Annotated in this window: 59 protein-coding genes, 1 other RNA gene and 1 riboswitch (1 of these 61 running past the window's edge); of the genes, 19 read left to right on the top strand and 41 right to left on the bottom strand. The window is 34.8% G+C overall.

Features of this window, described 5'->3' with window-relative positions:
* Positions 1-184, top strand: the 3' portion of a protein-coding gene (locus RU96_RS07405) for a hypothetical protein (RefSeq protein WP_071864902.1). 86 nt of this gene lie to the left of the window's left edge; only the last 184 of its 270 coding nucleotides appear in the window; its start codon lies off the left edge, out of view; the stop codon is at positions 182-184.
* 237 nt (positions 185-421) lie between these two features.
* Here RU96_RS07405 and RU96_RS07400 read toward each other — a convergent pair whose 3' ends face one another.
* The 3 genes from RU96_RS07400 to gdhA all read right to left on the bottom strand — a co-directional run bounded on the left by RU96_RS07400 (position 422) and on the right by gdhA (position 3,993).
* Positions 422-799, bottom strand: a complete 378-nt coding sequence (locus RU96_RS07400; RefSeq protein WP_071864901.1) for a YxeA family protein — start codon at positions 797-799, stop codon at positions 422-424.
* Between the two features lie 380 nt (positions 800-1,179).
* A complete protein-coding gene (locus tag RU96_RS07395) occupies positions 1,180-2,526 on the bottom strand; it encodes a glucose-6-phosphate isomerase (RefSeq protein WP_071864900.1) in 1,347 nt (448 codons plus the stop codon).
* 117 nt (positions 2,527-2,643) lie between these two features.
* On the bottom strand, positions 2,644-3,993 hold the full coding sequence (gene gdhA / locus RU96_RS07390; RefSeq protein ID WP_071864899.1) for an NADP-specific glutamate dehydrogenase: 1,350 nt from the start codon (positions 3,991-3,993) through the stop codon (positions 2,644-2,646).
* A 124-nt stretch (positions 3,994-4,117) separates the two neighbouring features.
* On the opposite strand from gdhA, the gene RU96_RS07385 reads away from it, so the two are divergent.
* A complete protein-coding gene (locus RU96_RS07385; RefSeq protein ID WP_071864898.1) occupies positions 4,118-5,380 on the top strand; it encodes a BaiN/RdsA family NAD(P)/FAD-dependent oxidoreductase in 1,263 nt (420 codons plus the stop codon).
* A 70-nt stretch (positions 5,381-5,450) separates the two neighbouring features.
* On the opposite strand, the gene ybaK is transcribed toward RU96_RS07385, so the two are convergent.
* Genes ybaK through RU96_RS07370 form a run of 3 tightly spaced genes read right to left on the bottom strand, consistent with a single transcriptional unit; the run spans position 5,451 to position 7,915 of the window.
* Positions 5,451-5,936 (bottom strand): Cys-tRNA(Pro) deacylase, encoded by a 486-nt coding sequence (gene ybaK, locus RU96_RS07380; protein ID WP_071864897.1) that lies wholly within the window; start codon positions 5,934-5,936, stop codon positions 5,451-5,453.
* Positions 5,937-5,942: 6 nt separating this feature from the next.
* Entirely contained in the window at positions 5,943-6,698 is a 756-nt protein-coding gene (gene aroD / locus RU96_RS07375) for a type I 3-dehydroquinate dehydratase (RefSeq protein WP_071864896.1), read from the bottom strand.
* A 47-nt stretch (positions 6,699-6,745) separates the two neighbouring features.
* Positions 6,746-7,915: a class I SAM-dependent rRNA methyltransferase gene (locus RU96_RS07370; protein ID WP_071864895.1), complete on the bottom strand. Its 1,170-nt coding sequence runs from the start codon at positions 7,913-7,915 to the stop codon at positions 6,746-6,748.
* Positions 7,916-8,123: 208 nt separating this feature from the next.
* On the opposite strand from RU96_RS07370, the gene RU96_RS07365 reads away from it, so the two are divergent.
* From RU96_RS07365 to RU96_RS07355, 3 genes are all read left to right on the top strand, one after another.
* On the top strand, positions 8,124-10,235 hold the full coding sequence (locus RU96_RS07365) for an LTA synthase family protein (protein WP_071864894.1): 2,112 nt from the start codon (positions 8,124-8,126) through the stop codon (positions 10,233-10,235).
* A 102-nt stretch (positions 10,236-10,337) separates the two neighbouring features.
* Positions 10,338-11,063 carry a hypothetical protein gene (locus RU96_RS07360; RefSeq protein WP_071864893.1) on the top strand — a complete coding sequence of 242 codons (726 nt, stop codon included), beginning with the start codon at positions 10,338-10,340 and terminating at the stop codon, positions 11,061-11,063.
* An 84-nt stretch (positions 11,064-11,147) separates the two neighbouring features.
* Positions 11,148-11,636, top strand: a complete 489-nt coding sequence (locus tag RU96_RS07355; RefSeq protein ID WP_071864892.1) for a hypothetical protein — start codon at positions 11,148-11,150, stop codon at positions 11,634-11,636.
* A 125-nt stretch (positions 11,637-11,761) separates the two neighbouring features.
* Here RU96_RS07355 and RU96_RS07350 read toward each other — a convergent pair whose 3' ends face one another.
* The 3 genes from RU96_RS07350 to RU96_RS07340 are packed head-to-tail and all read right to left on the bottom strand — an operon-like array spanning position 11,762 to position 14,289.
* Entirely contained in the window at positions 11,762-13,222 is a 1,461-nt protein-coding gene (locus RU96_RS07350; protein ID WP_071864891.1) for a sensor histidine kinase, read from the bottom strand.
* Positions 13,222-13,938 (bottom strand): response regulator transcription factor, encoded by a 717-nt coding sequence (locus RU96_RS07345; RefSeq protein ID WP_071864890.1) that lies wholly within the window; start codon positions 13,936-13,938, stop codon positions 13,222-13,224. Before RU96_RS07345 ends, RU96_RS07350 begins: the two co-directional genes overlap by 1 nt.
* Before the next feature lie 9 nt (positions 13,939-13,947).
* On the bottom strand, positions 13,948-14,289 hold the full coding sequence (locus tag RU96_RS07340) for an SdpI family protein (RefSeq protein ID WP_071864889.1): 342 nt from the start codon (positions 14,287-14,289) through the stop codon (positions 13,948-13,950).
* A gap of 311 nt (positions 14,290-14,600) precedes the next feature.
* Here RU96_RS07340 and RU96_RS07335 point away from each other — a divergent pair, with 311 nt between their 5' ends.
* Together RU96_RS07335 and ssrA are read left to right on the top strand one after the other, a co-directional pair.
* Positions 14,601-15,374 carry a Cof-type HAD-IIB family hydrolase gene (locus RU96_RS07335; RefSeq protein WP_071864888.1) on the top strand — a complete coding sequence of 258 codons (774 nt, stop codon included), beginning with the start codon at positions 14,601-14,603 and terminating at the stop codon, positions 15,372-15,374.
* 77 nt (positions 15,375-15,451) lie between these two features.
* Positions 15,452-15,815: a transfer-messenger RNA gene (ssrA, locus tag RU96_RS07330) on the top strand.
* Positions 15,816-16,270: 455 nt separating this feature from the next.
* Here ssrA and RU96_RS07325 read toward each other — a convergent pair.
* Both RU96_RS07325 and RU96_RS07320 read right to left on the bottom strand, forming a co-directional pair.
* A complete protein-coding gene (locus RU96_RS07325; protein ID WP_071864887.1) occupies positions 16,271-16,498 on the bottom strand; it encodes a hypothetical protein in 228 nt (75 codons plus the stop codon).
* Between the two features lie 124 nt (positions 16,499-16,622).
* Entirely contained in the window at positions 16,623-17,093 is a 471-nt protein-coding gene (locus RU96_RS07320) for a GAF domain-containing protein (RefSeq protein WP_071864886.1), read from the bottom strand.
* Between the two features lie 135 nt (positions 17,094-17,228).
* On the opposite strand from RU96_RS07320, the gene RU96_RS07315 reads away from it, so the two are divergent.
* A complete protein-coding gene (locus RU96_RS07315; protein ID WP_071864885.1) occupies positions 17,229-18,299 on the top strand; it encodes an endonuclease/exonuclease/phosphatase family protein in 1,071 nt (356 codons plus the stop codon).
* A gap of 91 nt (positions 18,300-18,390) precedes the next feature.
* Here RU96_RS07315 and RU96_RS07310 read toward each other — a convergent pair whose 3' ends face one another.
* From RU96_RS07310 to RU96_RS07265, 10 genes are all read right to left on the bottom strand, one after another.
* Positions 18,391-19,905, bottom strand: coding sequence for an AcpB/EbpR/MafR family transcriptional regulator (locus RU96_RS07310; protein ID WP_071864884.1), 1,515 nt, complete (start codon positions 19,903-19,905; stop codon positions 18,391-18,393).
* A gap of 215 nt (positions 19,906-20,120) precedes the next feature.
* Positions 20,121-20,684: a TetR/AcrR family transcriptional regulator gene (locus RU96_RS07305; protein WP_071864883.1), complete on the bottom strand. Its 564-nt coding sequence runs from the start codon at positions 20,682-20,684 to the stop codon at positions 20,121-20,123.
* A 254-nt stretch (positions 20,685-20,938) separates the two neighbouring features.
* Entirely contained in the window at positions 20,939-22,423 is a 1,485-nt protein-coding gene (locus tag RU96_RS07300; RefSeq protein ID WP_071864882.1) for a helix-turn-helix domain-containing protein, read from the bottom strand.
* A 282-nt stretch (positions 22,424-22,705) separates the two neighbouring features.
* Positions 22,706-24,097 (bottom strand): L-cystine transporter, encoded by a 1,392-nt coding sequence (locus tag RU96_RS07295; RefSeq protein ID WP_071864881.1) that lies wholly within the window; start codon positions 24,095-24,097, stop codon positions 22,706-22,708.
* Between the two features lie 463 nt (positions 24,098-24,560).
* The gene (locus RU96_RS07290; RefSeq protein ID WP_071864880.1) at positions 24,561-25,490 is read right to left on the bottom strand and encodes a mechanosensitive ion channel family protein; all 930 of its coding nucleotides are present in this window, start codon (positions 25,488-25,490) and stop codon (positions 24,561-24,563) included.
* A 315-nt stretch (positions 25,491-25,805) separates the two neighbouring features.
* Positions 25,806-26,405: an Asp23/Gls24 family envelope stress response protein gene (locus RU96_RS07285; protein WP_071864879.1), complete on the bottom strand. Its 600-nt coding sequence runs from the start codon at positions 26,403-26,405 to the stop codon at positions 25,806-25,808.
* A gap of 47 nt (positions 26,406-26,452) precedes the next feature.
* On the bottom strand, positions 26,453-26,650 hold the full coding sequence (locus RU96_RS07280) for a DUF2273 domain-containing protein (protein WP_071864878.1): 198 nt from the start codon (positions 26,648-26,650) through the stop codon (positions 26,453-26,455).
* Positions 26,651-26,661: 11 nt separating this feature from the next.
* A complete protein-coding gene (gene amaP, locus RU96_RS07275) occupies positions 26,662-27,225 on the bottom strand; it encodes an alkaline shock response membrane anchor protein AmaP (RefSeq protein WP_071864877.1) in 564 nt (187 codons plus the stop codon).
* A 15-nt stretch (positions 27,226-27,240) separates the two neighbouring features.
* Entirely contained in the window at positions 27,241-27,489 is a 249-nt protein-coding gene (locus tag RU96_RS07270) for a GlsB/YeaQ/YmgE family stress response membrane protein (RefSeq protein ID WP_071864876.1), read from the bottom strand.
* 537 nt (positions 27,490-28,026) lie between these two features.
* The gene (locus RU96_RS07265) at positions 28,027-29,484 is read right to left on the bottom strand and encodes a peptide MFS transporter (RefSeq protein ID WP_071864875.1); all 1,458 of its coding nucleotides are present in this window, start codon (positions 29,482-29,484) and stop codon (positions 28,027-28,029) included.
* Between the two features lie 423 nt (positions 29,485-29,907).
* Here RU96_RS07265 and RU96_RS07260 point away from each other — a divergent pair, with 423 nt between their 5' ends.
* On the top strand, positions 29,908-30,519 hold the full coding sequence (locus RU96_RS07260; protein WP_071864874.1) for a DUF4867 family protein: 612 nt from the start codon (positions 29,908-29,910) through the stop codon (positions 30,517-30,519).
* A 151-nt stretch (positions 30,520-30,670) separates the two neighbouring features.
* On the opposite strand, the gene mgtA is transcribed toward RU96_RS07260, so the two are convergent.
* From mgtA to rpsP, 10 genes are all read right to left on the bottom strand, one after another.
* Entirely contained in the window at positions 30,671-33,325 is a 2,655-nt protein-coding gene (mgtA, locus tag RU96_RS07255) for a magnesium-translocating P-type ATPase (RefSeq protein ID WP_071864929.1), read from the bottom strand.
* Between the two features lie 425 nt (positions 33,326-33,750).
* A riboswitch (M-box (ykoK) riboswitch) is annotated at positions 33,751-33,920 on the bottom strand.
* Positions 33,921-34,447: 527 nt separating this feature from the next.
* Positions 34,448-34,795, bottom strand: a complete 348-nt coding sequence (gene rplS / locus RU96_RS07245; protein WP_071864872.1) for a 50S ribosomal protein L19 — start codon at positions 34,793-34,795, stop codon at positions 34,448-34,450.
* 137 nt (positions 34,796-34,932) lie between these two features.
* A complete protein-coding gene (locus tag RU96_RS07240) occupies positions 34,933-36,123 on the bottom strand; it encodes a TIGR00341 family protein (protein ID WP_249024161.1) in 1,191 nt (396 codons plus the stop codon).
* Positions 36,124-36,387: 264 nt separating this feature from the next.
* Entirely contained in the window at positions 36,388-37,137 is a 750-nt protein-coding gene (gene trmD, locus RU96_RS07235; protein WP_071864870.1) for a tRNA (guanosine(37)-N1)-methyltransferase TrmD, read from the bottom strand.
* Positions 37,127-37,648: a ribosome maturation factor RimM gene (gene rimM / locus RU96_RS07230; RefSeq protein WP_071864869.1), complete on the bottom strand. Its 522-nt coding sequence runs from the start codon at positions 37,646-37,648 to the stop codon at positions 37,127-37,129. The genes trmD and rimM overlap by 11 nt, the downstream gene beginning before the upstream one ends.
* A 72-nt stretch (positions 37,649-37,720) precedes the next feature.
* Positions 37,721-38,254 carry a DUF3267 domain-containing protein gene (locus tag RU96_RS07225; protein WP_071864868.1) on the bottom strand — a complete coding sequence of 178 codons (534 nt, stop codon included), beginning with the start codon at positions 38,252-38,254 and terminating at the stop codon, positions 37,721-37,723.
* Positions 38,255-38,470: 216 nt separating this feature from the next.
* Positions 38,471-39,250, bottom strand: a complete 780-nt coding sequence (locus RU96_RS07220; protein WP_071864867.1) for a hypothetical protein — start codon at positions 39,248-39,250, stop codon at positions 38,471-38,473.
* Positions 39,251-39,371: 121 nt separating this feature from the next.
* On the bottom strand, positions 39,372-39,635 hold the full coding sequence (locus tag RU96_RS07215; RefSeq protein ID WP_071864866.1) for a hypothetical protein: 264 nt from the start codon (positions 39,633-39,635) through the stop codon (positions 39,372-39,374).
* Between the two features lie 108 nt (positions 39,636-39,743).
* Entirely contained in the window at positions 39,744-39,989 is a 246-nt protein-coding gene (locus RU96_RS07210; RefSeq protein ID WP_034864609.1) for a KH domain-containing protein, read from the bottom strand.
* Positions 39,990-40,000: 11 nt separating this feature from the next.
* The gene (gene rpsP / locus RU96_RS07205; RefSeq protein WP_016171544.1) at positions 40,001-40,273 is read right to left on the bottom strand and encodes a 30S ribosomal protein S16; all 273 of its coding nucleotides are present in this window, start codon (positions 40,271-40,273) and stop codon (positions 40,001-40,003) included.
* A 255-nt stretch (positions 40,274-40,528) separates the two neighbouring features.
* Here rpsP and RU96_RS07200 point away from each other — a divergent pair, with 255 nt between their 5' ends.
* Positions 40,529-41,077, top strand: a complete 549-nt coding sequence (locus RU96_RS07200) for an NADPH-dependent FMN reductase (RefSeq protein WP_071864865.1) — start codon at positions 40,529-40,531, stop codon at positions 41,075-41,077.
* Between the two features lie 134 nt (positions 41,078-41,211).
* Here the strand turns inward: RU96_RS07200 and RU96_RS07195 are convergent, their stop codons facing one another.
* Positions 41,212-41,799: a DNA-3-methyladenine glycosylase I gene (locus RU96_RS07195; protein ID WP_071864864.1), complete on the bottom strand. Its 588-nt coding sequence runs from the start codon at positions 41,797-41,799 to the stop codon at positions 41,212-41,214.
* Between the two features lie 243 nt (positions 41,800-42,042).
* On the opposite strand from RU96_RS07195, the gene RU96_RS07190 reads away from it, so the two are divergent.
* From RU96_RS07190 to RU96_RS07175, 4 genes are all read left to right on the top strand, one after another.
* Complete coding sequence (locus RU96_RS07190; protein ID WP_071864863.1) at positions 42,043-42,426, top strand: GntR family transcriptional regulator; 384 nt, start codon at positions 42,043-42,045, stop codon at positions 42,424-42,426.
* A complete protein-coding gene (locus RU96_RS07185) occupies positions 42,423-43,301 on the top strand; it encodes an ATP-binding cassette domain-containing protein (RefSeq protein WP_071864862.1) in 879 nt (292 codons plus the stop codon). Before RU96_RS07190 ends, RU96_RS07185 begins: the two co-directional genes overlap by 4 nt.
* Before the next feature lie 15 nt (positions 43,302-43,316).
* Positions 43,317-44,534, top strand: coding sequence for an ABC-2 family transporter permease (locus tag RU96_RS07180; RefSeq protein WP_071864861.1), 1,218 nt, complete (start codon positions 43,317-43,319; stop codon positions 44,532-44,534).
* Between the two features lie 124 nt (positions 44,535-44,658).
* Positions 44,659-45,468: an HAD family hydrolase gene (locus tag RU96_RS07175; RefSeq protein WP_071864860.1), complete on the top strand. Its 810-nt coding sequence runs from the start codon at positions 44,659-44,661 to the stop codon at positions 45,466-45,468.
* Between the two features lie 118 nt (positions 45,469-45,586).
* On the opposite strand, the gene RU96_RS07170 is transcribed toward RU96_RS07175, so the two are convergent.
* The 4 genes from RU96_RS07170 to RU96_RS07155 form a co-directional block, all read right to left on the bottom strand.
* Complete coding sequence (locus RU96_RS07170; protein WP_071864859.1) at positions 45,587-46,114, bottom strand: GNAT family N-acetyltransferase; 528 nt, start codon at positions 46,112-46,114, stop codon at positions 45,587-45,589.
* 153 nt (positions 46,115-46,267) lie between these two features.
* Complete coding sequence (ffh, locus tag RU96_RS07165) at positions 46,268-47,680, bottom strand: signal recognition particle protein (protein WP_071864858.1); 1,413 nt, start codon at positions 47,678-47,680, stop codon at positions 46,268-46,270.
* A gap of 25 nt (positions 47,681-47,705) precedes the next feature.
* Positions 47,706-48,044: a putative DNA-binding protein gene (locus RU96_RS07160; protein WP_071864857.1), complete on the bottom strand. Its 339-nt coding sequence runs from the start codon at positions 48,042-48,044 to the stop codon at positions 47,706-47,708.
* Positions 48,045-48,073: 29 nt separating this feature from the next.
* Complete coding sequence (locus tag RU96_RS07155; protein WP_071864856.1) at positions 48,074-48,538, bottom strand: 2-thiouracil desulfurase family protein; 465 nt, start codon at positions 48,536-48,538, stop codon at positions 48,074-48,076.
* Between the two features lie 221 nt (positions 48,539-48,759).
* On the opposite strand from RU96_RS07155, the gene RU96_RS07150 reads away from it, so the two are divergent.
* On the top strand, positions 48,760-49,488 hold the full coding sequence (locus RU96_RS07150; protein WP_071864855.1) for a response regulator transcription factor: 729 nt from the start codon (positions 48,760-48,762) through the stop codon (positions 49,486-49,488).
* Complete coding sequence (locus RU96_RS07145) at positions 49,485-51,221, top strand: sensor histidine kinase (RefSeq protein WP_071864854.1); 1,737 nt, start codon at positions 49,485-49,487, stop codon at positions 51,219-51,221. Before RU96_RS07150 ends, RU96_RS07145 begins: the two co-directional genes overlap by 4 nt.
* 78 nt (positions 51,222-51,299) lie before the next feature.
* Here the strand turns inward: RU96_RS07145 and RU96_RS07140 are convergent, their stop codons facing one another.
* Complete coding sequence (locus RU96_RS07140) at positions 51,300-52,190, bottom strand: phosphate ABC transporter substrate-binding protein PstS family protein (RefSeq protein WP_071864853.1); 891 nt, start codon at positions 52,188-52,190, stop codon at positions 51,300-51,302.
* Between the two features lie 206 nt (positions 52,191-52,396).
* Here RU96_RS07140 and RU96_RS07135 point away from each other — a divergent pair, with 206 nt between their 5' ends.
* Positions 52,397-52,600, top strand: coding sequence for a DUF4649 family protein (locus RU96_RS07135; protein WP_180708224.1), 204 nt, complete (start codon positions 52,397-52,399; stop codon positions 52,598-52,600).
* A 77-nt stretch (positions 52,601-52,677) separates the two neighbouring features.
* On the opposite strand, the gene RU96_RS07130 is transcribed toward RU96_RS07135, so the two are convergent.
* Entirely contained in the window at positions 52,678-52,992 is a 315-nt protein-coding gene (locus RU96_RS07130) for a hypothetical protein (RefSeq protein ID WP_071864852.1), read from the bottom strand.
* A gap of 136 nt (positions 52,993-53,128) precedes the next feature.
* Here RU96_RS07130 and RU96_RS07125 point away from each other — a divergent pair, with 136 nt between their 5' ends.
* Complete coding sequence (locus tag RU96_RS07125) at positions 53,129-53,983, top strand: hypothetical protein (protein WP_249024160.1); 855 nt, start codon at positions 53,129-53,131, stop codon at positions 53,981-53,983.
* 97 nt (positions 53,984-54,080) lie between these two features.
* Here the strand turns inward: RU96_RS07125 and RU96_RS07120 are convergent, their stop codons facing one another.
* The gene (locus RU96_RS07120) at positions 54,081-55,247 is read right to left on the bottom strand and encodes a pyridoxal phosphate-dependent aminotransferase (protein ID WP_071864851.1); all 1,167 of its coding nucleotides are present in this window, start codon (positions 55,245-55,247) and stop codon (positions 54,081-54,083) included.
* 194 nt (positions 55,248-55,441) lie between these two features.
* On the bottom strand, positions 55,442-56,173 hold the full coding sequence (locus RU96_RS07115; protein WP_071864850.1) for an epoxyqueuosine reductase QueH: 732 nt from the start codon (positions 56,171-56,173) through the stop codon (positions 55,442-55,444).
* A gap of 341 nt (positions 56,174-56,514) precedes the next feature.
* Here RU96_RS07115 and RU96_RS07110 point away from each other — a divergent pair, with 341 nt between their 5' ends.
* Positions 56,515-56,871, top strand: coding sequence for a hypothetical protein (locus RU96_RS07110; RefSeq protein WP_071864849.1), 357 nt, complete (start codon positions 56,515-56,517; stop codon positions 56,869-56,871).
* A gap of 42 nt (positions 56,872-56,913) precedes the next feature.
* Here the strand turns inward: RU96_RS07110 and RU96_RS07105 are convergent, their stop codons facing one another.
* Positions 56,914-57,429, bottom strand: coding sequence for a prevent-host-death protein (locus RU96_RS07105; RefSeq protein WP_071864848.1), 516 nt, complete (start codon positions 57,427-57,429; stop codon positions 56,914-56,916).
* Between the last annotated feature and the right edge of the window lie 242 nt (positions 57,430-57,671).

Genomic DNA, 57,671 nt, shown 5'->3' with positions numbered 1-57,671 from the left:
TGGCGAAATTACAGAAGGAATCATTAAAGACCGCTATCTTTCAAATTATATTTTCCGCTTACCAAACAATAAATATACTTTAAAAGTTACTGGTAAACGCAATCAACGCAATCAGTTGGTCATTAAACACATGCAAATTAAAAATATTGATGATTATATTAAAGTTATTGGTACACCAGAATAACGTCAGCATTTCTGCGAAGAAAAGCTAAGCTGATTCATTCAACTTTCAGTAATAGGCGAGAATTTTAATAAACTGGTTTTCAAATTTCTTAAAATTCCAGCAAAAAACCTCAGCTACTTGATTAGAGCTGAGGCTTTTTATTGGAAACTTCTTCTCAATTAGCAATTAGAGATACAAAGATAAACTTTCAATTGAAATATTAAAAAAATATAGCAAAACTGTTGTAGCGCTATAGTTTTAATCGATGACGGTTAGTGCCGCTTTAGGAATTTCTTCTTTTTGAACTTCTTCATAAGTTTTTACAAAGGCGCCTTTATTTTCTAACTTTAAGTAATGTCCTTGTTTTAGTTTTGACATCCCAGAAAATTCAATCGTGCGTTTATTCCCCTTTTCATCTGCAGCAACTTGACGGTAATGGGCTGTCCCATAACCGTTCACCTCAAGAGGTTGTGCCGTTTTCACATAGACGTTACCTTCTTTTACCAAAGGATTCAGGCGATCCACAATTTGAGCAAACTCGCCAGAAGCATCATCAGAAAATACTAACGCTCCTCCCATCAAGACACCCAAAATTAATGTAACACCCACAGCACCTTTAATTAATCCTTTTAACATTTTATTTCCGCTCCTTTATGACTTTTCTTATTGCTTTCATCATACTGGCTAACACTCGCAAAAGTATCGTACTTTAGACTTAGTTTGTCTAACACAATTGTCACCCATCTCAATAAATTTGTAAGATTTAAGGGAGCTTTAAGTTGGAGTAACTATGATGAATTCATACATTTGGTGGGCGAGTTTTGGTGCTTTGCTCTAGGATGATCTGTGACGACAGGTTGTCTATGTTTGAGAGGCAGGTTCGATTCCTGCCGTCCACGTTTTTACTAACAATATGAAATCTTCCAATTTATTTGGTCGAATAAGAAGTGATACAACACATATGATAAACGAAAAAAAGACAATAGCTAAAAGCTATTGCCTTTTTTATGCCTTAATTATAAGCGTTCATTTAATTCTTTTGATAATTCTTCAAAACCTGGTTTACCAAGGAGTGCGAACATATTTTTTTTGTATGCCTCTACCCCTGGTTGGTCAAACGGATTAACACCGTTTAAGTAACCAGAAATACCAACTGCAATTTCAAAGAAGTACATCAAGTATCCTAAAGTGTATGCATCCATTTCAGGAATTTTCACTAATAAGTTTGGTACATCCCCATCAGTGTGAGCTAATAGAACACCTTCAAAGGCTTTTGTATTAACAAAGTCTACTTCTTTACCTTGTAAGTAACCTAAACCATCTAAATCTTCTTCTGTTACTGGAATTTTAACTGATTTCCGTGGTTTTTCTACTTTCACAACAGTTTCGAAGATATTACGACGGCCTTCTTGAATATATTGACCTAATGAATGTAAGTCAGTAGAGAAGTTTGCACTAGAAGGATAAATTCCTTTTTGGTCTTTACCTTCAGATTCACCGAATAATTGTTTCCACCATTCAGAAAAGTATTGCATACCTGGTTCATAGTTAATTAGTAATTCGGTTACTTTACCTTTACGGTACAAAATATTACGCATTGCGGCATATTGATAAGCTTCGTTTTCTGCTAAATCATCAGAAGCATAAGCTTTAGAAGCATCTGCTGCCCCTTGCATTAAGGCATCGATATCAGCCCCACTAGCTGCAATTGGTAATAAACCTACAGCAGTTAAAACAGAGAAGCGTCCACCTACATCATCTGGAATAACAAAAGTTTCCCAACCTTCAGCGTCTGCTTCAACTTTTACCGCACCTTTTGCTTTATCAGTTGTAGCGTAAATACGTTTATTAGCTTCTTCTTGACCATATTTGTTAATTAATAATTCTTTAAAGACACGAAACGCAATCGCAGGTTCTGTTGTTGTGCCAGATTTTGAAATAACGTTAACAGAAAAATCACGATCGCCAATAACTTCAATTAAATCAGCTAAGTAAGTTGAAGAAATAGAATTACCAGCAAAGAAAATTTGTGGAGCTGATTTGTCATTTGCATTCATGTAGTTATAAAATGAATGATTTAGAAAATCAATCGCAGCGCGGGCACCTAAGTAAGATCCGCCAATTCCGATTACAACCAATACTTCTGAATCAGATTTGATTTTTTCTGCTGCTTTTTTAATACGAGCAAATTCTTCTTTGTCATATTCTGTTGGTAAGTTTACCCAACCAATAAAATCACTTCCGGCACCAGTACCATTACGCAATGCTTCATGGGCGGCAGTGACTTGACTTTGCATGTAGCCTAATTCGTGGTCATTAACAAATGGTGCTACTTTTGAATAGTCAAATTTAATATGTGACATTTTAGCTCCTCCTTGAAATGGATAAATTTAATACATGTAATACTTTACGTTTTTTATGCTTTTTTTTCAAGTAACTTACTGTAAGAAAACGCCATGAATTCAACCTGTTTGCCAGTTTTAGACAAGTCCTTGAGCCAGCATAGCTTTTGCTACTTTGGCAAAACCTGCAATATTCGCTCCCATCATTAAATTATCTTTTTGACCATACCGTGCGGCAGTATCACGACAGTTTTCATAAATGTTTAGCATAATATCATCCAGCTGTTGGTCTACATCTTCTTTACTCCACTGTTGCCGTTGGGAATTTTGTGCCATCTCTAAAGCGGAAACAGCTACTCCACCAGCATTAGCAGCTTTACCTGGACAGTAAAAAATATTTTGCTCAATAAAGTATTCCGCAGCTTCCATGGTACAAGGCATATTAGCTCCTTCTGCAACGACTTTTATTCCATTTTCAGCCATCAACTGGGCTTGTTTTATATCAATTTCATTTTGAGTTGCACAAGGTAAGGCGACATCTGCTTTTATCTCACTATTCCACACACTATCCCCATCAAAATATTGCGCATTTTGTCGCTCTTTAGCATAAGCAGTTAATCTTTCCCGACGAACTTCTTTTACATCTTTTAATAAAGCTAAATCAATGCCATCTGGATCATAAACATAACCACTAGAGTCAGAGGCAGTTACAGCTTTTGCACCAAGTTCAATTAATTTTTCAATCGCATAAATCGCCACGTTACCACTACCAGAAACAATCACTGTCTTATCTTTTAAACTATCTTTTTTGTCTTCTAATAAATGTTTTACATAATAAACGACACCATAGCCCGTTGCTTCAGTTCGACCTTTACTACCCCAAAATTCCAAAGGCTTACCAGTCAAAACACCTGCATCGTATTGTTTTAAACGTTTGTATTGACCAAATAAATAGCCAATTTCTCTACCACCAACCCCGATATCACCGGCGGGAACATCGGTGTCAGGTCCTACATGCTTAGCAAGTTCGGTCATGAAACTTTGGCAAAAACGCATGATTTCATTATCGGATTTGCCTTTTGGATCAAAATCGGCCCCACCTTTACCACCGCCAATTGGTAAATCTGTTAAACTATTTTTAAAAATTTGCTCAAAGGCTAAAAATTTTAGAATACTTAAATTCACACTTGGATGAAAACGCAAGCCGCCTTTATAAGGTCCTAAAGCTGAATTAAACTGGATTCGATATCCTCGATTTACTTGCCAATTTCCTTTGTCATCTTGCCAAGGAACACGAAATTGAATGACCCGTTCTGGCAAAGTAATCAATTGCAATAAATTACTTTTTTGATAGACATCATGCTCAGTTAAAAAAGGTTCAATCGTTGAGAAAAACTCATCTACAGCTTGTAAAAATTCTGTTTGATCTTGATCTTTTTCATGGAGACTTTGTTGCACTTGTTGAATATATTCTTTTGCGTTTGTCATAATTTCCCTCCAAGTAAAATATTTATCACGTTTTTATTTTACCAAAAAACCGCAATATCGTCAGAATTATTTGATAATAGAACAAATTTTCAAACTATGCTACACTGCATCTTGAGGTGAAAGCATGGAAAAAAAATACGATGTAATCGTGATTGGTGCAGGCCCTGCAGGTATGATGGCGGCTATTAGTGCAGCAGAAAATGGGGCAACTGTTTTATTAGTAGAAAAAAACAAGCGCTTAGGTAAAAAATTACTCTTAACTGGCGGTGGACGCTGTAATGTTACAAATAACCGGCCGGTGGATGACTTAATTACTCATATTCCCGGCAATGGTAAATTTTTGTATAGTACTTTTTCACAATGGAACAATCAAGATATCATGGCTTTTTTCAACAGCCGTAATGTTGCGTTAAAAGAAGAAGATCATGGCCGGATTTTTCCGGTAACCGATCGTTCTAAAACAATTGTTGATGCTCTTCATGAAGAATTAAAAAGACAAAACGTGACTCTTTTAACCAATACTACGGTTACAAAACTAGTTCATGACAAGACCAAAATTTATGGCATTAAAAGTGACAAAGAAGAGTTCAACGCCCCTTGTGTTATCATAACTACCGGTGGAAAAACATATCCGGGTACCGGTTCTACAGGGGATGGCTATAAAATGGCGAAAGCTTGTGGCCATAAAGTGACACCACTTTTCCCCACCGAAGCGCCGTTAATTTCAAATGCAGATTTTATTCTAGATAAGACCTTACAAGGCCTATCTTTACAAGATGTTAAATTAAGTGTTTTAGCAGATAAAAAAGTAGTAACAAGCCACACGATGGATTTACTTTTTACTCACTTTGGTCTATCAGGACCTGCCGCCCTTCGTTGTTCTTATGCTATCAACCAAGAATTGCGCAACGGTAAAGTAAGTGTGCCTGTCGCATTGGACTGCTTTCCTAATCAAACAAAAGAGATGCTATTAGCCGATTTAACAGCTCGTCTCCAAACCAAAAAGAGTTTAAAAAATGCTTTATCCCAGTGGCTACCTGAACGCTTATTACAGTTTTATTTGGATAAATTGGCTCTAAGTGATATACCAGCCGAAAAAGTAAGCACCGAAGAAATAGAAAGTTTAATCACATTGGTTAAACATTTTGAAATTCCGATTATTCGTACGTTTGGACTTGAGCGGGCATTTGTGACTGGCGGCGGCGTTCACTTAAAAGAGGTGAATCCCAAAACACTTGAAAGTAAACTTTGCGAAGGCTTGTTTTTTGCCGGAGAAGTCTTGGATATAAACGGCTATACGGGCGGTTACAATATTACGACCGCTTTGTGTACTGGCCATGTCGCAGGAAAGTCAGCCGCAGAAATTGCCAGTTGGCAAAATATATAAAAATTGAGCTACTCTCTTATCAAAAAAAGTGCTATCCTTTACCCTAAAAATGGCAAAGGACAGCACTTTTTTATTCTGTTAATGCACCGAATTTTCCATTGACTAAAAAAGCCAGATCACTTGGGGCAATTTCCAGTTGCAACCCCCGTTTACCTGCAGAAATGATGATGGTAGCAAAATCACTAGCAGATTCATCAATAAAAGTAGGAAATAATTTTTTCATGCCAATTGGTGAACATCCACCGCGAATATAACCAGTTGTTTGTTCCAAATCTTTTAAATGGAGCATTTCGACTTTCTTATTGCCACTGAGTTGTGCTAATTTTTTCAAATCTAACTCGTGATTACCAGGAATAACAGCGACAATAACGCCAGTTTTATTCCCCACGGCCACAAGTGTTTTAAAAACTTGGGCGGGATTTTGACCTAATTTAGCGGCAACCTCATCGGCACCTAAATGATTTTCTTGCCACTCATAGGCATATTCTTTGTAAGAAATCTTTTTTTGTTCCACTAGCCGAATTGCATTGGTTTTAACAATTTTCTTTTTTGCCACGAAAAATCACTCCTCTAAGGACAAAGCCGCTAAGATTTTCGGCATTTCTGTAATGTCAATTTGACCTGGGGCAGAACTTTCTTCTAAAGCCGCAAATGTCATCACAGACCCCATCAACTCCCCAGCTACCCGCGTAACCTTACCTAAATCACCCATAGCAATCAGTATTAAAGGAACACTAGCTAATCCTTGCATTTTTTGTGATAAGCCCATCACCCGTAAAACATCTTTTAATGAATGCGGCATAACAGCAATTTTACCAAAGTCTGCTTCAAATTGACGCATCACCCCAAGTTTCATTACCAGCTCACCATCTGCAGGTGTTTTATCAAAGTTATGACTACTTAAAAGTAAAGCAGCACGTTGTTTTTTTAACTGATTTAAAAAGCCGCGCCCTAAAAATTCTGCTCTTTCTAACTCTACATCGACAATATCAACTAAGCCACTTTCAGCCACTGCTACATATAAACTTTGATAGTCTCGTAAAGATAAATCTGCTTCGCCCCCTTCTTTTTCAGTCCGAAAAGTAAACAATAAAATCTTTTCTTTTAGTACCGTTCGTAAATGGGATAAAACTTCTAAAACGGCACTTTCATTTGCAAAATCCGCAAAATAATCTACCCGCCATTCGACAACATCACAGACTGAAGCAGCCGCAACTTGGGCCTGTGCTAAAAGTGTTTGACTATCTTGTCCTATCAGTGGCACACAAATTTTAGGTGTACCTTTACCAAAAACTACATCTTTTATCGTAATTTGCATTATCTCTTGCCCCTTTTACCTTCCGAGTTGATTTTCTTATTTACTAACTATTGTTGTACACGATAAATTAAAACTTTTAAGTAATTCCCCTCTTTAAAAGCCGGATTAACCTGAAAATCAGCAGGCAGACGTTTTGTATCTAATAGTTGGTAGTCCACTTTTGCTGTTATAAACTCTTTTTCAATCATCTGTTGAAATTTTTCCAAAGTTACATTTGCCGTGTTAGCCGATGCGATAATAATTCCTTCATTATTTAAAATAGGCAGACTTGCTGCAATCAGCTGACCATAATTATTTTTCACTTTAAAAACTTGTTTTTTATTACGGGCAAAGCTCGGTGGATCCAAAATGATTACATCGTATTTCAAGTTCTTTTTTAAAGCATACGAGAAATAATTAAAAACATCCATCACGTGTATTTTTTGGGCCGCAACATCTAAACCATTGACTTCAAATTGTTCACGAGTTTTCCCTAGGCTACGCTTGGCTAAATCAACGCTAGTAGTACTACTAGCACCTCCCATTGCCGCAGCTACTGAAAAAGCTCCTGTATAACTAAACATATTTAAGACTGTTTTTCCTGCTGCCAGACCATCAACTAAAAGACCACGCACAGCACGTTGGTCTAAAAAGATGCCCGTCATTAACCCTTCATTTAAATACGTAGCAAAATTAACAAAGTTTTCTTTTACAAGTAATGGTTCCGGTGCTTTTTGTCCGTATAAATGGTCAGATTCCGGTAAATCACTTGTAAAACGGATTTTTTCATAGGCGCCTAAAACTTCGGGAAAAATTTCTTTAAAAGCAGCAATTATCTGATCCTTTTTTTCAAACAAGGTTTGATTGTACCAAGAAAAAACAGCATATTGGTTATACCATTCAATCGTAATTCCACCAATACCATCACCCTCCCCATTAAAAAGGCGAAAGGCATTTGTAGCCTCATCGTTAAAAAATGCTTGTCGCAGGGCTTTTGCCTTAGCAAAGGCACGGGCGTAAAAGCTTTGATCAATTGTTTCATCTTGCCAAGAAAGAACCCAACCGATTCCTTTGTTTTGTTTACCTAAATAACCTTTAGCTAAAAAATTACCTTTTTGATCGACAAAATCAACCCAACCTGTCCCATGCTCTAATTTGGTTGCGATATCTTCTAATTGGACTAACGGATTTGATTGGCGCATTTTTTTTACACCAAATTTATTCATTTGAATTTTCATACTTTCACCTGCTCTTCTTTCAAAAAAAGTATAGCAAAAATAACAGTATTTGTCTGTGCTTTCTGAAGTTAAAGAATTACTTAATTAATTAGCCCGCCCGCAATTTCAATTGACATAAAAAACGGTGATTAGTAAAATGTAAACAGTGTATATTTTCATTTTTTCATTAAGCTTGCAAAAGCAGACTTGGAAAAGGAAGGATAAAACAGTGAAAAATATTAAAACTCCCGCTTTCTTAAATAAACGGCTGGGCTTCTTTGCATTATTAGCCGTTCTTTTTTGGGCCAAAAACATTTTTGCCTACTTTGTTGATTTCAACTTAGGCATTGAAAGTATGCGTCAATACTTAATTTTATTTATTAATCCAATTGCGACAACTTTATTCTTGTTGTCAATTGCATTATACGTAAGGCGCACCAAAGCTTCTTATATCACCATGATGGTAATTTACTTTTTGATGTCGTTACTTCTTTTTTCTAACGTCTCTTACTATCGGGAATTCACCGATTTTATTACCATTAATACAATGCTAGGGGCCGGCAAAGTCGCAAGTGGACTAGGTGAAAGTGCCATCCGCTTATTCCGTCCTTATGATTTACTTTACTTTGTGGATATCGTCGTGATTGTAGCGTTACTGTTCACCAAAAAGATAAAAATGGACCAAAGACCCGTACGTGCTAGAATGGCATTTGCCATCTCGACATTATCTGTCATGATCTTCTCTGGTAATTTATTCTTAGCTGAAGTGGATCGGCCTGAATTATTAACGCGAACTTTTTCTCGTGATTATTTAGTAAAATATCTCGGAATTAACGCATTTACCGTTTATGATGGCATTCAAACCTACCAAGCTTCACAAGTAAGAGCACAAGCCAGTGCTAATGATATGAAAGAAGCCGAAAACTATGTGAAAAGCCATTATGCCGCACCTAATAGTGATTATTTTGGCATGGCAAAAGGTAAAAACGTCATTTATATTCACTTGGAGAGTACGCAACAATTTTTAATCGATTACAAATTAAAAGACGCTGAAGGTAAAGAACATGAAGTTATGCCATTTATCAATAGCCTCTATCATAGTAAGAGTACCTTTAGTTTTGACAATTTCTTCCATCAAGTAAAAGCTGGGAAAACATCCGATGCTGAAACATTAATGGATAATTCATTATTTGGTTTAAACCAAGGCGCTTTGATGACACAATTAGGTGGTAAAAACACATTCCAATCTGCGCCAAATATCTTAAATCAAACACAAGGTTACTCTAGTGCTGTTTTCCACGGAAATGCCGGAACTTTTTGGAATCGTAATGAAACTTATAAACGTTGGGGTTATCAAAACTTCTTCGATGCTTCTTATTACGATGTCAATGATAGTAATTCATTCCAATATGGCTTACATGATAAACCATTCTTTGAACAATCTGTAAAATATCTAGAACAGTTACAACAGCCGTTTTATACTAAGTTTATCGCAGTTTCAAACCACTTCCCTTATTCACAATTTACAAATGATGAAGCTGGTTTTCCAATGGCAAACACAAATGATGAAACAATCAATGGCTATTTTGCCACTGCTAACTACTTGGATCGTGCGGTAGAAGAATTCTTTAACTATTTAAAAGCTAGCGGTTTATATGATAACTCCGTGATTGTTTTATACGGTGACCATTATGGTATTTCCACTTCACGAAATAAAAACTTAGCTGAACTTTTAGGCAAAGACAAAGAAACTTGGACTGGTTATGATGATGCACAAATGCAACGCGTTCCTTATATGATTCATATTCCAGGTCAATCAAAAGGTGGCATTAACCATACTTATGGTGGTCAAGTTGATGCCTTGCCAACTTTATTACACTTATTGGGTGTTGATACTAAAAACTACATTCAACTTGGTCAAGATTTATTCTCAAAACAACATGAACAACTAGTGTCATTCCGTGACGGTGATTTTGTAACAGATAAATACACCTACTACGGTGGCACATTGTACGATAACGCGACCGGTCAAGCAATTACCGCTCCAGATGAAAAGTTAAAAAACCAAGTAACCAAATGGAAAGAAGAAGTCAGCAAACAGCTTGCTACTTCAGATCAAATTAATAATGGAGACTTGTTACGCTTTTACACCGGCAGTAATTTAAAAGAACTCGATCCAGAAAAATTCAATTATAAGAATGCTTTGGATCAATTAGGAAAACAAGAAAGTAAACTTGGAAATAAATCGACCAGCGTTTATTCTGAACATGGCGATAAATCAACGCAAGATTTATACCAAACAAAGACCTACAAGCAATACGAAGCAGAAGGTCATAAATAAAAAAAGAAGTTTCGGTTTTTTAACCGGAACTTCTTTTTTTTGCAAAAACAACTTCATACTTTGTTCAAACTCACCACGTATAATTTCTATGAGGTGAAAAAGATGCGGACAGTCCATTATGCAGTTGCCAGTCTACACTACCATAAAAAAATATATCTTCCCTATTTTATTGCATTAGTCGTGATGACTGTTGGTATATTTTTTACATTGTGTTTAATTAATTCAGCTCAAGTTGTTTACCACAGCTTACAAGATATGCTCACAAATAACCCACTAAATGAAGATAAAAATTGGGATAATGCTTTACAATTTTTCTTTAGCCAAATGAAAAATATTTATTTATCTTTTACACTTGTTTTTTTAGTCGCGTTGACTGTTTTGACGTTCTTTTTTGCAAGCTATTCTTTTAACCGGCGCCAAAAAGAATTACAAACATTTTTTGCTTCCGGACGTTCATATTTTAACGTGGCCCTACAAATTATATATGAATTTGTTTTACCTGCACTGTTGGTGGTAGGCGTCATTACGTGTCTTACCTTGGTTTTTCAACCCTTCATCCAACGAATTTGTGAAACAATCCATACGCAAACCGCACAAATGATTCGAACAAATGACTTAACAAATTTAAATAATGGCACCCAATTTGGTATTCGTTTACCCAAAAACTATCCCCTTTTAATCCAATCTGTTTTTATAAGTAGCCGTGATTGGCTGAATGTTTTGACTACCACAATTGGACAGACAGTCGGCTTATTGTTAGTTAACTTTGCTGTCGGGTTACCATTAGCTATCTTAGGAAGTAAAATCCGCTTTTTTAGAAAGCATTAAAGTAGCGCAATTTTCTATTGCAGAATTTAACGTTTTGATTTGACTTTGTACGACGTAAATATTTAAGTTAGAGGAAGTGATTTCATGGAAAAAATCAGCTCACAACAGCATTTTAAAATTTTTTACGGGGAAACATTAGCTCAAGCACAACAAAATTTCCAACGAGAATTACAACGTCTCACCGCAGATGTAGGAAAAATTAGTCTCACTCCTGATTTTATTCCTTATCTTTCACTAACCGAAAATCTTTTAATGGGTTTTCCCAATAAATTTTATAAGCAAAAAATTACTGAACTGCCACTGGCGAAAGAGTTACAAGTAAGCGATGTTCTTTTAAATAAAGAACCGGAAAGTTTAACGCAAGTAGAAATGATTCAATTGCAGATTTTTCGCGCTTTGCTAGCTGAAAATAAGATTATTTGTTTAGAAGATATCATTACGGCCTTAACCATCCCCGAACGCCAGCAACTCTTTAGCCTGTTTCGAGATCTAATTGAAAAAGAAGACTTAGTAATTTATCTTTTAACTACGGATGAAACATTAGTTGATAACTTAAAACAAGTTGATTTATAATTTTAGCAAAACTAAAAAAGTAGTTATTTCAAAAGCAATCCTTACTAAAAAACCGGCTACACTTAAAAAGTGTAGCCGGTTTTTTAACTAGCGCAGTAATACAATTACCACTACTATTCCCATATTTACTCGTTTGTTTCATCAGGGATTTCAACATCGGGAAAAGTTATCGTAAACTTAGTTCCTTCGTTTAATTTACTATCTACTTTAATGCTTCCTTTGTGTAAACGAACCAATTGTTGGACAATTGGTAGACCAAGACCCGACTCACCAAATTTACGATTTTTTCTGGAAGGATCCGCTTTGTAATAACGATCCCAAATATTACGTTGTTGTTCTTCTGTCATGCCAATGCCTGTATCACTGATTTCAACGATTGTTTCCAAATAGCCTTTTTTCAAATTGATATAAATATCACCATTTTGGGTAAACTGAATCGCATTTTGAATAATATTGACCACAATTTGGACAAACCGATCGTAATCAGCATATACATCAATCGGTTCAGTAACGTCAAAATGTAATGTATCCCCCGCCGCTTCTGCTTTTTTCTCAAGCTGTGTTAAAACATTTTGTAGGGCTTCTGTTCCATTGAATTTTTTAACTACAATCGAAATTTGATTGGTGCGAATTTTTTCATAGTCCAGATTTTCATTTACTAAACGAATTAAGCGTTCCGTTTCATTTTTCATTAAACGCACAGCGTTTTCTTTTTGGTTTTCAGGAATCGCATTGTATTCTAAACCTTCTAACAACCCGTTAATGGTGGTTAGAGGTGTTCGCATTTCATGAGAAGCATCCGCCATAAATTGTTTGCGCCGTTCTTCTTGTCTTTCAATTTCTTCTTGTGATTCTTTTAGAGAGATCGTCATTTTATTAAAATCATCTGCTAATTCATCAAATTCATCTTTATCATGAACCGGTAATTGTACATCGAAATTACCATTGGCAATTTCTTTTGTTGCTTTTTTCATGCGATTAATACGTCGCACCTGCATGCTGGCATAAAAGTAACTGATAATTAGCGCAATAACACTAGAGATGATAAAACCTTTAAACAAGTTCAACGTCACAGAATTAACACTATCTGAAATGTTTTTAGCTGGTTGCGTTACAATGAGCGCCCCGTAAAATTCACCTTCCAAATTAAAAGGCACCATAGCATAGGAAGTTACTTCTTTTTCACCAAATACATTCGTATCGGAAGTCTTTTTTTGCCGCTCACCTGCTTTTAAAGCATTCCACTGGCTTTCTGTAATTGAAAAATGAACGTTAGCATTATTGGGATAAGTGGATTTACCACTTTTATTAATAAAGACAAAATTCACATCTTGTTGGTTTAGGGCAAGTTCTGTGAACATCAGCGAATTATGCAGACTATCATCTGGTGTCGTTACATTAGCATTTGGTAGTTCCGCGTAATTTTGTGCAGTTTTTGCCACTGATTCTGCATATCCGAATAATTGCCGATAGTTATTATCTTCCATGGTTTGTTTGGTCAATTGCGTAAAAGAAATACCAACAATTAATAAAATTACGGCAATAACGACCCAAAAAGCCATCAACTGCTGATAGAGGTAACGCATTATGCCACCCCAGAATCATCAAATTTATACCCAACACCCCATACAGTTTGAATCACTTGCGGTCCTACTTTTTCTATTTTTTGCCGTAGTTTTTTAATATGAGCATCCACCGTCCGCTCATCCCCAAAATACTGATAGTCCCAAACTAATTCTAATAACTGTTCACGGGAAAAAACTTGGCGTGGTTTTTTTGCTAACGTGTACAATAAATCAAATTCTTTTGGTGTTAAACCATCAATTAAAGTATCATCTAAATACGCTTCTCTAGTTTTCGTATTCATTTTAAAGTGCTTGGTAACAATATCAAAAGTATTATCATCTTCTTTTTCAGTCGTAACACTTTCAGCCAGCTCACTCCGACGATGCAATGCCTTCATCCTTGCAATTAATGTCAAAGGACTAAATGGTTTCGTGACATAATCATCTGCTCCCATTTCTAAACCAATAACTTGGTCACTTTCTGAATCTCTAGCCGTTAACATGATAATTGGTACTGTCTTGGAAATTTTACGAATTTCTCGTGCAACTGCCATACCATCTAAGCTGGGTAAATTCAAATCAAGTGTAATCATATCCCAATGTTCTGGTTCTTGCATAAATGCATCAAGACCTTCTTGGCCATCATACTTAAAAGTTGCTTCCCAACCTTCGTTTAAAAAAAACATCTGCATCATTTCTGAAACAGCTTCATTATCTTCAATCATTAAAATATTCATTTTTTTCCCCTACCTTTCTGCTTCTTTTGCAGCATGCCGGCGATCAAATCGCTGTAATAATTCTTCTGTTCCAGCAAAAACACCAATAATTGGTAATGGAATTAAAAGCATTTCTGCAATAAAATAATTTGTATTTCCCGTCTCTTTTAGTAAAAAACCAATTCCAGCACAAATAAAGCCAACTACTAATAATAACAAGCTATTTACTTTTTGCGCATAGCGCCAATTTTGGCTGTTTTTCTTTGCTAAAACAGAAGGATATCCATAAATTAAATTTGGCTTTTTCGCTGGGAATAAAAAGAAACAAAAACCGATAACCAGCATGATAACACCCACATATAAAAAAATCACAACTGTCTCACTCCTTGCTCATAGTATAACTGAAATTGTAAAGCAAGACCAATAACTTCACATTTTCTTCAAGTAAGCTTGCCTGTTTTTTCACCCTTTATTAAGAAAAATTACGGTAACAAATTAAATACCAACCAAAATATAAAATTCTACTCGCTTTTATTTCCATTAGTGGTTTTGGCTTTTAAATTAAAAAGCTAGTAAGGTTACGTTTAATTTGCTAAAGTGATAATGAGAAAACAAAACGGTTGTAACAATCTATTTGATTACTTTACTTTCAAATATTTACAACTAAGATAGGAGAATGATACATGACGACGTATAAAGCAACAGCTTTTTTTGATTTAGACGGTACCTTACTGGATGATAAATCCCAAGTACGACCTGAAATTGCAAATGCGATGACACAATTAAAAGAAAACAACGTCTTACCGGTCATCGCCACAGGACGTACCGAAGTGGAAGTTGCGTCCATTATGAAACAAGCCAATATTGACAGTGATATTATTATGAATGGCGCTTTTATTCGAGTCGACGGTGAAATTATCTTTTCTGATTTATACGAGAAAACACTAATTAAAGAAGTTTATGATGCCGCCAAAGCAAATGGTGATGCCATTTCTTTTTATAATGAAAACGAAATATGGTGTAACGAACATAATGAATTCTTACTAGGAGCTTACAACTTCATTCATACACCTGTTCCGCCATTAGACCCTGATGGCTATCTGACGAAACCTGTTAACATGTTACTCGTTTTAGGGCAAAACAATGACACTTATTACACTGAACGTTTCCCTCAGTTGAATTTTTATCGCAATACTCCTTACTCACTAGATACGGTTAAAAAGACCGTTTCAAAAGGCAATGCCGTTAAACTTTTACAAGAAAAACTACAATTAACTAATGTTCCCGCCTATGCTTTTGGTGATGGTCCTAATGATGTCGCCCTTTTTGATGCTTGCGATATTAAAATAGCTATGGGTAATGGTGTGCCGTTGTTAAAAGAAAAAGCAGACTTTGTGACAAAAAGTAATACCGAGGGCGGAATTGTCCATGCATTGAAACATTTTGGCTTAATTTAATTACTATAAAAGTAGCCAGACTTTTCATCGTCTGGCTTTCATGTTATAATTAACTTTGCTGTGATGCCCTATATAACGGGGACGTTACGGATTCGACAGGCATAGTTCGAGCTCGAATGGCGCTTCGTAGGTTACGGCTACGTTAAAACGTTACAGTTAAATATAACTGCTAAAAACGAAAACTCTTACGCTTTAGCTGCCTAAAAACAGTTAGCGTAGATCCTCCCGGCATCGCCCATGTGCTCGGGTAAGGGTCTCAAATTTAGTGGGATACGCTAAGTTTTTCCGTCTGTAAAACTTAGAAGAGATTATCAGACTAGCAAAGTAAAAAGCCTGTCCCTCGGCGTTTTACCGCGCGAATCTCAAAAGAGCGGACTATGAGCGTAGTCTTTTGGGTGGCGATGTGTTTGGACGCGGGTTCGACTCCCGCCGTCTCCATTGATAGTTTTCAGTGGTTTTTACTAGAGATACAAACCTTTTTAAATAAGGGATTGTATCTCTTTTTTTAGCAAATTTTATTTTTTACAACAAAAGGAAGGTCAAAAGGAGGGGCATTTTTCTAGTGGCTTTCATAACGAGAGCACAACATATAAAAAGGCGACTATTTCTTTGCTAGTATCTAAGTACAACATATTCTTATCGTTATGGTTTTGTCATCTTTGTCTTAAACTTCCTCAAACTGTAAAAAAAGTTCATCATCTTGTAATCGATTATCGTGTTAAAATTTAGCAAAGGAGGTTTGCCCTTTGGAGAAACTATTTTTTGCACCATTTAATTGGCTTTATTCTTTATTATCTTGAAATAAAAATGCTTCAAAAGGCAGCGGAAATTTACCAGCTACTTTTTGAAGCATTTTTGATTTTTAGACTCCTGTTTTTTCTAAAAACCTTTTATTTTTAACTAAAGAAACATTCTACTTCTGCTTTACCATATACTTCTGAATATTTAACAACTACTTTTCCAAAGCGTTCTTGAATTTCATCATGATCAACCAAATCATATTTTTCAACGCTTAATACCAAACAATTTTCCAATTTTTTCACTACTTCACCAATTACTCTACGCTGAAGTCCCACTGGTTTACATTCGTATACTTGGCCTAAACTAATATTATCTTTATTCATCGCGACTCCTTTTATAATCTTTTTTTAATTATTTTGTAATATTAATATATCATTATTTAATGTTTATGCCAAGTATTTTTAACAATAAATAAAAAAATAGTGCTGACAAAATACCAGCACCACTTTATTTCATTAGTAATTGCGCATATTCTTCTAAAAATTTTTGGTCAATTTCATCATAGCTGTTGGTTTTACTACTATCTAAATCTAAAACACCAATTAATTCATTGTTTTTAATCAAAGGTACAACAATTTCTGACATAGCAGCAGAATCACAAGAAATATAATTTTCATATTCTTTGACATTCCCGACAATGACAGTTTGACGTTTTTGGGCGCTCTCGCCACATACACCTTTGCCCATTTGTATTCTGGTACAAGAAACTCGCCCTTGAAAAGGTTCCAAGATTAATTGGTCTGCTTTAAACAAATAATAGCCCGCAAAAACTGTATCTGGTAATGTTTCTTTTAATAAAGCTGATGAATTTGCTAAATTTGCTAATAAATCATCTTCAATTTCAAGTAATCCTTTTTGTTGTAATAATAGTAATTCATAAGCAGCTACTTTTTCTTCTTTTGTAAAAGCCACACACATCACCTCTTGTTGGCATTATACGCTAATCTCTTTTAAAATGCTTCTGTAAAATAAGCGAAATGACAAAAATTTTAACAAAAGAAATCGTGTGACAGTTTTTAAAATTTTGTGTAGGATAAACTGGGAGGTAAGTACATGAAAAAATGGTTCAAAATAATTTTAGCATTCATTAGCATTTTTCTTGTCGTTATAATTGGTTATCTGGGTTACGTATTTTTAAGTTATCATCGCATTCCGGATAATCAAAATTTAACGGTCAAAATAAGACAAACAAAAAAATTAGCAACAGAAAAATCATACCGCGCCTTAACTTATAATATTGGTTATGCTTCTTATCCACCAACATATAGTTTTTTTATGGACGGTGGAACGCAGTCACGAGCCGATAGTAAGGGTATTATATATAAAAATCTTGGGGGTATCACCAAAACCGTAAAAGCACAAAATCCAGACTTTATTTTTTATCAAGAGGTTGATGAAACGGGGGATCGTTCCTACCATGTCAATGAGGTGAATTTTCTCCAACAAAAATTTGGAAATTATAATACCGTTTATGGGGTTAATTATGACTCCCCTTATCTCTTTTATCCGTTTACCCAACCGATTGGAAAAACAAAATCTGGTTTAGTGACCTTAAGTAAGAGCTCTTTAACAAATGCCAAGCGCTATCAACTGCCGATTGATACCGGTGTAACGAAAATTTTAGATTATGACCGTGCTTTTACCGTCACAAGATCACCTGTTGAAAATGGTAAAGATATGGTAGTCATTAATATTCATCTTTCTGCTTATACCAAAAATAAAGCTGTCCAAAAAGCCCAATTAGAAAAACTAACTAATTTTTTAACCCAGGAATATCAAAAAGACAACTATGTTTTAGTCGCAGGAGATTTTAATCATGACATTTTGGGCAATGCACCAACTGTTTTTGGCACTACCAAAGAGCCATTGACTTGGACACATCCATTTCCAAAAGATCAATTACCACCAGGCTTTCATATCCCGACAGAAAATTTAGCGACCGCAAAAATTCCTTCTGCCAGAAATTTAAATGAACCCTACAAAGAAGGTAAAACGTTTGTCACATTGATTGATGGCTTCATTGTTTCAGACAATATTGCAGTTAAAAACGTAGCTGTAGTTAATACATCTTTTGCTTATTCTGATCACAATCCGGTTACACTCGATTTTCAGTTAAAAAAATAAATCGGGCTAAATTTAATTTCAAACCTTAACCCTCAAATGTAGGACCACGTCTGACATTTTGAGGGTTTATTTTTTAGAATTGTAGCCTCTGTTAAGAAACAATTCTTTGTTCGACGTTACATTGTTCAATCAATTCACTAACTATTTCTTGAATTGAAGCGATATTTTGCCAAGATAAATAGGAGTCAATGGGCAGTAGTGGCACCGAACAAGGAATCTTTAAGTCTTCTGTGGTTAAGATTAAATCGTACGCCTCAAGGTTTTGAAAAAGTGTTGTTGTTTCGTGGTTTCCTTGGTATATTTCAAAATCACCATATATTTTTTTCTCTATTTGACTAGCCAAATAATTTTCGGCAGTTGGTGACAAATTGGAAAGTAATAAAATTTTAATTCTTTTTTGCCCCCACGAAATCCGTTCCACCCAGTCTGGTATAGTGGTTAAAATCCAATAGACATAGGAAATTACAAAATCTTTTTCGAAATAGAAATAATATTGCGCTGTAATGTCTTCAACTAACCTTGTGATTTTAGCGACGCCGACTGGATAAGTTTTTGCCATTGCTAAAACAAAACTTTCTTTATCTAAACGAAGAATATTTACACACGTTCCTTTAGTAGCGTATAAAAAAGAAGAGTTTTGTAAAGTACAAATCAGTTGAACTTGTTCTTTTTGTGTCAAAGGTTTGATAAATGCTGCATTCAATTGTGTAATTAATTGCTCATGAATATCGTAATGAACTTTACCTCGTTCATTGTTTTTTACTATATAGTCCAACTGTTCTTCACTAAAAATCAAGCTATCACTATATAAAAGCCAAAAAGCATCCTGACAGCCTCTTTCATCTAAAGAAAAATCAAAATACTCTTTTACTAACTGCTGACAAGTGATAAATCGGGTCGTTAGTGGTAACTGAAGAAAGTCATTTTTTAATTGCCATTTGGGAAAATGATGCTGATTTTTCATACGCCACAAGCTAATATAAAAATTATAAGCCAAGCGCTGAATAAAAATATGTTTAACAGGAAAATTATTTTTCACTAGAAAATCTGTTACAAATGCAAAAATTACCTCTTGATGTTCTTCTTTTAATTTTGGTAAATTAATTCCCATTTGAAAATGTTTTTCGTTAAAATAACGATAATATAATTGCCGAATCACACTCTCCTTACCTTCTAAGCGCAAAGGACGATGTTTTAGCTCAATATCTGCCTCTTTTAAGACAAGTTGAATTTTCTTCAAGTAGCGTTGCGTATTGGAAATACTTAAATATAAATCACTCGCTAATTCAGTAATATTTTCATGTTGTTCATAAAGTAATGCTTCAAAAATTTGAAACTCTGACGATCGCTGTAAAAATTCAGCATATAATCTACTGACAGGAGAATTTTTTTGAACTTTTAGTTGATATAAGCCTTTGTACTTCTCAATTGTCGCAACGTCTTGTTCTTCATTGACTAGGCGAATATCATTTAGTAAAACAGGCAAAGAACAGCGCAATTCCGCTATCAGGCGATCAGTAGGTAGTCCTTGTTTTGTTTCATACAATAATTCGATTAAGCGCAAATGACGTAACATACTTTTATTTAACAATGACCTTAAATTCATCAAATCACTCCTGACTAATATTTTTGCTAACTACTTTCTCATTTAGCTTAGCAAAAAATAATCATTTTACAATCATCCTCGTATCCTCTATTAGAAAAACCCCCATTTATGAGAATTAATCGCAACAAAAAAGCCCGTTTCTGAATTGTCGTTAAACCAGAAACAAAGCTAAACTTTCCTCATGTTTAAGCGTAATTCAGCAGGCTTTTTATGCGCTATGCTGCTTTAACTTGATTTAGATTTTCTACTAAACTCGTTAGATGAAGCAATAAATTACTCTCTTGTTTCATTTCCATAAAACGGCGATGCGTCATCACACTACCAATCAGCAGCAAAAAATATTTATTTTCTAGTTGTCGTCTTGCTTTTGAATCGAAGTGACACCATTGTGGGTCAGCTTGAATTAATTCATAAAAAAACTGATGGGAAACATCATGAATGGCCTGACAAGTACTTCGTTTCTTTTTAGGATAAAAAAAGATATGTAAAAACAAGTCATAACATTTTTGATTGTACAGCACAAAATGCTGCGCAAAATCGGCTAAGCCATGAGAATTTGGAAAATCCTTTTGAAAATCATAATGGAGGTTTTTAAAATAATTCGCTACTAATTCATGTTTTAAATCCGCCATCGAATCAAACTGCTTATAAATCGGCTGCGTGCTCATCTTCATATAATCAGCCAAATTACGAGTTGTTAATTCATCAAAGCCATATGCCTGAACAAATTTTGCCGCTTTATTAAGAATCATTTTTTTCGTAAATTTTGTTTTTCTCATATAACTCCTCCTCATCTAATAAAATTTTAACAATCGATCAAGAAGAAAAGTTTTTTTATTTTTTATACCCTCGTAAAAAACGAAAAAACAACAGAAGTTCTTTTATTCTTTATTTTATATTTGCATGCGCGGGTATAAATGGCTAAAAAACGCATCAGCTCAAAAATAATTCACAGCCCTCAATTTTTGTTTCAACTTTAAAATCATTTTACTTAAGTTTGTGACCTTTATTGTTTACTTAGCACTAACCTAATTTATCTGCTGTTATCTTGTTTAACATACTGCAGTATTTCTTGGATATTTAAATCCGGATGAGAAACATTAATGTAAAACAGTTGCTCACTTTTAATTAAATCACCAATTTCATAATTGCTTAACACAATATCAAATTGACTATCCTTATTCCAAGCAGTGGCATATAAATTAGGATACTTATTTAACTCATATAAGTAATAATCTGTCATTTGACGAGCAAGTAACTGATTACCCACATAATAAATACCTACACGATACAACGCTTCTTTTTTTTCTTGTAAATATAGAAAAGCACGTCCTAGATCCCCTTTTAGTGGATCCATAATTTTTTGATAATTAAATAACTCAGGAAAACGATTTTCTAGTTGCAAAATAAGTTGTTCAAACTGTCTTTTTTGATTGATAGCGTCTAATTCATCGAGATAACGATTAAAAAAGATCGTTTGATCCATCATAATTTGCCCTTTGAATAAAATATTCTGCCAAATAGACTTGAGTACATTGTATACAATGTACTCATTTTCAGCTGCAGAAGTTTCTGTTAAATCAAAAAAAGTTTGAACAAAATTGTAACTAACAAAGTTATGATAGCGACCTAATGCATTCAATTCTCTAAATAATAATGAATCTGAAGAAGAAAAATGATGGCTCATAAAAAAGCAAATCAAGCGACTAATCTCACTATCTTGTTGGCTGGGAAAATAGGGCAAATACTTTTGACATAAATCTTGTAAAATTGTAAAACTCTTTATCGCTTTTATTCCTGCTACAAAACTCTCACGATTCCCCAAATTGCGAATCTCTTCAACAAAATCCGACTCACTGGTTGAATAATCCTTTTTACGTTCTGTTCGAACTTTTACTACCCACAAGTACATCGTCAATTCATGTAAAAAGGAATAGTTTACTCTAATTTCCAGCTGTTCTTCTAAATCTACGACAAAATCAACTGGCAACAATCGCCCTTGGAAAGACTCGATTTTTTCCACAGGTAAAGTATGAAAAAATAAAGAGCTAAAAAAGTGACGAATTTGCAGTTCTGAACCATGAATTTGATTATTTTTTATAATCAGATTAAATTCAGCTATCAATTCATTTAGTTCTCTAATTTCAGCATAGTAAGTCGCGATACTTAGACCGTTGGAATCACAAAAGTAATGGATATTGACGTTTTCTTGCTCAAAAATTTCCTTTAAAATTTTATACTTGCGAGAATAGAGCATCAGATACTTAGTAATAAAACTTAAATTTTGCGTTAAATCAATATGTAAGTGATATTCGTGATTAGAAGCCGTTAGATTAAAACCGTCCATCCTTTTAAAAATCGCTTGAATATCTGCCACCAGTTTTAACAGAGTTGGACGTGTAAGTGACAGTTTTTCAGCAACTTCTTTTTTTGTGGCATGGTTTCCTTTTTGGGTAAGATAGCGGAGAAACTCCATAATTTTTTTATCCCAATCATTTAGAAGTTCTCTTCTGTACATAATATAACCTCTTCTCTAGCTTTAAAATCCAGCAATGTAAGTCAGCTTCCAATTTAAAGCAAAGTAATTATAACATAGACATCGAAATAAAATTTCTAAAACCTGATAAAAAAGCAGAAATATCATTATATTTCCCCAAAAAATATCCTCTAACACGATGGAGAATTAGACTGTCGCTGTAAAACAATATAACACTCAAATTTCCTTTTCACAAAAAAAGGCTAAAAAAGTTGCACCTTTGTGGCTAACTTTTTTAGTCTTGTAGTTCCTTATTCTTTTAAACTATGCTTGTGTATCAATTACAGCATCTGGATTTTCTAACACCTTACGATCGATTTCTTTAATACGTGTAGAAGTTACAATTCCAGCGACCATTGCATCACTCACGTTAATTGCTGTCCGTGCCATATCAATTAACGGTTCAACAGAAATAACCAAACCAACAATTGCGATTGGTAAATTCAAAGAACCTAAAACAATTAAGGAAGCAAAAGTTGCACCGCCACCGACACCAGCAACACCAAATGAACTGATTGTCACGACTGCTACTAACATTAATACAAATTGGACACTAAAAATATCTATTCCTGCAGTTGGTGCAACAATAGTGGCTAACATCGCAGGATAAACGCCTGCACAACCGTTTTGCCCAATGGAAATACCAAAGCTTGCCGCAAAATTAGCAGTCGCATCGTCCACACCAAAAGCTTTGGTTTGTGTTTCAATGTTTAACGGCATCGCGCCAGCTGAAGAACGTGAGGTAAAAGCAAAACTCAAAACAGGCATTGCCTTTTTCAAATACGTTACTGGGTTTACTTTGACAAAACTTAAAACTAGTAAATGAACTAGCATGACCACAATTAAAGCACTATAAGAAGCAAGAATAAATTTACCTAAATTGACAATCGCAGCAAAATCGCTTGATGCCAGCACATTAGTCATTAATGCAAAGACGCCGTATGGTGTTAAGCGTAATACTAATGTTACAATCCGCATCACAATTTTATAAAGACTATCCATTAATTTTGCAAAAAACTCGGCTTCTTTAGGCGCTTTTCTTTTCACACCAAGATAAGCGACTCCAACAAAAGCAGAAAAGATAACTACACCAATTGTACTTGTCGCTCTAGTTCCCGCTAAATCAGCAAAGACATTCGTCGGGATAAAAGATAAGATTTGTTGTGGAATCGACAAGTTTTGTACTTGCGTTTGGCGTTCTGCCAACTCAGCGATCCGCGCAGACTCAGCTGCACCTTGTGTAAAAGAAGCACCATCTAAATTGAACAATACAATACTTGTATACCCTATTAAAGCTGCAACAGCGGTGGTTGCAAGTAAGGTAGCCAAGACAGTAAAACTAATTTTCCCTAATTTATTGCTTTCTTTCATGCGGGTAAAAGCACAAACAATCGAGACAAAAACAAGTGGCATAACCAGCATTTGTAAGAGGCTGACATACCCATTTCCGACAATCTTAATCCATTCCAAAGCACCAGTTACAACGGCATCTTTAGTTCCAAAAATTAATTGTAGTGCCCCGCCAAAAATGATACCGGCAAAAAGTGCTACAAAAACGCGGGTTGAAAATTTCAAGTGTTTTTTTTGTTGGCGCCAAAAAACAAAAAGTAACGCCGCAAAAACCAGCAATACAGCTATGATCCATACAGTAGTCATCAAATACCCCCAAATAATTCCATTAACATTTTTTGTGACAATTATCGTTTTTCTAAAAAAAGAATTTCGATTTACTTATTATAAGTTAGTTTACTTTATCTGTCTGTTCTCACGGCTTATAAAAACGCTTTAAAAATCAATTTGTTTTTATTAACTTAGCGAAAGTCAAATTCAAAAAATTTTTTTATGAAATATAGGAAATTCGCTTAACATTTTAATATCCTAATGTTCAGTCTAAAAAGAGTGACCGCAAAAAACAGTAGCTAATCTACTTATTTGCAGTCACTAATCCTGATCTATTTCTAAATTAATTTATTTCCTAAATCTCAAAAAGAAACATCGGAACAAACTCCTATTTCATTGAAGCTAAAATGAAATAGCTGACAGCGCCACCTATATATAATAAAAACGTCATCTCAAAGCCAGTAGACAATACTGGTAGCATTCTTAGTAAAAAGATACCTTAACTAACGCTCTCATTATTTTTAATGAAGTACATGCGTTGACCGGCCATTTGAATAGCAGCATCTTGGAGGGCCGATAATATTTCTTGATGTAATTTAGTCGCAACCGTTGTCCCTTTTGTGTAGTAAACTACATAACGTGTTTTTAGTAGCACGCCATTTTCATTCACATCCACAATTTGAACCGGTTTTAACTCGCCATCAAAAAGTTGTAATTGTTTTAACACAACTTCTTTATATAACGGATCAGCTAAATATTCTTTTTCAAAATTTTGATAATAAGTTAAGAGAATATCCGTTATAATTTTTTGCGCCTTTTGCCAATCACTTTCAAAAGCTAATAAATAGCTAATTTCTTTCCAAACAAAAGGAGTCACATCATTGTAGTTGTAAACAGCTGTCGTTAAGATTTTACTATTTGGAATTTTAATTGTACGGCCAGTTGGTGCTTCTGCTTCAAACCAATTACTAATTTCCATTAGCGTAAAATACAATAGCCCAACGGAAATTACTTCTCCTTTGATTGTATCGATTTCGATGCGGTCATAAATTCGAAAATGATGTTTATTAACGATTAAAAACCAGCCGGCAAGATTACTGATTAACCCTTTAATAGATAACGAAATAATGACACCAATAAAGACGAGTAAAATGATAAGTGCATCAAGCGCATTTAACCACAAGCCTAATAAGCTAATCAAAAAGAAAAAACGTAAGACAAAATGAGTCAGTGTGTTCACGACATTTACTAGCTTAATATTGGTAATGATTTTACGCCAAAACTTTTTAAAAAACCATTCTAAAAGGATTAAAAGCATCAACAAAATAACAGATATACCACTTTTACCAGTTAATTGATTAGGATCTTTGACATTATCAATTATTTCAGTAAAAATTTTTTCCAAAAAATCACTGACTTCACTCTCCATTTTTCCCCTCCTGTCTTCGTTTACTTTTATGTTACGCTATCTCAGAAAGTTAGACAAATAAAAGCATAAAAGTTTGTGACAGAAGCGACCAGTTTCAAGAAATAAGATAGAACCCCCGAAAAAGCTACTTTTGTCACACGTTTATTCGGAAATAGGAGATGTGACAAAACTTTTTTCACACCCGCTCTCAAATAATAACCTAGATGTGTTCATTTTACTTTATGTAAAAATCATCGCTCCTTTTAGCTATAAAAAAAGCGACTGGAAAGAAAATATCACTTTCTTTCCAGTCTGGCTGATAGTCTTTACTAATTTTTATTCAACGCGTGGTTCTCTTGCTTCTTGGACATTTTCTTTTACATCTTGTGCGCCATCACTGACTTTATCGCCAGCTTTTCCTAACGCTGCTTTGGCTTTTTCAGTTTGTTTTGAAGCAAAATCACCAGTTGCAGACGCTGCATCTGACAATTGATCTTGAACAGTTACAGAATCTTTTTCATGTTGTGCTTTTGTTTTTACATCTACAACATCCACATTTACTTCAATCACATCTAAACCTGTCATCTTTTTAACTTCACGGGCGACAACTTCTTTAATTTGATCGTAAATGTTGGTAATATCTTTACCATATTCAGCTACAATTGAAAGATCAACAGCAACTTGTTTTTTACCAACTTCTACATCAATACCTGAAGTTGGGTTATCTGTATTTACTAATTTTCCAGCGATATTGGAGAAGAAGCCGCCATCAACAGTTAGTAAACCACTAATTTCATCTAAAGCAATCCCGATGATTTTTTCAACGACTTTATCGTCAAAAGTCAATTCACCTTTAATTCCTTCTGCTTTTTCTACTGGTGGTTTTGGTGCTACCGGTTTTGTTTCTGGTTTCATGTTTGGTGTTTTGTTTTCCATGCTTAATTCCTCCTAAATATTTCTTAACCGAACTTGCGGTTTATTACCTATTTTTTATTTTTTGAACGAAATTGTTCGAAAAATCCAATTGATTGCAGATAAAAGCCCAAGTATAAACCAATTGCTGTAAATATTATTAAAAGCAATGTTTTCAAAATGCCAATCGTAAGGATTAAAATTGCCAATAATAAACCAAGGGCTCCGCAAATCAAAGGATATTTATATTGTGCGACTAATTCTTTCATTATTATCCCTCCTATTGAACTCTTGGTTCGTCATCTTCGTATTTTTGTTCACGAAAATCTTTAAAGACAACATCGGTTACGATTTCCTGTTTGGCACCGAATAACTGGTTTAAATCATTTTTAATTTTATCTGACAAAACTTTTTGTCGCTGCGTTGTCTGAAAGACTTTGCGCATTTGACCACTAACGTAGATTTTAATTTTCTTTTTCTTAATTACCGCTTTAACATTTGGATTGGCAATAAATGGTTCTTCTTTCACTGCTGTTAAGACATAGTTTTCAATCGCCTTTTTCTGAATCGTTAAATTACCATTTTCAGTCTCAATTTCTAATTGATTGCTGACTTTTGGGAAAAAGATTATTACAAAAATACAAATGACAAGTAAAATCAACAATCCAGCAGCTGTCCAAAATAGAAACTGTCCCATTACACTACCCACAAAAGGATAAGCATTAAAAGGCAATAATGAAAACGATAGATTTGCAACATATTGCGTTGTAATTAACGTATGCATTAAGGGAAAGAACAAGAAAAAGATAACTAAAAGTAAGACTACCTTCATACTTTTTCGCATACAATCACATCCTTTTTATGCTGCTTTTCGTCCGAAGAAAAAGGACACGACGGCAACTAAAATTACTGCTCCAATTAATGAAGGGATGATTGCCATTCCGCCAATCACAGGTCCCCAGCTACCAAATAACGCTTGGCCAATTGCCGATCCAACTAAACCAGCTATGACATTGTAAATTATCCCCATTGAAGAACCTTTGTTGGTAATTGCACCAGCAATCGCACCGATGACACCTCCAACAATTAACGACCATAATAAGCCCATAAATAAAACTCCTTTCACTTTTTATTTAAACGTTCATCTAAAACGTTTACGTTTGATCAATCTCTATAAAAATCATAGCATTTACTGAAAAAAATATTAAACAAAGTGTACTTCATAAATACAGAAATAATTATAAAAAAACAAAAAATTTGTGAATTAAATTGAATATATTTTCTAATCTATACTGGAATTGTCTTTCAACAACCCCATTAAACCATGACGTCGCCAGTCTATGAGGAATTAATTAAAAGAAAAGAAAAATAGCGGTTCTATTTAAAAAATTCGCTCCTTTTATATAAATAAAAAAACAGAATAAAATGTTAAGAATTTCTTAAGACGATTTTTCTTTTCAAAATCTGAAAGTAAAAAAAATAATTTTATTACTGGTAAAACTCCTATTTCACAAATTGCCTAAAATCAAAGAATTCAAAGTATTTCAGCCATAAGAAAAGATTCTTTTTATAAAATGCAAGTATGCAAAAAAAGAGATTGAAAATGATTTTTAAATCATTTTCAATCTCTTTTACAAAATACATTTTAGTGAATATTGCCGATTAAGCGACGAATAGGTTTTTTTGCACTGTATAATAAAATACCGACTATTACTGCCACCCCACCAACTATTGCAAAGTAACTACCTTCTGTACTAGGTGAATAAAACCGCGTAATCTGAGCATTAATTGCTTGTGAAGAAGCATCTGCTAATAGCCAAATTGCTAAAGTTTGTGCTTCAAACGCTTTAGGGGCTAATTTTGTAGTCACAGATAAGCCAACCGGTGACAAGCACATTTCACCTGCAATCATAATAAAGAAACTAGCGACTAGCCACAATGGACTGACTTTTTCATTTACACCATAAATTAAACTTGGAAACATTAATAATACAAAAGATAGTCCGGCTAAAATTAAGCCAATTGCAAATTTCACTTCTGTTGTTGGTTGTTTTTTACCCAATTTTGTCCATAACCAGACAAACACAGGTGTTAATAGCACAACAAATAATGGATTTAAAGTTTGGTATAAGCTAGCAGGAATCGTAATTCCAAAGATAGTTGCTTGGGTACGGTCCGCTGCAAATAAAGCCAAAATAGAAGAACCTTGCTCTTCTAGTGACCAAAATACAATCGCTGATAAAAATAAAGGAATGTATGCCAATACTTTTTTCTTTTCATCTGCTGTTACGTCTTTTGAACGTAACATCGTAGTGAAATAATAAATAGGCAATAAAACACCTAAAATACTTACACTATCAATGAAAAAGTCAACGTCTAAATGATTGGTTAACGCTGCTCCACCAAAAATAATAACTACAGCGATCAATGCGATAAATAGGTTACGGAAAAATTTCTTTCGTTCTGCGCCAACAAGTGGATTTGCGACTTCTACCCCAACGTTAGCTAAGGTTTTCCGCCCTTGCAGACGATATTGTACTAACCCAAAAAACATACCGACAGCAGCAATAGAAAATCCTAAGTGGTAATTAACTTTTTGACCTAAAGTCCCCACAATAATCGGCGCAATTAAACTACCAATATTAATCCCCATATAAAAAATCGAAAAAGCTGTATCACGTCTTAAATCTTCTTTAGAATACAAATGCCCAACCATGCCGGAGACATTTGATTTTAGCATCCCTGTGCCAATTACAATCAAAATCATTGAAATAAATAGCGCTGCTAAGCCAAATGGCGTTGCTAAAACGATATGGCCAAACATAATGAAAATACCGCCATAAAAGACTGTTTTGTGAGAACCTAGAAGTCGATCTGAAATCCAGCCCCCAACAATACTTGACATATAAACCATTGAACCATAAATAGACATAATCGCCACAGCTGTTGCCTTTGGTAAACCCAGACCACCATTTGTGACAGCATCGTACATATAATAAAGTAAAATTGCCCGCATACCATAATAGCTAAATCGTTCCCACATCTCAGTGAAAAAAAGCGTCGCAAGCCCTCGTGGTTGCCCCATAAAAGTTTTTTCTTCCATATTAAAGCTCCTTTTGCTTCAGTATTTTAAATAGATAAATTTTTCTGAAAATTCACAGGGACTAGTTTATTCTTTTCATTTATAAATTTCAAGAATAATTAACTGAGAGAAATTTATTTAAATAACCACCATTTTTAATGTCAATGAGAATTTTAAATTTTGTTTTTGCTTCATCAGTTTTAAATCAAGATTTTTCAATTTTTTTCATGAGACAAAAGTTATTTTTTTCACATTAAGAGGGTAGTATGGGACTAAAAAAATATTCTACTTTATTAGTAAATATATCAGCTCAGATTTCTATCTTTATCGTATCAATCGATAAAAACGAACAAAATAAAACTAAAAATATTATAAACCAAACAAATTAATGCAAATAAAAACATTTGGGAGTAAAATAAAAAGGAAAGAAGAAAGGAGTAAAAAATGAAAACAACTCAAGATCCATCTTTTAAAACTTATGGCCGCACTATAACAGAATACGATTTTAGCAATATGGTGATCACGATGGAAGAAAAAAAGCTGATCGCCACACCAAAAGAAGGAAATCAATATCTCGCTTCAGTCCCAGCAATTGAAGCTTTACCAGAATTTGATTGGGTGCAAAAAAATATTTTTGCAGGCTTACCAATTCAGTTTGGTTCTGGCGCTGGACATAACAAAGCAATCACCGCCATTGAATTTCATCAAGGTAGTGAAGTAATTGTCGCACTTACTGACGCAATTTTGGTTGTAGGGCATCGTTACGATATTGTAGATAATACTTACGATGCAACTCTAATGGAAAGTTTTTTACTAGAAAAAGGCACTGCAATTGAACTATTCAGTACAACTTTACATTACAGTCCCATTGAAACAAATGAAGATGGCTACCAACAGGCAATTGCTTTAATTAAAGGGACAAATACCCCATTAACCACAGAAGTTGATAATCCTCTTGTTAAAGTAACGAATAAATTTATGCTTGTCCATCCATCCCGTACCGATAAAATTGCAGCTGGCTTTCAAGTGGGATTAATTGATAAACGAATTGAATGACTACCAATTTCTTAATTTGACAGTAATCGTTAATACAAAAGCAAAAAGACACTAAATTATAATTTAAGCTAGCAAAAAAGGAGTTGTTAATAACAGACTCCTTTTTTTGCTATACTGTATTTTCATTGTCTATAAACTTTACTTTTTATGCTCACAATAATTCTTGGTAACGCCCAATATAAAATCGTTTAACTAACGTAACTAATGTAAGATAAGCTATAATCGTCAGAATTAGCCATAACCAGTAATTCGTTGGTAATATCGCGAGCCCTAAATTGTGACCAAATGTTGTAAAAGGTAAAATAGAACCAATTAAAATTCCTAATGAAGTGATTGTCATCATAATAAACGAGCCACGACTTTGAATAAATGGAATTTTAGGTGTACGTAATGCATGTAAGACAAGCGTTTGAGACCATAGTGACTCCACAAACCAGCCAGCGTGGAAGAGAGCAATAAAAGCTAGTTGTTGTTGTGGGTTTAATGTATGGTAGTTTCCTCCGATTACAGCCGGACAAATAATAAAATACATTAATAAATACGTAGTAATATCAAAAACAGAACTTGTTGGGCCCAACCATAGCATAAATTTTCCAATTGTTTTAGCTTGCCAGCGTTTTGGCGTAACTAAATACTCATTATCCATCCGATCCCAAGGAATTGAAACACATGAGATATCATAAATAAGATTTAAAAAGAGAATTTGTAATGGCAACATTGGTAAAAATGGCAAGAAAGTACTAGCTACTAAAACTGAAAACATATTGCCAAAATTAGAACTTGCAGTCGCTTTAATATACTTCATAATATTGCCAAAAGTTTCGCGACCCAAAATAATTCCACGCTCTAAGACCATTAAATCTTTTTCCAATAAGATAACGTCTGCAGATTCTTTGGCGATATCAACTGCTGTATCCACCGAAATGCCGACATCTGCGGCTTTCATTGCCGGCGCATCATTAATGCCATCCCCAAGAAAACCTACAGTATGACCGTTTTCTCTTAAAACAGTCGTAATTTGTTGTTTTTGCTGTGGATTTAGCTTTACAAAAATATTGTTTTCTTCCACTAATTTACTTAGTTTTTGCTTCGATACTTTACTAAGATCTTCTCCACTAATAATATTTTCGTCTTTTAGTCCCACTTGTTGGCAGACAGATTTTGTTACTAATGCATTGTCACCGGTTAAGACTTTGACATCTACACCGTGATTTTTTAGTGTTTCCAATGCTTGTTTTGTCGTTTCCTTTGGTGGATCAAGAAAAGCTAAATAGCCGATTAAAACCATTTCAGCTTCATCAGAAATCGAAAACTCACCAACAACACTTGGATTAGTTTTTTGAGCTACGGCAATTACCCGCAAGCCATCTTCATTTAGCTCGTTCACTTTTTCTAAAACCTTTTGTTTAACCGCTTGTGTTAATGCCGTAATTTTGCCGTCAATCTCAACAAAACTAGCAATTTGCAGCATTTCTTCGACTGCGCCTTTTGTGATCATTTGTGTTTTTCCACTTGGATCTTCTACGACTACACTCATTCTTCTACGTTCAAAATCAAAAGGAATTTCATCCACCTTTTTATAACGAATTTTATTTGTGTCCAATTGCTTCCTAGCCGTTTCAATAATCGCAACATCTAATAAATTCTTTAACCCAGTCTGATAGTGGCTATTTAAATAAGCATGGCGTAAAACCCGCGCATCTTCATTACCATTTAAGTCCAAATGATATTCTAAAATGATTTTATCTTGCGTTAGAGTTCCTGTTTTATCCGTACACAAAACATCGATTGCGCCAAAGTTTTGAATGGAATTCAAATTTTTAATGACAGTGCCTTTTTTTGCCATAACAGTAGCACCCTTAACCAAATTGGTAGTCACAATCATTGGTAACATTTCTGGAGTTAAACCGACAGCTACTGAAAGTCCAAACAAAAACGCTTCTAGCCAATCACCTTTAGTAAACCCATTGATGATGATTACGGTTGGTGCCATTAATGCCATAAATTTAATAAACACAAATGAGGTCTTTTTGATACCAGTTTCAAAACTGGTCTTAACCGGTGTACTAGCTAATGACTCTGCGATATTTCCAAATAATGTCTGATTGCCAGTCGCAATTACAATTCCTTTAGCACTTCCACTGACTACATTGCTTCCCATATACACCATATTTTCATAACTAGTTTCTGTATTACGTTTCGTGATAAGTGCTTCGGCACGTTTTTCGACCGGGTAACTCTCTCCTGTCAAAGCTGATTGTGAAATAAATAAATCTTTTGTATTTACAAGACGCATGTCAGCCGGAATCATATCTCCGGCAGCTAATTTTACAATATCCCCACAAACAATTTCTGACATCGGAATTTCAACATATTGATTTTCTCGTTTAACTGTAGCTGTCACTTTAACTAAAGACTTCAACTTTTCTGCAGCTTGATTAGAACGAACCGACTGAATCAAAGTCATAGTACCACTAATTAATACCATCGCAAAAATTATCCCACTACCAAAAAAATCACGTTCTTCAGGAGATGCAATAACAACATCTGTCACAAATGATGTAATCCCAAGCCCAATTAAAACCAAAGTAAATGGCGTAATATACGCTTTTAGTGCTTCAATGAAAAGTGGCATTTTCTTTCCATATGCAATTTTGTTATCCCCATATTTTGCTCTTTGGTCTTCAGCTTGTTCAAAGGATAATCCTCTGTTGGAACTTTGAAATGTCTCAAAAAGATTGTTTACTGTCTTTTTGGCCATTAATTCATAATTAACACTATTTCGTTTTAGTTTTTTCTTTTCCATCTTCTCTTCCTTCTCTCCAATAAACATTCGCCACAATAAAATTCCTATCCCTAAAAATAGGACAAATTCTCCTAGCGTTTTCATAAAAAAACCTCCTGAGCTAGGGTTTGGAGAGCTGAGGAGTTAAAAACAAATAGACAATAATTGCCTTTTAGTTTGTTTTCCCCATTTCTGCAAACCCATGTTCTTCGAACTACTATCGTCCATTTGTTTTCATCTCCTCGTTTCAAAATGCTTTGCATATTTAGCAGTAATTACCACTTGGCTACTCTTACTTGTCCTTAAAAAATGTAAATTTAAAGCAACATCTTTTTTTTCTCCTTTCGCTTTATTGGAAAATCACAATCAGACCAACAAAAAAACGGCTTTTCGCAGTAAACTCCACGAAAAGCCGTACCATAATTATCAAAACACATGACAAATAGACGTTGATCTAATCGTTGAGTTTTGGCACTATACAACGTAAAGATAAACATCTTAGCTACCTTAAGAAGAGCCTTGTATTCGACAATTCCTGTTCTACCCATTGGCGTCTCTCGACATTTTTGGGCAGTAGCCTGTGTTTGTATAGGAGCCTCACCTAACAAATCATATTTTATTTTCCGTTGAAAGAATAACAAACGAAAAACAGCTTGTCAACCACTTATAAATAAAAATATTATACAATACTGAAAATATGTGTATTTATTCCACATTAATCTAGTATTTCTTTATTGTAAAAAATATTTTATAACAAGTTTTTATCTTGTGAATTTTATTGCTGTTATTTGAAAGTAAATACTGGGGTTAAAGTAGTAGTTGAACTGATTTATCTAATTCAAAATGTCCGATATGATTTTTTGAGGGTTGATGAGTACTACATATTTACCAAGAAATTTGTAAAACATTTCAAAGACGTAAACATTTAAAATAGCAAAATCACACAACGAATCTATCTGTATGTAACGAAAAAGCGAAAGAAAAACTAAAAACAGATTTGGAAAAATTGTAATAGCCTGCCCCTTTTTTGCCCCTTGCTGTTTTATAGCTAGTTTTTTTCATCTCATTTCTCCTAAATAATAACGACAACAAAAAAAGAACCCTTTACAGTTAAGGGTTCTTTTACCATTCGATAAGTTATTATTAACGACGGATTTCTTTGATACGAGCAGCTTTGCCGTGTAAAGCGCGTAAGTAGTACAATTTTGCACGACGAACTTTACCGTAGCGAACGACTTCAATTTTAGCAACACGTGGTGTGTGTAATGGGAAAGTACGTTCAACACCAACACCGTTTGATACTTTACGAACAGTGTAAGTTTCGCTGATACCAGCACCGCGGCGTTTGATAACAACACCTTCAAATAACTGGATACGTTCTCTTGTACCTTCGACAACTTTCGCATGAACGCGAACTGTGTCACCAGGACGAAAAGCAGGAATGTCAGTACGTAATTGTTCTTGAGTTAGTTCTTGAATCAATGGATTCATTTTTATCATTCTCCTTATTTCCAAACAATCTTAAGGTGCGTCACCTCAGCGGATTATCGTAATAGTTGAGTGAAACACTCACTCAAACATACTACCATATATCAAAACGAGATGTAAAGAAGAAATTCTTGTCAAATTCATTTTTTTAGTTCACTACTAATGTCATAATCAGTTTCAGAAATTAGTTTTTCTAATGATTGTCTTATTTGCTCTTGTTGTTGTTTGGTTACATCTGGCGCTAAAGTAACGGTTATTTTTCCTGTTTCATTATCGTTTGTAGTATGCGTGTCACTACTAACTTTTTTTATTTGAGTGGAATAATCTAAGAATAATTGCCGTTTCATCTCATCCATAGTATCTGATAAAGACTGACTGGGCTTCGTCGTTACGCGATTAGGTAGCTGTTGGTTTTGTATTTTTTGATCAATATAGTGATCGATATCTTGCATATTGATTGTCTCGTTATTGGCTACTTGATTAATAACTAATTGATAATCTCCCAGATGATAGTCGTTTAGTTTTTGATTCAACTGCTCTAATTCAGTGTCATCGGGCTTTCTTCCTAATAAGTCCAAAGTTAAAATTTGTTTGTTTTCATCAATATTTTGATTTAAAACATAATAATCAGCCATCGCATTATTAACAAATCCTTTTGCCCGTTGTTGCGACATTTCTGTTTGGATCAAATTTCCCGCTGAAATAAAACTGGGAATTGCAATTAAAACAGCTACTGCAACCATAAGATAATGCCGCCGCTTTTCCATTTTATTATCAACTGCTATTCGATAGTTTAAATGTAGTACCCGCACCACCAGAAATGTTGTAATCGTAATAAAAGCAACATTGACTAAAAATAAATATCCCGATCCAAAAAACATCCCCAAATCTTGGGTATAAATCGCATAGCCCATCACACATAGTGGTGGCATCAGAGCTGTCGCAATGGCTACACCGGGTACAATATTATTCGCTTCTTTTTGTCTGGCACCGATCATTCCTGCCGTGCCACCTAAAATAGCAATGATTGCATCCCAAATTGTCGGTTCTGTCCGTGCTAAAATTTCACTACTTGCATAAGTTAGCGGTGATAACCAAAAATAAAGCAAGGCACTTACGACTGCAAAAAGCGCTTCTAATACTAATAAACGTAGCGCGCGAATCGTTAAATGACTATCAAAAACGCCCAACCCCATACCTAGACCTTGGACTGGTGCCATCAATGGCGAGATTAACATAGCCCCAATTAAAATTGGTTGCGAGTTTATATTTAAGCCAATTGAAACAATAAAAATAGCACAAACTAAAATAACAAAATTTTCTTTTTTGATATTGACACCAGTAGAAATCTTTTCATAAAGCTCTTCATTGGTTAATGTCCCACTTTTGACGATAAGAAGCCCTCCTTTAACAACAGTTTCTCTTTTAATTGTACCAAGAGAAAAGTTTTTTATGAAATCTAAACACCATTAAAAAATCGCAATTGAACAATTTTACATTCAACCCGAGCTAAAACAAAAAAAGCCATGTACTTAACTACCGCAACTGTACAAACAGACAAAGTAGATAAGTATGGCTATTAGTTATAAAAAAAATTACGATTTCACAGATTGCTCTTCTTGTTTAATTTCTGCCAGCATTTTTTCCATTTCTTTAGTTAGAGGATAAGAAGCCAGCATATCCGGACGACGTAAATAAGTCCGTCTTAAGGATTCTTTCAATTGCCAAGCTTCAATTAATTTATGATTGCCATTCATTAAAACTTCTGGCACTTTCATCCCCGCAAATTCTGCTGGACGGGTATATTGCGGATGTTCTAGTAAACCAGTTGAATGAGAATCTGTTTTTGCTGAAGTTTCATTGCCTAAAACATCTGGTAAAAGGCGCACAGTAGCGTCAATCATCACCATCGCACCAAGTTCTCCACCGGTTAAAACGTAATCTCCTAAAGAAACTTCATCGGTGACAAGACTACGAATCCGTTCGTCATAGCCCTCATAATGCCCACAAATAAAAATCAGATGCTCTTCTTTGGCAAACTCTTCGGCAACTTTTTGGTCAAATTTCTTACCGGCAGGGTCTAATAAAATGACTCTTTTTTTTACGTTCGGAGTTGCTTCTTCAATTGCTTTTAAATTATCATAAATCGGCTGCACTTTTAAAAGCATCCCAGCGCCCCCACCATACGGATAATCATCGACCGTTTTATGCTTGTTATTAGCAAAATCACGAAAATTAGCAACATTAATTTCTAACAACTCTTTATCTCGTGCTTTGCCGATAATTGATTCTCCCATTGGTCCTTCAAACATGCGGGGAAACAGAGTCAATACATCAATCCTCATCGTCAATCAACCCTTCTGGCAATTCTACTTTTACGATACCATTTGCTAAATCAATCTCTTTTACAACTGAGGCAATGTAAGGAATTAAAGCATCTTTTTTACCCTTTCGTTGCACCACCCAGACATCATTTGCCCCCGGAGATAAAATTTCTTTTATCTTACCAATTTCTTTGTCATCTTCATCAACAACAATTAAGCCAATAATTTGATGATAATAATATTCATCTTCAGCCAGTTGGGCAAGATTGTCTTTAGCAACTTTTAAAATACCATCGCGAAATTTTTCAACATCATTGATGTTAGGATAACCTTCAAAAGTTAACAAATCAAAGTTTTTATGGCGACGGTGACCCGCTACAGTCAATTCTAGCGGTGGCATCCCTTCACGAAATAAAAATAGTTTTTCTCCTTTTTGATAGCGCTCATCGGGAAAATCTGTTTGCGAAATGACCCGCACTTCCCCACGAATGCCATGGGTGTTGACAATTTTTCCAACATTTAAATATTCCATTTTATAGCCTCTTTTCCCTTATTATCTCAAGTAAAATTTCTGATTCATTTTATCATGCCTCAGAGTTTTCTGCTAGCCTACTTTGTAGAGGTTCAATCCTACTTCAGTATCTTCTACTAATAAATTTTTAGGCGTCGTTAATAATAAATAGCACCAATAAAAATCGCCGACGCAAGCACCACTATGAGCCGCAATTAATAAACGTAGCCAAGTATATGGCCATACCCGCATGACAATAAGTAACAATGTCGTCAAAATGACAAAGGGGGCAATACTAATTAAAAAGAACTGCCATTTTCGATACAAAGATCCCGGACTAGTGGCGTATACCATTTGGTTTTTAAAGCCAAATTTTACTTTTCCGTTACGATTAAAAATCTTGAAAAAGATACCATGTATGCCCTCATGAAGGATTACCACTAATACAAGGCTAATGACAATAGCACAAAATTCAACTAAAAAAAATATACTTTTAAAGGGGAGCTGACTGATAGGTGGTAATAATAAAAGAACGTAGCAAACCGCCATCACTATTAGTGAAGCAATATTCAATTTTTTTATAATTTTTTCATCTTCTAATAAATTTAAATTACGATATAACTGCATAAACCAACCTACTTTTCTAACAATTGGACAAATCATTTTGGTAACGATACTTTTATTATAACATTTCCATATTTTTCTATCGCGATTACATCTAATAATTAAACAATTAGTAAAAAACAAAAAAATCCCCAAACAAAATCATCTTTGCCAGCTTCTAAACAGCTAAGCAGATAATTTTATTGGGGAAGAATTAATTTTAAAAGTAAGACAAATCAGCTATTTGTTCATCGAAACAGCCATTTCTAGAGCTGGAATAGTATCTTCATGGGCCACAGTATAAACAGTTTTACCTTCTTGCCAAACCACCTGATTGGCTTCATAACCGTTTTGGGCCATATCAATTGTAATTTGACCTACGTCTTTTGGCGCTGGCAAAGTTGCTTTTTCTAGATAATTGACAACTTCTTTTGCTAATGCAGTTCCGTCTTGACCGGCTACATTACTAGCCCGCACTAAAATTGACCAGTTACCTTCTTGCCAATTTAAATAAGTTGAACCAGCGGCACCTTGACTATAAGCGGTAATATTATGACCTAAATCAACTTTTTTGCCCCCGTCATCAAATTGATACGAAACAGCTTTTTTAGCCGCGGCTTTTGTGTCAAATTGCTCCATTTTATAGCGAGCAAAAGGCGTTTGTTGGTTTAAACTTTGATCATTTAACACTAATGGAGTATCCATAATGTAGTACAACACTGCTAAGCTGTCACTTTGTTTATCCATTGCAATATTTAAAGCACGATTTTCATCCCGTGGAATATCAGTGGGTAGTAATGCCTCGGGATTTTCCTTTTTTAATTCAGCCAAAGCATCTGTTTGCTTTGTGTTTGTACTATTTTTTGTACTTGTACTACTGCTAGTCGACTGCGTATTAGTATTTTTGGCAGTTGTTGTAACTGTCGTTTGTGCTTGATCTGTGTCTTTTGTCTCGGCTGCTTTTTGTCCGCAACCAGCTAAAGTTAAAAGTAATACACTCATTATGATTATCTTTTTCATTTTAACCCTCCAAATTTAAGACTTAAAATTTCATCTTTTTACGTCAATAAAAAAAGATTTATTGATTAAAATTAAGCGTACTCAATTTGAAGTCAGTTGACAATTAATACGACTTATCTTACTAGCCAATTTGATTAGAAACCCAATTACTGATGCTAGTAAACGATTCTTTCACAAAGTCGACACCACTGTTTAAGACAGATTCAATACCATTGGCATTAATTTGTGTTACCGCTTGGTTAAACCAATTGCTAATATCATCTTTAAAGACCCACACTAAAAAGATAGCCATTGCTAAGCCTAAAAAGCGCCATAAAAAAGAACCCAGTTTAAAAATAATAAACAAAATAATAATAATTGCTAAAATTACAAGCCATTCTGTCATCGTTTTTTCCTCCTCTTTTTCTTTTATTATCGCCTAAAAAAGTAATTTTTTCCTCCGTCTGAAGTATGAAAAAAGGCAGTTCCTAAAAGGAACTGCCTTAATCTTTGTTTATTTCCCGTCTAATATGTTTAGTCGGATTTTTTTGGTACCTTCCGTTCGTACACCATAGACAATGGTACGGATTGCTTTTGCGACCCGACCTTGTTTGCCGATGATACGACCGATATCTTCTGGTGCCACGCTCAAATTATATTCATAAAAGTCAGCTGACTCTTCAACATCAAGTTTCACAAGATCAGGCTGAGTAACTAACGGACGAACAATCGTCAAGACTAAATCAGTTAAATCAGTCATCATCAGTCACCTTATTTCGTATATTTTGCTTCGTGGTGTTTTTTCATAACGCCTTGTTTTGAAAGGATGTTACGAACAGTATCAGAAGGTTGTGCACCTTTTTGCAACCAATCAAGAACTAAATCTTCTTTGATTGTTACTTCTGCAGGGTCAATCAAAGGATTGTAAGTACCTACAGTTTCGATGAAACGTCCATCACGAGGAGAACGAGAGTCTGCTACTACGATACGATAAAAAGGTTTCTTTTTAGAACCCATACGTTTTAAACGGATTTTTACTGCCATTACAATTCCACCTCCATATAATTTAATCACAAGAGGTAGTTTAACAGGTTTTTTCTTTGGTGTAAAGAGTTTTTTCTTTACAGGTAAAATAATTTTTTTTAACGCTTAATTTTGTGAGCAATAATCAGTATTTCAAGTAAAAAAATATCGCTCGTTTTTTAACAAGACGTATCTTTTGTTTTCTGCCTACTTTTCTTGTTATGATTATGGTAACAAAAGTTAGTAACTCATAAAATTTTAGGAGGAATTGTATTTATGAAAACTATTGGTTTTATCGTCGGGAGTTTACGTAAAGACTCATACAACTTAGCGGTCGCTAAAGAATTTGCAAAACTATTACCAGCTGGTTTTGAGGCCAAATTCATTGAGATTGCCGATTTACCATTTTACAATGAAGATTTAGAAAATGATAATATGCCCGCAGCTTGGAAAAGATTTCGTTCCGAAGTTGCAGGTGTAGATGGTGTCTTCTTCTTCTCACCTGAATATAATCGTTCTGTCCCAGCGGCACTAAAAAATGCTTTAGATGTTGGTTCACGTCCAATGGGTTCAAGTGTTTGGGGTGGTAAACCAGCACTTGTTGTAACTGCTTCTCCTGGTGGTATTGGCGGTTTTGGTGCTAATCATCATTTACGTCAATCATTAGTCTTTTTAGATATGCCTACCTTGCAACAACCAGAAGCATATATCGGCGGCATTCATAATTTAGTTAAAGAAGATGGCACTATCGTGGAAGACACAGCGAAATTCTTCCAATTAATCGTTGACAAATATGTAACATTTTTCAATAAATTAACAGCTTAATTGATGATTAAAAATACCAAAACGACTTTATTGTCGTTTTGGTATTTTTTATTAGACAAGCTAGCCTATTTTCACCCTGCTTAAGACTAATAGCCTAATTTTTACAAGTAAACAAGGCTATTCTATTCATCTATTCAACTTTTCTTATCCATAGTTTTTTCTATAATCTCTTCATAACGAAAACAGGTGGTCAAATGATCATTTACAATTCCGATTGCTTGTAAAAAAGCATAAATAATGGTGCTACCAACAAATTTGAATCCCCGTTTTTTTAAATCTTTTGTGATTTCATCAGATAATGCAGTGGTCGCTGGAACTTCTATTGCTGTTTTAAAACCTGAAACAACTGGTTTTCCTGCCACAAAATGCCATAAGTAATTAGCAAAACTCCCCCACTCTTGTTGGATAGCTAAAACACATTTTGCATTTTGAATGGCTGCCTCAATTTTGCGTCGATTTCTTATAATACCTGCATTGTTCATTAATTCTGCCACTTTTTTATCATCAAAAGCGGCGACCTTTTCGATCACAAAATTATCATACGCTTCATCGAAAGCCTCACTTTTATTTAAAATTGTCTGCCAGCTTAATCCCGCTTGATTGATATCTAAAATTAATTTACGAAATAAATAGTCATCCCGATATTCCGGTACTCCCCAGACGGTATCATGATAATCTTTCATCGCAGCATTGCCAGATTTTGCCCAATCACATCGCTTCATCCTTTTCTCCTTTAATAATCATTTCTTTTTATTTTATCAGAAAATAAATTCTTTTCGAATTCAATAATAAAATATACAAATAAAATTTATTTGTAATCTGCTTAGCTGTATTTACGCTTTAAAAGTTGTTCGTTAAATTTTTTAGCCAAAAACCTATTGCATTTTCAAAGTGTACTGCGTATATTAGTACACATAGACACAAGATTGTTTTAAATAAAAATTATCACTAGAAAGGAGCGCCTCATGTTTACCATTGATAAAAACAGTAGCAAGCCTTATTACGAGCAATTGATTTTAACTATTAAGCATCAGGTTGTGACTGGTTTATTACAACCTGGGGATCGCTTACCCTCTGTCCGTGAATTAGCCAAAGATCTTTTAATGAACCCCAATACGATTAGTAAGGCCTATAAAGTTTTAGAAACTGAAAATGTTTTGATTACAGTGAAAGGTAAAGGCACATTTGTTAAAAGTCAGGAAAATATTCCCCGCGATGAAATGCGCATTAGCCAGCTAAAACAACACTTCCAAGAACTCGTCATCGAAGCGTTACAACTACAAGTTTCAGAAGCTGAACTAATTAGCTGGCTGAAAGATCCTCAATTTAAAGGAGAAAATTTAAAATGAAAATTAGACAACTAACAAAAATGATTGGAACGAAAACTGTCTTAACAGATATTGATTTTAGTTTGAATGAAAATGAAATTATCGGCTTAATCGGGCGTAATGGTTCTGGTAAGACGACTTTATTCCGCACGATTGCTGGCAATTATCTACCAGATGCAGGTGAGATTACGATTAACGGACAAAATATTGCTCGAAATAGTCAATTAAAAACTGAAATTTTTTATATTGATGAATTGGATAATTTTTTAAAATACTATTCCCTGCAAGCGATTAATGAATTTTATCGTACCGCTTACCCAAAATTTGATCAAGATTTGTATTTACAGCTATTAAAAGAACATGGACTCAATCCTAAAATGCTTTATCGCAAAGCTTCTAAAGGTATCCAAGGGTTATATCAAATGATTTTAGCGATTGCTTCAAATGCCAAATATTTATTACTAGATGAACCTTTTGATGGTTTAGATATCATTATCCGTAAAAAAGTCATCGGGCTTTTATTAACTCATTTGGCAGCAAATAATCGTTGTGCCCTCATTGCATCCCATAATTTACAAGAATTAGAAGGACTAATTGATCGAGCCTTATTATTAAAAGGACAGACAATAACCAAAGACTATACGTTAGAAAACATGCGAAAAAACGCCCGCAAACTTCAATTGGTTTTTCGTACCAAACAAGTACCACCGTTTATTAAAGAGAATTCAAAACTTATTACTATCCAAGGTAGAGTTATTGTGGCGGTATTTGAAAATTATACCGCTGAATTAGCAGCGCTCATTAAAAGCTATGATCCTTTAGTTTTTGAAGAACTGCCATTATCATTGGAAGATCTTTTTGAAGCAAACTTAAAAAACGAGCAGTTGCTAGCTTAGAAAAGGAGTTTACTTATGTTAAAAACAATCTATTTAAAACGATATGGCAAAGCACTCATCGCCTTTGCGCTAATAATTTTTGGTATTTACTTTTTGAATGCTTTTAGCGCGGTTTCAAATTGGCATTCTCAAAACAATTATCTTCATTCACAAGAATTTAAAGCGGAATATGAAAAGCACTCAGAAGCGTTTACTTATTGGAATAGTGAGAAAAATCAAGATACTCCTTACGCTTCTCGGCAAGATTATATTGCAGATCAACTTTATTTTTATCGTGATTCCTACCAAGCCCAACAAAATTCAAATAAAGAACATCAAAACTATAACCCCAAGACTGTTTATTATGGCATGACTGGACAAGGATATGCTTTATTAAGCTTATTGTTAGTCGGATTAGCAGGGTTTCTGATCTTCTTTATTGATGAAAAGACAGCTTTTAATCGTTTCTTATTTGCATTACCACAAAAACGCAGCCAACTTTTTACTCAAAAATTAATTTACGTAGCGCTCCCAATTCTAGGTAGTTTACTCTTTAGCCAACTTTTTTATATTTGCTATTTAAAACTAGGCATTCCCGCTCCATATTTAAATGTAACTTGGGGGCAGTTACTCCATTCGGTGGTAACTAGCTTTACCTTAAATGTGCTTTTATTTACATGTAGTATGTTCATTGGATCAATGGTCGGTAATTTGATTTTGGGACCATTAACTTGGGTAGGATTTGTCTTTTTTGCTAGCTTTTTACCCCCTGCTTGGAATAGTTTTTTAAATCTCTTTAATCGCCAAAATGCTGATCCGTTTTCATTTAATCCAGAGAATCTATTTATTTACACCATAGGAAAAACTGGTGGTTATTGGTGGATGATACCAATTTTTCTTGTGCTGATCTTTTTATTTTTAGGCTGGACTGCCCGTAAATATCGTACTCTTTCGTTAGAAAATGATGGCGATTATCTCTTACACCAAGATTCGCGCTGGCCGATTTGGGGCTTGATGTGGGTGTTTACGAGTTTTATTATAATAAACGCCTTTACAAATACGTGGCAACTTTACTTTATCTTAAAAGACAGCCAGGAAGCAGTCTCTTTTACACAAACAATTTTAAGTACCTTCATTACGATTACGATAATAGGAATTCTTCTTTTTGTTTTAGTTTTCTTTTCTGCTATCAAAACGAAGTGGGAGATTTATCGTGCTAAAAAGCACAACTTAAAAATAAATGATTTTTCGTAATAAAATTTACAAAAAACTAAAAATTTGAATTACAAATTGTAAAACGTCATGGAATCTGCTGTGACGTTTTATTTTTTGAAAGCATTTCTTGTTATACTAAAAAAAACGATTACAGGAGGAAACAATGATTAAACTAATTATCAGCGATTTAGATGGTACCTTTTTGAACAGTCAAAGTACATTTGACGAAAAATTGTATCAAGAAGTTCGCCAATATATGCACCAACAAAACGTGGCCTTTGCCCCTTGTACTGGTAAACAATGTGAACGCGTAGAAGCTTTATTTCAAAACGTCGGAACAAAAGATTTGTGGATTTTAGGCGATAGCGCTACTCGAATTAAGCATAAAGACAAATATATCTATGAATCTTTATTACCAAACAAATTAGGTAAAGAAATCATCCGTAAACTACAAGCGATTCATAATGATCTAACGATTATTGCTTGCACAAAACAAGCAGCTATTATTCATGAAAACACATCTGCTGAAAACGAAAGAATGGTGCGCGGTTCTTATGAAATCGTAGAAAAAACCGCTGACTATCATAACATCACAGCCGACTTTGTAAAAATTACAGTTTACGATGACAAATTAAGAAGCTATAAAATCGCACCACAACTAGTTGAATTCAAAAAACTAGCTCACATTGTCGCTTCTGAAGCCGCATGGATTGATATTACTAATTTTGGCGTACATAAACGCCACACCGTAACACAATTACAACAAATTTTAAACGTCACACCACAAGAAACGATGGTTTTTGGTGATGGCCATAACGATTTAGAATTGATGCAAGCTGGTTCATTTAGCTTTGCTATGCGCAATGCTTTTGAACAAACAAAAGCGGCTGCCAACTATATTTGTCGCAGTAATGATGAAAACGGGGTTTTATTGACGATGAAACAATTACTCACACTCCAAGCCAAAAACTAATTGAGTTAAAAAGTGGAACATTTTAACTCATGGAATTATATCTTTCGTAACAAACTGGCGATCATTTTTTATAAAAGTTTTTAGCAAAATAAGCCAGAAGTAAAAGGCGCCAAACCTTTTACTTCTGGCTTATTGTAGATGTACAGGTAGAAAATAAGTAGTGAGGCATAACCACATTGCGATAATTTTTGATAAATCGTCTTTTTACCAACATACCATTACGAATGGCTACATTCATGGAGGCCAAATTAGTGTCTCTTACTATTGACACAACTTCTTTTGCACCTAACTGCATAAGCGCATATTCTTTTACCGCCTTAGCAGCCTCTATAGCATAGCCATTTTTCCAAGCATCATAAATTAAATGATAACCAATTTCCGAATATGTTTCATCTTGCACTATTTGATCGGTTAGACCGCATTCACCAATGATTTTATTATCACCTTTACGCACGATAGCTAAAAGGCCGTAACCTTTTTCTTGGTATAAACGCAAATTCCACTGCAACCAATTTTTTACTTCTTCAGCTGAAAAAGCTCCCTCATAAGCATACATCACACGTTCATCTTGTAAAAATTGAGCTAAAAACGCTTCTTCGCCAGCCCGCCACGGCCGTAAAATCAAACGCGTTGTTTCAATTTCCATTGCTTGCTCCTTTTCTTATCAAAATTTAGCGCCAATAAAAACCCGAATAGACTATATACAAGCAAAATCTTTGCTCTTTTACTCATCATTTTGATAAGAAAAGCTGTATATATTATTCGGGTTTTTTATTAATTTTTTACGTAGCGCTGCGTCTTATTTACGCTTTTTCTTTTTCTTTTGTTTTTTCATCATCCGATTCATGGCCATTTTACCCATTTTACCTTTAATACCAGAACCAAACATTTGATCCATCCCAGCTGGCATTTGACCTTTTGTCATCTGCTGCATCATTTTACGGGCTTCTTTAAACTGTTTAATCATCCGGTTAACTTCAACGACTGAATTACCAGAACCTGCTGCAATTCGTCGACGTCGACTTGGATTTAATAAATCAGGATTTTCCCGTTCTGCTGGTGTCATCGACATGACCATTGCTTTTTGACGAGCAATTTGTTTTGGATCAACTTTGACGTTTTCAATTCCTGGTACTTGATTCATTCCTGGAATCATCTTTAATAAATCTTCTAGTGGTCCCATTCCCATGACTTGATCCATTTGTTCAATAAAATCATTAAAGTCAAAGGTATTTTCCTTCATCTTTTTCGCTAATTCTTCAGCTTTTTTCTCGTCGTAATCTTGCTGCGCTTTTTCAATTAACGTCAGCATATCCCCCATACCTAAAATCCGGCTGGCCATACGATCAGGATGGAAAACTTCTAAATCGGTCAATTTTTCCCCAGTACCAGTAAATTTAATTGGAGCACCTGTTACTTGGCGAATAGATAGTGCTGCACCACCACGCGTATCCCCATCTAATTTAGTAATTACGACCCCAGTAATGCCGAGTTGTTGGTTAAAACTGTCTGCTACCGTCACTGCATCTTGACCCGTCATAGCATCGACAACTAAAAGAATTTCATTTGGTTGGGCAATTTCTTTGATCTGTTTTAACTCATCCATTAGCTTTTCATCAATATGCAGACGACCTGCCGTATCGATTAAAACATAATCATTTTTCTTTTCCCGTGCTAATGCCATCCCTTGCCGTACAATTTCAACTGGGCTAACATCTGTCCCCATATCAAAAACAGGTACATTTAATTGTTGGCCTAAAACTTTTAATTGATCAATCGCTGCTGGTCGATAAACGTCACCAGCAATCATCAACGGGCGTGCTTTTTCCGTCTTCATCAAATGATTAGCTAATTTACCCGCAAATGTCGTTTTACCGGCACCTTGTAAACCAACCATCATAATAACAGTTGGGATTTTAGGCGATTTATTTAAAGTCGCTGTTTCACTTCCCAAAGTCTTGGTCAATTCTTCATCAACGATCTTAACGATTTGTTGGGCTGGCGATAAACTATCTAAGACTTCCGTTCCCACCGCTCTTTGACGTACATTTTTAACAAATTCTTTTACTACTTTTAAGTTTACATCGGCTTCTAGTAATGCCAAGCGGATTTCCCGCATCATTTCCGTGACGTCAGCCTCGGTAATTTTTCCCTTTTTACGCAACTTGCTCATGGCTTGTTGCAGACGTTCTGTTAGATTTTCAAATGCCATTGTCTTCGTTCCTTTCAACTAAAAACTATTCATCAATTTCTTGAAGTTCCTGCAATAATTTTGGCAGTTCTTCATCTTTTGGATAATGGGCTTTAATATAGTTTTCGGCCCGATCTAAAACTTCGCCACGAACTATATAATCGGAAAATAAATGTAGTTTGCGCTCATAATCTTCCAAAATTTTTTCTGTCCGTTTTATATTATCATAAACTGCTTGACGACTCACCTGAAATTCTTCGGCAATTTCCCCAAGTGAAAAATCATCCGCATAATACAACTCCATGTAATTCATTTGTTTTTCGGTCAAAAGCGTAGAATAAAATTCAAATAGCGCGTTCATCCGATTCGTTTTTTCAATTTCCATAAAATCCCTCCTATCAAAAAAACTCCAACTTATTTTTTGGCTAATAATCGGTGATAATTATTTTCAGAATAGATTTTTAAACCTTTATTTATAAAATAGGCGGTGGCAACTCCGACACCACTTTGTTTGTTTCCGCTAAAGGTGCCGTCATATATTTGACTGCTCCCACAAGATGGACTCCGCTCTTTTAAGATTAGGTGGGTGACCCCTGCTGCTTTTAGTTTTTGGTATGCTGCTATTGCACCTGCTTTATAGGCGGCTGTTACATCGACTTTCCGACACGTTAAAACTTGCGCTGTTCCGTTCCAAACATCAAAGCCGTCGCCTCCAATAATTTCTGCTGGATCTCTTGGAGTATTTAAGCCGCCCATAACTTCAGGACAAACTAAGATTGCCTTATTTTCTACCACTAATTGGGCTAATTCAGTAATTTTTTGTGTTTTTCCATCATAACGACAAAAGATGCCTCCTAAACAGGCACTAATTCCCAGCATAGGTCTCTCCTTTAATAAATCTCTTTGCTAACGTGGTCTTTAAATAAATTTCAGTTTTGCTCTTTTTAAAAAGAAGGCACTAATTTTTCTAAAAATTGATTTAACGCCCTTTATTATAGCATTATTTCTACCCCTTAAATAGTCCCCACTGCGTTTGTATGCTAAAATAAAAATGCCTGAAAATTTTACTTAAAAGGTAAAACCGCACAAAGGAGTTTACTATGAAAAAAGTGTTAATCGTAGACGATGAACCCTCAATCGTTACGCTACTGACTTTTAATTTAGAAAAAGAAGGTTATGTTGTTACTGCCGCAACTGACGGTAACAAAGGGCTAGAATTAGCTTTAACAAAAGAATTTGATTTTATTATTTTAGATATTATGCTACCGGGTATTGATGGGATTGAAATCACCAAAAAATTACGGCAAGAAAAAAAAGAAACCCCCATTTTATTATTAACCGCAAAAGATGACACAATTGATCGAATTTTGGGACTGGAAATTGGGGCAGATGATTATTTGACAAAACCTTTTAGTCCAAGAGAAGTGTTGGCGCGCATGAAAGCTATCTTTAGACGGATGCGACCAGCAGAAACACAAAAAAGTGCAGAAATTGAAAATGCTGATGACGAATTGACAGGGGAAATCTTGCAGATTGGGGCTATTAAAGCTGATTTGGATAATTATGAGGTAACTGTTAACGATCAAAAGATCTTTTTAACCCCGAAAGAATTTGAGTTACTCGTTTACTTTATGAAACGAAAAGATCGGGTGATTGATCGCGATACATTACTAGATCGCATTTGGAATTTTGACTTTGCCGGTCAAAGTCGCATTGTCGACGTCCATATCTCCCATTTACGTGAAAAAATTGAAGTTGATCCCAAAAAGCCTCGTTACCTATTGACAGTGCGTGGCTTTGGCTATAAATTTCAGGAACCAAAACTATGAAAAAAAGACGTTTACTGGAATACTTTCTTTGGTTTTTCCTCTTACTCGTAGTCTTTTTTAGCGCTTGGCAACTGATTAGTGGTTTTTTTGAACATCAAGTCTTAAGCCAGCAGGAAAATTATTTAGAAAAAAAAGGTAATTTACTTTTGCGCCTTGCCGCTGAAGATAACTATGATGAAAAAAAATTCCAAAGTTTAAGTCAGCACTACATTGAACATGCGGATGAGCGCGTTACTTTTTTATCTCCCACCGGTGAAATTATTTTTGACACTTCTAATCAAACCCTTTCAGGCACCCGTTCCAATCGTCCTGAAGTAAAAACAGTCTTAGCCGGCGGAAAAATAGGAACTGCCTTACGAAAAAGCGCTACTTTAAAAAAAGAGTTACTATATGTTGCACTCCCTATTGTAAGTGACAACCATTTAATTGGTATCTTACGAATTGCAGAAAGTACTCATACTTTTATGGTACAAGCAAGCAACGTAAAAAATTCAATTTTAACTGTCTATCTTATTTTATGCAGCTTAATTACAGCTGTCGTCTTTTATTTTTTACGCCAAAAAAATCGACCGCTTGAAACACTACTACCAGCAATAAAAAAAATGGTAGCTGATCCCAGTCGAACAGAAACCATTATGCAAACTACACCACAATGGGAAGAATTATATCAAGCATTAAATCAATTAAGTGAACAGATGACTGACACTTACAACGCCTATTCTGCAACAGAACAGCAACTACACACTCTTTTAAATGATTTAATGATTGGTATTTTTATTGTCGACAGTGAAAACAAATTGGTAATGATTAACCCGGAAATGAAGCGACAATTGAATCTATTTCAAAACTTACCTGAAAATGTTAATTTTGCAGAAGTAATTAAAGAGCCACAATTGATTCAACTTGTTTATCGCATTTCTTTAAAAAATCCTTTTTTACATGAAGAAATTCGCTTGCATGGTGAAAGTGAACGTGTTTTAGATATTGACGCCCGTCTTTTCAATGAACAACGACAAATTTTAGTCATGTCATATGATATGACCCAAGTTCGCCAATTAGAAAAAATGCAACAAGATTTTGTGAGTAATGTCTCTCACGAGTTAAAGACGCCCGTTACTTCTCTAATTGGTTTTACGGAGACTTTACTAGATGGCGCAAAAGACGATTCTGAAACGACTACTGCCTTTTTGCAAATTATGGAAAAAGATGCCAAACGCCTGCAAGCATTGATCCAAGATATCATTCAACTTTCAAAAGGACAACAAGCTTTGGATGATCCAGTTCAACCTGTCTTCCTTTATGAGTTATTAAATCAAATCGCAGAAAATTATGCGACGCAACGAAAAGCAAAGGACTTAACCTTAACTATCAATGGTGATCCTGATTTGACTTGGTCAACTAAAGTTGCGCTTTTTTATCCAATCGCAAAAAATTTAATTGAAAATGCAATTAAATATTCGCCAGAAGGTAAAAAAATCACTATCACTTACGCCGTAACCGACGTTTTAACTTTAACGGTTGCCGATGAAGGGTTTGGTATTGATAGCGATGACCAACAGCGCATCTTTGAACGTTTTTATCGCGTTGATAAAGCCCGCGATCGTCAATCTGGCGGCACTGGCTTAGGATTAGCCATTGTAAAAGAATCGATTGAAAAACTAGGGGGTAAAATTGAAGTACAAAGCCACCCCGGTGTAGGCTCGACTTTTACTGTCATTTTACCTGTCCTCTAACTACTAAAACATAAAAAACCCCGTAGTAAATTAACGCTTACTACGGGGTTTTGCTCTTACTTGGGGAATTTTCAAGTGCTATTTAATTGGCGTAACTTTGCCGTCAACTGTCCGCTCAATTTTCATACTAGTAATTGGTAAATAACCTAATTCTTTAACTGGTCCATTTTGAATTTCATCAGCTAGAAGATAATCCAAAAACTTTTTAACGTTTTTATCTGGTTCACCTTTTGTGTACATATGTTCATAAGACCAAATAGGCCATTTATTAGTAGCAATATTTTCAGCAGTTGGAGCTACATTATCAAGGGAAAGTTCCTGCAAGCTTTCATCGATATAAGATAGCGCCAAGTAACTGATGGCACCAGGTGTTTGAGCGACAATTTTTTTGACAGTCCCTGAAGAATCTTGTTCTTGGGATTGAATAGCTGTCGCGCCATCTAGTCCCCATTTTTCAAACGTTGCTCGTGTGCCACTACCAGAAGCTCGGTTGATGACCGCAATTTTCTCATCTTTACCACCAACTTCTTTCCAATTGGTTACTTTACCTGTAAAAATAGCAATAAGTTGCTCTTTGGAGATATTTTTTATCCCTACTTCTTTATTCACCACCGGTGCCATTCCGACAACGGCGACTTTATGATCAACTAAATCTTTTGCGTTGACGCCTTCTTTTTCTTCAGCAAAAACATCTGAATTTCCAATTGTTACCGCACCAGCAGATACTTGACTTAAACCAGTACCACTACCACCGCCTTGAACGGTAATTTGATACGTCTTATTTTCACTTTCAAAACTTTCCTTAGCTGCATCCACTAGCGGTTGTAGCGCCGTTGATCCTACTGCCGTAATTTTTACACCACTGTCTTTTTCATTACTTGCACTCTCAGCTTTTTTGCCACCATTTCCACAGGCCGCTAGTAAAAGCGTTACAACTGCTGCAGTTACTACTAAATAAACTTTTTTCAAAATTGTCACTCCTTTTTCTTTAGGTACAACTTTAGTTTACACACGTTTTGTAAACTTACTTTAAGTAGCATGTAAAGATTCTATCAAGCTGTGTAAAGATTACGTAAAGCCAAAAGTATGAGCTTATTTCACCCCTAAATTAAAAAAAAGGACTATACTTAACTCAGTAAGACAATTATGTTCCAATTAGAAAGGAATTGATTATTATGTTAGAAATTCATTACAGCATTGCCGGTTCACAAGAAGAAGTAAAAAAATATGATAAAGCAAGTGACTTTGTCGGTGCGCAATATAAAGAAGTACCCGATCTACAAGATAACTACCAAGTAACAAAAGTATTACTAGATGGTAAAGAAATTGACTTAGACGATAAAACTATCGGTGGTTTATTCAATTACTTAAACAAATAAAAGTCTTTAGACTAAATTAGAATTTTTGAATATTTTAAAAAGGGACGACGACAAGAAATTGTCATCGTCCCGTTTTTTTATGGTCTAAAATTAAAAACAATAAAAGCATAAAGTAAAAAAGCTGTAAGGACTATCAATAAAACTGTTTCCCGTTGATCATGATTAGGATGGAGTAAAGCATACAATCGTTCTTCACGGTTTTGCTTTTTAGAGCTAAAGAAATGAATAACCGTATAAAGCAGACCGACACCAAGAAAGCCAATAAAAAAACGAACAAAATATTGCAGTCCTGTTGCCAACATCATTACCATAGCGGGGATAAAAAGTAATTGTTCAAAGAAAATAATTCCTTGCCGATAACGACGAAAAAATTCTGTTAACGCATATTTCATAAGCTTTCCCTCCTAATATAGGCCTTTGTTCACTGCTTTTTTTTATTTTACCGCAGTTTACATCTTTTATATTCCCAGCTATAATTAAATTATAATTAATTTAAGATGAGATAACAACTATTACAAAAAGTAGGTGATGACAATCTTACTAAGCAAAGAGCAAACGACCCGCTTATTAGAACAAATGGACTTTATCAGCTTTCAAGAAAAAGTAACAAAATATTTTGATGGCGAAGAAGTAGATTTTACGATCTATTACATGAAAGATCGTAAAAATGGCTCCGTCATAGCAACTACCCCCAAATTTACCTATTTACAGACCGATGAAGGTGTAGGAAACCGCTATATCATGGGCTATGCTAGTACACTTTGGGAACAATTTGCCCCAGTTGATGAAGAAGATTTCATAAAGCGGCATGTAGAAGCTTTCTTTTTAAAAAATAGTTATCTTTTAAAAAATTATGATGCAGTGGTCAAAGACATTCAGCAAGGCGCACAATACCGTTTCTCTTTACTTGCTCCTCTTTTAGGTGATTTGTCAGTCTGGGCGGAGAAAAAAGCAATGGCTTTGCAACAACAACAAAGAGAGTGTTCACCGATTTTAAAAGAACTGATGCACTTAAAAAATACGCGCTTTGAAAACTTTTGTGTCCACCACTTTGAAATTGCCGAGTATTACAATCAGTTGGTGCTATTAGTTGAAAATTACCCTGTTTGCTACTTAAACCAAGATTACGAATTACCCAATTATGGCTATGCTGTAGATTTTTGGCGCCATTATTCCGGTGAAGACACAAGTGTTGATTTAAAAGCTGAACTCAATGCTTTTGTCACATCTTTTTTGGCTACCGAACAAGATTATCCTAATCGCTTTTTATCAAACCATACAGTGCCACAGGAGCTGACAGAAGAAATCTTACAAAAAATCAGTGCTCTACTAAACGATTTGGAATATTGGGCAACCCGTCGTTTTGCTAAAAAGGTCAGCTAATAACACCTAATTTTTTTCGTCGCAATAAAGACAAAAGATGGCGCTCTCTTAGTCTTTGTTTTACTAATTGAAAACTAAGAGAGTACCATCTATTTTTTTATGCTTGCAAAAGATATTGATTAAGACGGCTGACCGCTTCTTCTAATTGCTCCATACTTGCCGCATAACTTAAGCGGATATATCCTTCTGCCTCTTTACCAAAGGCGATACCTGGAATCACCGCTAATTTGGCTTTTTGAGCCAAATCGACACAAAACTTCATCGAATCTTGTTCTAAATGGTCGGGAATTTTGGCAAAAAGGTAAAATGCTCCGGCTGGTTTTGCTACTTTAAACCCAAAGTTTGTCATTTTTTCATATAAGAAATCGCGGCGTCCGCGATATTCTTCTTTCATAATTAAGCCGTCATCAATTCCTTCAATTAAAGCTCGTACAGCTGCTTTTTGAGAAATAGTGGAAGCTGCGGTTACTAAATACTGATGGACTTTAATAATTTCTTTTGTTAAGGCTTCTGGTGCAAAAATAAAACCTACGCGCCACCCTGTCATGGCATGAGATTTTGATAATCCATTGATTAAAATCGTTTGTTCCCGTAAAAATTCGGCAATGGAAACATGTTCTTCATCATAAGAAAGCTCACTATAAATTTCATCGCTAATTACAAAGACAGGATATTTTTTTAAAACAGCCGCTAACGCTTTGACTTGTTCTTTTGAATAGGTCACACCAGTCGGATTACTTGGATAATTTAAAATTACCGCTTTAACTGCATCCCCGTATTCTAACAAATGTTTTTCTAAGACTGCTGGCGTTAAAACAAAGTCATCAGCAGTAGTATCCATATAAATTGGTTGTGCAGCAGCTAAAGTAATTACCGGTTCATACCCAGGGTAGATGGGCGCTGGTAGTAAAACTTTATCACCAGGATTTAAAATCGCTAATAACGATGCCGAAATTGCTTCTGTGGCACCAATGGTTACCAAAACTTCATTAGTATAGTCGTAGGTAAGATGATATTTTTGTTTTAAAAAAAGCGCAGCGGCTTCTCTTACATCCGCCAAACCAGACATGCCAGTATAATGACTATAATTTTGTTCAATCGCATCTTTTCCTGCTTCTTTAATATGATGTGGCGTATTAAAGTCTGGCTCTCCTAAAGTCAATTTTAGTATTCCTTCAATTCCCGAAACTTTTTCATCAAATTGGCGAATTAAAGATACTGCAATTTGATAGACTTGATTATTAAAGCGTTGTGTTAAATCCATCTACACCACTCCTTTTAAAATTTTTTTGTCCGCTTACTTTTTTATGTTTTATCCTACCACAAAATGAAAAAAAACAGCAAAGAAATTTTCATTTCCTTACTGTTTTAATCAGAATAAAATAGTTTTAAAAAGTAAGCTAGCGTCTGATTATTAAAACTACTTCTTACTTATCACGTAAAGATGCTATATTATTCTTAGTTTACTAACTCAGTATTCTCTGCCAAAAATGCTTTAGCTTCTTTATTAACCGCTTTTAAATCTACGCCTTGTTGTTTAGCGGCAAAAACACAGCCACAATAACACTGGCGATAGACATCGTATTCTTTACACATCTGGATTGACCGTTCATAGCCTTTATTTTTTTTAAAGTCACTCGGCAAGTAATTCACGCTATAGATTTTTTGAATATCCATCCCGATTTGATTAATTAATTGCGCATTTTTTTTCGGTGAAATGGTCAATGCACTCCCAAAGTAATCGTATCCTCTTTTTAATGCTTCTTCTGCGACTAAATCCAGGCGCATTTGAAAACAAGCCGTACATCTTTTGCCGCCTTCTGGTTCGTTTTGCAAATGATTTTCTTTGATAATGGCTAAGAACTCATTGGGTTTATAATCCGCGGCAATAAAACCGACGTTAGCTCCCGTTTTTTCATTGAAATCTTGCACAAATTTCTTTTGCACAAACAAACGACGTTCATACTCACTTTTGGGATGAATATTGGAATTAGCAAAATAAATAGTCACATCGGCATATTGCGTTAGAAACTCCAATGTATAAGTACTACAAGGCGCACAACAGCTATGAATTAAAATCCGTGGTCGTTTTTCTTCAGTTTCCCAAGTAGTAATCATTTTTCGTAACACATAATCATAATTAATTTTTTGGTTTTTCATCTTAGCCAAAATTTGATCTGCTTCAATCATCCATTTATCTCCTTACCCACAAAATAACATTTATTCTTTTAAAAAAGCTCTGATATTTTTGATTTTCTTAATAAAAATTCAATCTTATTTTTAGTGATATAGTAGTAATAGTTCACTATATCACTTCAAATCGACCCTATTTATTCCCTAATATCGCAAAAAATAAAAAACGTTGTATTTCAATTAGAAAAGAAATAAATAAGAATTTTATTAAATTTAAAACAATCCTATTAAATAACGTTGTTTTTATCATTTTTAGTGCCTAAAATGAATTATAGCTTAACTAAAGAATGAAACACTCAAGTATTACTGCTCATTCATATTAAACGAGGAGGTACGTGATGTCAAAAACATTTTTAAAACTACCGGTTATGTTTTTTGCAATTCCGTTTGTTTATTTATCATTACTTCTTGATGCATATTTTCATTCTATTCTAGGTTTTTTAATGACTCTAGTCTTTTCTTTTATGGTCGGCTTTTATTTTAAAGCTTGCAATCATTTAATTTTATGGTTGACAGGAAATATTCTATCCACAGTATTTTCTGTTATTTTACAATTTCAACATCCTGAATGGCATTTTTTTTATCAACCGTTTAATCCCGCCTTTTTAGTCTTGTTTTTATCTTTACTGTATTTAATTCCACAAGTAATGGGTATTATTTGGGCAACTAGCTTACAAGTTCATATCTCCAAATAAAAAAACTTCGTGTTCGCTTAAAATTACGAACACGAAGTTTTTTTATGATTCTTTCAAATAGATTTTTTTAATGATCAATTTATCAAACAAACTAGAAGTGCTATCTTGTTCACCAATAACTTCAGCCACAATCGTTTTACCTTCATGTTTTTTGCGTAATTGGTAGACAATTTTACCACTTTCTTTTAGCTCGGAAATCATGTCAACTACCCCGCCAAATCCAGTTTTACGCGTAATAAAGCCTAATGCAACCATCCGTTCATCAAGGTTTTTAGCTGAAATTGCGGCACCTGTAATTAAAGCGTTACGCATTTTGCCTAAAAATTCTTCTAATCCATCGGCAGTTTGTAACTCATCTTCTGCCACTTCCGGACGATTATGTAGCTCTTGTAATAAATTTTCATATTGTTCTTGGGTTAGCATCACACCTGCTACTTTTTCACGATTAAAAACGTAAACAGCTGTTCCCGCTTCTCGGGCCTGATTAAAAACATCCATTGGAGATTTTTTCACTTCGGTAATAGAAGTCGTCGGCACCTCTAACTTTTTCAGTTCCATATTCCTTCCTCCTTGAAAAATTCCCACTATAGAAAAGGCAGTAATCAAGAAGCACTGCTTTTTTATCAATTCCATAGCAAAGTAGTTCAACGAACACATTATAGCACAAATGCTGTCAAATACATTAAAGTTGGAAAAAATAGCAAAAAAAACAGCTACTTTTTTGAAATTATTTTTCAAAACTATAAATTGAATTTTTTCTTACCAATTTGATTTGACTAATCATAACCACCCTTCAAAAG

Source organism: Enterococcus canintestini (assembly GCF_001885735.1).
Classification (GTDB): domain Bacteria; phylum Bacillota; class Bacilli; order Lactobacillales; family Enterococcaceae; genus Enterococcus_C; species Enterococcus_C canintestini.
This window is presented reverse-complemented; position numbering and strand designations above follow the sequence as displayed.

What these genes read in the sequence shown, in the direction of transcription:
- mgtA (WP_071864929.1), bottom strand. Translation starts at nt 33,325, where the DNA reads ATGGAAAAGAAAAAACTAAAACGAAATAGTGTTAATTATGAATTAATG.
- RU96_RS07360 (WP_071864893.1), top strand. Translation starts at nt 10,338, where the DNA reads ATGCGGACAGTCCATTATGCAGTTGCCAGTCTACACTACCATAAAAAA.
- RU96_RS07370 (WP_071864895.1), bottom strand. Translation starts at nt 7,915, where the DNA reads ATGAAAATTCAAATGAATAAATTTGGTGTAAAAAAAATGCGCCAATCA.
- RU96_RS07135 (WP_180708224.1), top strand. Translation starts at nt 52,397, where the DNA reads ATGTTAGAAATTCATTACAGCATTGCCGGTTCACAAGAAGAAGTAAAA.
- RU96_RS07315 (WP_071864885.1), top strand. Translation starts at nt 17,229, where the DNA reads ATGAAAAAATGGTTCAAAATAATTTTAGCATTCATTAGCATTTTTCTT.
- RU96_RS07350 (WP_071864891.1), bottom strand. Translation starts at nt 13,222, where the DNA reads ATGCGTTACCTCTATCAGCAGTTGATGGCTTTTTGGGTCGTTATTGCC.
- RU96_RS07260 (WP_071864874.1), top strand. Translation starts at nt 29,908, where the DNA reads ATGAAAACAACTCAAGATCCATCTTTTAAAACTTATGGCCGCACTATA.
- RU96_RS07150 (WP_071864855.1), top strand. Translation starts at nt 48,760, where the DNA reads ATGAAAAAAGTGTTAATCGTAGACGATGAACCCTCAATCGTTACGCTA.
- RU96_RS07345 (WP_071864890.1), bottom strand. Translation starts at nt 13,938, where the DNA reads ATGAATATTTTAATGATTGAAGATAATGAAGCTGTTTCAGAAATGATG.
- RU96_RS07130 (WP_071864852.1), bottom strand. Translation starts at nt 52,992, where the DNA reads ATGAAATATGCGTTAACAGAATTTTTTCGTCGTTATCGGCAAGGAATT.
- RU96_RS07210 (WP_034864609.1), bottom strand. Translation starts at nt 39,989, where the DNA reads ATGACTGATTTAACTGATTTAGTCTTGACGATTGTTCGTCCGTTAGTT.
- RU96_RS07215 (WP_071864866.1), bottom strand. Translation starts at nt 39,635, where the DNA reads ATGACAGAATGGCTTGTAATTTTAGCAATTATTATTATTTTGTTTATT.
- RU96_RS07170 (WP_071864859.1), bottom strand. Translation starts at nt 46,114, where the DNA reads ATGGAAATTGAAACAACGCGTTTGATTTTACGGCCGTGGCGGGCTGGC.
- RU96_RS07310 (WP_071864884.1), bottom strand. Translation starts at nt 19,905, where the DNA reads ATGAATTTAAGGTCATTGTTAAATAAAAGTATGTTACGTCATTTGCGC.
- RU96_RS07120 (WP_071864851.1), bottom strand. Translation starts at nt 55,247, where the DNA reads ATGGATTTAACACAACGCTTTAATAATCAAGTCTATCAAATTGCAGTA.
- RU96_RS07265 (WP_071864875.1), bottom strand. Translation starts at nt 29,484, where the DNA reads ATGGAAGAAAAAACTTTTATGGGGCAACCACGAGGGCTTGCGACGCTT.
- RU96_RS07290 (WP_071864880.1), bottom strand. Translation starts at nt 25,490, where the DNA reads ATGGAGAGTGAAGTCAGTGATTTTTTGGAAAAAATTTTTACTGAAATA.
- rplS (WP_071864872.1), bottom strand. Translation starts at nt 34,795, where the DNA reads ATGAATCCATTGATTCAAGAACTAACTCAAGAACAATTACGTACTGAC.
- RU96_RS07145 (WP_071864854.1), top strand. Translation starts at nt 49,485, where the DNA reads ATGAAAAAAAGACGTTTACTGGAATACTTTCTTTGGTTTTTCCTCTTA.
- RU96_RS07320 (WP_071864886.1), bottom strand. Translation starts at nt 17,093, where the DNA reads ATGTGTGTGGCTTTTACAAAAGAAGAAAAAGTAGCTGCTTATGAATTA.
- RU96_RS07195 (WP_071864864.1), bottom strand. Translation starts at nt 41,799, where the DNA reads ATGAAGCGATGTGATTGGGCAAAATCTGGCAATGCTGCGATGAAAGAT.
- RU96_RS07385 (WP_071864898.1), top strand. Translation starts at nt 4,118, where the DNA reads ATGGAAAAAAAATACGATGTAATCGTGATTGGTGCAGGCCCTGCAGGT.
- RU96_RS07155 (WP_071864856.1), bottom strand. Translation starts at nt 48,538, where the DNA reads ATGCTGGGAATTAGTGCCTGTTTAGGAGGCATCTTTTGTCGTTATGAT.
- rpsP (WP_016171544.1), bottom strand. Translation starts at nt 40,273, where the DNA reads ATGGCAGTAAAAATCCGTTTAAAACGTATGGGTTCTAAAAAGAAACCT.
- aroD (WP_071864896.1), bottom strand. Translation starts at nt 6,698, where the DNA reads ATGCAAATTACGATAAAAGATGTAGTTTTTGGTAAAGGTACACCTAAA.
- RU96_RS07285 (WP_071864879.1), bottom strand. Translation starts at nt 26,405, where the DNA reads ATGGAAAACAAAACACCAAACATGAAACCAGAAACAAAACCGGTAGCA.
- RU96_RS07295 (WP_071864881.1), bottom strand. Translation starts at nt 24,097, where the DNA reads ATGACTACTGTATGGATCATAGCTGTATTGCTGGTTTTTGCGGCGTTA.
- amaP (WP_071864877.1), bottom strand. Translation starts at nt 27,225, where the DNA reads ATGCGAAAAAGTATGAAGGTAGTCTTACTTTTAGTTATCTTTTTCTTG.
- RU96_RS07105 (WP_071864848.1), bottom strand. Translation starts at nt 57,429, where the DNA reads ATGGAACTGAAAAAGTTAGAGGTGCCGACGACTTCTATTACCGAAGTG.
- RU96_RS07160 (WP_071864857.1), bottom strand. Translation starts at nt 48,044, where the DNA reads ATGGAAATTGAAAAAACGAATCGGATGAACGCGCTATTTGAATTTTAT.
- RU96_RS07400 (WP_071864901.1), bottom strand. Translation starts at nt 799, where the DNA reads ATGTTAAAAGGATTAATTAAAGGTGCTGTGGGTGTTACATTAATTTTG.
- RU96_RS07305 (WP_071864883.1), bottom strand. Translation starts at nt 20,684, where the DNA reads ATGAGAAAAACAAAATTTACGAAAAAAATGATTCTTAATAAAGCGGCA.
- RU96_RS07110 (WP_071864849.1), top strand. Translation starts at nt 56,515, where the DNA reads ATGTCAAAAACATTTTTAAAACTACCGGTTATGTTTTTTGCAATTCCG.
- gdhA (WP_071864899.1), bottom strand. Translation starts at nt 3,993, where the DNA reads ATGACAAACGCAAAAGAATATATTCAACAAGTGCAACAAAGTCTCCAT.
- RU96_RS07225 (WP_071864868.1), bottom strand. Translation starts at nt 38,254, where the DNA reads ATGCAGTTATATCGTAATTTAAATTTATTAGAAGATGAAAAAATTATA.
- RU96_RS07180 (WP_071864861.1), top strand. Translation starts at nt 43,317, where the DNA reads ATGTTAAAAACAATCTATTTAAAACGATATGGCAAAGCACTCATCGCC.
- RU96_RS07325 (WP_071864887.1), bottom strand. Translation starts at nt 16,498, where the DNA reads ATGAATAAAGATAATATTAGTTTAGGCCAAGTATACGAATGTAAACCA.
- RU96_RS07280 (WP_071864878.1), bottom strand. Translation starts at nt 26,650, where the DNA reads ATGAAAGAATTAGTCGCACAATATAAATATCCTTTGATTTGCGGAGCC.
- RU96_RS07355 (WP_071864892.1), top strand. Translation starts at nt 11,148, where the DNA reads ATGGAAAAAATCAGCTCACAACAGCATTTTAAAATTTTTTACGGGGAA.
- ffh (WP_071864858.1), bottom strand. Translation starts at nt 47,680, where the DNA reads ATGGCATTTGAAAATCTAACAGAACGTCTGCAACAAGCCATGAGCAAG.
- RU96_RS07200 (WP_071864865.1), top strand. Translation starts at nt 40,529, where the DNA reads ATGAAAACTATTGGTTTTATCGTCGGGAGTTTACGTAAAGACTCATAC.
- RU96_RS07270 (WP_071864876.1), bottom strand. Translation starts at nt 27,489, where the DNA reads ATGGGCTTATTATGGTCGTTAATTGTTGGAGGTGTCATCGGTGCGATT.
- RU96_RS07300 (WP_071864882.1), bottom strand. Translation starts at nt 22,423, where the DNA reads ATGTACAGAAGAGAACTTCTAAATGATTGGGATAAAAAAATTATGGAG.
- RU96_RS07220 (WP_071864867.1), bottom strand. Translation starts at nt 39,250, where the DNA reads ATGAAAAAGATAATCATAATGAGTGTATTACTTTTAACTTTAGCTGGT.
- RU96_RS07335 (WP_071864888.1), top strand. Translation starts at nt 14,601, where the DNA reads ATGACGACGTATAAAGCAACAGCTTTTTTTGATTTAGACGGTACCTTA.
- RU96_RS07190 (WP_071864863.1), top strand. Translation starts at nt 42,043, where the DNA reads ATGTTTACCATTGATAAAAACAGTAGCAAGCCTTATTACGAGCAATTG.
- trmD (WP_071864870.1), bottom strand. Translation starts at nt 37,137, where the DNA reads ATGAGGATTGATGTATTGACTCTGTTTCCCCGCATGTTTGAAGGACCA.
- RU96_RS07395 (WP_071864900.1), bottom strand. Translation starts at nt 2,526, where the DNA reads ATGTCACATATTAAATTTGACTATTCAAAAGTAGCACCATTTGTTAAT.
- RU96_RS07115 (WP_071864850.1), bottom strand. Translation starts at nt 56,173, where the DNA reads ATGATTGAAGCAGATCAAATTTTGGCTAAGATGAAAAACCAAAAAATT.
- rimM (WP_071864869.1), bottom strand. Translation starts at nt 37,648, where the DNA reads ATGGAATATTTAAATGTTGGAAAAATTGTCAACACCCATGGCATTCGT.
- RU96_RS07175 (WP_071864860.1), top strand. Translation starts at nt 44,659, where the DNA reads ATGATTAAACTAATTATCAGCGATTTAGATGGTACCTTTTTGAACAGT.
- RU96_RS07185 (WP_071864862.1), top strand. Translation starts at nt 42,423, where the DNA reads ATGAAAATTAGACAACTAACAAAAATGATTGGAACGAAAACTGTCTTA.
- RU96_RS07125 (WP_249024160.1), top strand. Translation starts at nt 53,129, where the DNA reads ATGACAATCTTACTAAGCAAAGAGCAAACGACCCGCTTATTAGAACAA.